This window comes from Coriobacteriia bacterium (genome assembly GCA_013334745.1).
Taxonomy (GTDB): Bacteria; Actinomycetota; Coriobacteriia; order Anaerosomatales; family JAAXUF01; genus JAAXWY01.
In genome coordinates this window covers 1-57,671 of record JAAXWY010000007.1, presented here as the reverse complement: position 1 = coordinate 57,671, position 57,671 = coordinate 1, and the positions used below count along the sequence as shown (strand labels likewise).

Genomic DNA, 57,671 nt, shown 5'->3' with positions numbered 1-57,671 from the left:
TACCACGCGCGTAACGTCGCCTCGCTTTCAGTGCTCATCGGTGAGGAGTTGGAGTTCGACTCACAGCGCCTTCGCATGCTCGAGATCGCGGCGGTGCTGCATGATGTGGGGCGTATCGCGATGCCCGATCCCGTCATGCCCGCCTTCAAGCGCGGACGACGCGATACCAGGCTGGACATCGAGCACTCGGAGCTGGGCGCACGGCTCGTCGGGTCGCTCGGCGTGGAGGGCCCCCCCGAGTGGGTGCGCGCCCATCACGAGAACTGGGACGGAACCGGATTCCCGGATGGCTTGGTCGGCGAGGAGATCCCTCTGGAGGCGCGAATCATCGCACTTGCGAACGCCTACGATGCGTTGGTCGCCGGCCACATCGGCAGGCCGCCGATGTCGAAGGGCGCCGCCTTGCAGGAGATCGATCACGGAATCGGCAGCAGGTTCGATCCGGTACTCGCCGAGAAGTTCATCGAAGTCGTGGGTGGCACGGCGTCGCTTGGCTGGTCCGATGAGTGGTCGGCGGTGTCGTGATGGTTGCGACTCCTCGGGGATCGAGAGTGCGTGTCGCCGGCTGGCTTGGCTTCATCGGGCTCGTTGCGGTGGGCGAACTGGTCATGCTCTCCTCGTTGCCAGGAGCCGAGCGCCAGCTGTTCATCGACCTGTCGACGTACATCGTGCCGATATTCTTGGCCTTGATCGGCTCGGTCATGCTCGCAATCAAGCTCCCGGATATGGGGCGCCGTTTGTGGGGGCTGCTTGCGCTCGCCACACTGCTCCTTCTCTTCAGCGAGAGCTACCTGACGTGGTACTTCTACGCCGTGGATTGGCGCGGTCCGCATCTGCCGGCGGCGTTTCAGATACTCCAGATGGGGGCGGCGGTCGTCTTCCTCGCGATCGTCGAGGTCATGACGATGCAGGGCAGGCCGCCGCTCGTCGCGCGGCTGCGAGTGCTCGTCGACGTGCTGTGCGTCTTCGTGATCGCCACCTCGGCATCCTACTGGTTCGTGCTGCTTCCGCTCTTCCGCGACATCCCCAGCGCAGGCTGGGAGGTGGCAGCGGTCATCTCGGTCTACCCGATCATCGGGTCGCTGCTCCTGGGCGGTGCGATCGCGATGGCGCTTGGTTGGCGTGTGTTCGGCTGGAGATCGTGGGAGCGCCTGTTTATCGGGGCATTCGCGCTGTACGGGATAGGACTGCTGTTCCAGCCGTTCTGGTTCGCCCACGCGCTTCAGTCGCCATTCCCTGCAGAGGGCGGCATCGTGAGCGCCCTGTTTGGTTTCGGCTTCTACCTGCTCTTCATGGCGACCGTGTACCGGCTGACGTCCGTGACTCCTGCATCCACGACCCTGGAGCTCTCGCCCCTCAACGAGCGGCTGCCTTGGCTGTCCGTGTTCTACCCGCTCGCGTTCGCGTTCGTGTTGCCGTTGATGGGCGTCGCCTGCCTGACGGTTGGCCGGCAACGGGGTGGCGGGTTCTTGGTCACGCTCACCGTCGTGCTCGCGGGACTGCTGATCATGCGCTCGTGGCTGGCGACGCTTGAGCGCTCGCACCTGCGCGGCCTGAGCATCACCGACCCGGTCTCCGGTGCGTTCAACCACCGCTATCTGCACGAGCGCCTCGCCGAGGAGTTCGCGCGCTACAGCTCCACGCGACCTGAGCCCGCGGTCATCGTCTTCGACATCGATGATTTCGCTTCGTTCAACCGCGAGCACGGCCACGACTCCGGAGACGCGCTGCTGCGAAAGATCGCCGAGACGCTCGCTGCAAGCGCCGGCGTGTCCAAGACGGTGTATCGCGCCGGCAGCGATGAGTTCGTGGTTCTGATGCTCGACGCAACCGAAAGCGAGGTCACTGCGTTCGCTTCGCAGGCACTTGGACGCATCGCGGGTGAGGGCGGCAAGGATGAGGGCGTGCGAGCGAGCGCCGGCATCGCGTTCTTCCCGCGGCACGGAGAGGACCCCGACCAGGTGCTCGCTCGTGCTGTCGCAGCACAGGCTGTCGCCCAGGCGGCTGTGAGTCCTATTCCGGTCGTGTACGGCGACTCCGTGGCCGAGACGATCGACCCCGCCGACCGCCAGGCAACCTCACGACGTACATCGCAGCGCGAGGTCGTGCTGGTACTGGCCGAGGCGGTGGATGCGCGCTACGAGGAGACGCGGGACCACTCGCGCAATGTGGCGGAGCTAGCGCGTTCGCTCGCTCAGGTCCTGGGCCTCTCGGAAGGTACCGTCGAGACCATTGGGCTGGCAGCGCGTGTGCACGACGTGGGAAAGATCGGCGTTCGCGACGAGGTTCTGCTCAAGGAGGGTCCGTTATCGCCGGACGAGCGAGCGCTCGTCCAGGAGCATTCCGTGCTCGGCGAGCGCATTCTTGCGCCGACCAGCCTCGAAGAAGTGCTGCCCATCGTGCGCCATCATCACGAACACTGGGATGGCACCGGCTACCCGGACGGCCTTCGCGGGCCGCAGATTCCGGTTGGTGCACGCGTGCTCAGCGTCTGCGACGCGTTCGAGAGCATGACCTCAGTCCGCTCATGGCGCGACGCGCTGCCCTTCGAGGTCGCCGTCGAGCAGATCTCGGCCAGCGCAGGCACGCAGTTCGACCCCGATGTCGCATCGACGTTCGTGCGCATGGTCACGCATCTGCGCATGCCGGCGGCAGACCAGATGACTCCCACGCCGGGGATTCTCGGCTAGCTCAACGGTCCAACTGGCGGACGATCAGCTCAGGGCGTCGACGAGCGCGCTCACATCGCGAGGAACACTCGCGCGCCGCCATCCGGGCGTCGATGCAGCGGTGATCCCGTCCTCGTAGGTGGGGACGCCCTCTTGGCGATAGATCACGCCGATGGGAATGCGGCACTCATCGGGCGTGCACGTCATCTCGCGAAACGCCGCCATCGACAGGTCGAATGCCGCCGAGCGGTTCGAGGCGTCCCAGTCGGTTTCCTCGAGCTTGTAGATGCGATCGCGGAACCACGCTGCGGTGTTGAGCTTGTTCCACGTCACGCACGGCTGGAGCACGTCGACGAGGGCCAGTCCCTTGTGCTCGAACGCCTGCTTGTACAGGCCTACGAGATGCTCGACGTCGCCTGCGAAGCCGCGCGCGACGAACGTGGCATTCTCGGCCAGCGCAAGGCCGATGGGGTTCGCTGGCTGCTCGAGCACGCCGCCGGGCGTCGAGACGGAGGGCATGAGATGCTCGGTGGTGGGTGAGGCCTGGCCGGTGGTGAGCCCATAGACTTGGTTGTCGTGCGCGATGATGGTCATGTTGGGATTGCGCCGCAGGGTGTGGATGAAATGCCCCATCCCGAGGCCGTAGCAGTCCCCGTCACCGACCTCTGCGATGACGTGCAGGTCGGGCCGGGTCATCGCGAGCGCCGTTGCGGGCGGAAGCGCCCGGCCGTGCAGCGCGTGCATGCCCTGCGTGAGCGTGAAGTCGGCTCCGTTGCCGTGGCAGCCGATGCCCCACACCATCGAGAACTCGTTGCTCGCCCATCCCATCTCGGAGATGGCCTGGCGTAGGGCTTTCCACATTGAGTGGTTGCCGCACCCCGGGCACCAGGTTGGCGGGTGGATCGTCTGGAGCTGTTCGGGAGTGGGCATCAGGCGTCGCCTCCGGTGGCTTCGGGTGAGACACGTTGCGGTACAGGTTGGCCGGCGATGGCGTGCGCGGTCTCGTAGATCTGCTCGGGGGAGAAGGGGCGGCCGTCGAAGCGGTTGATGCGGTGGCCCGGTTCGCGCATGCAGAACTCGCGGATGATTCCTTCAAGCTGCCCGGTCGCATTGCCCTCAACGACGACGGTTCGCTTCGAGCGCTCGATGAACTCGAAGACCTCCTGGGCCGGGAACGGCCACACCGTGGTGATCTGCAGCATGTTGGCGCTGATGCCGTCGGCCTCAAGCCACTTCATCGCCTCGCGCACCGGCATCTTCGTGCTGCCGAACACGATGAACGACAGCTCGGCCTCGCGTGGCCCGTACTCGCGCGGCGCCGGCACGAGCGAGGCGGCGAGCCGCATCTTCGTGAGTCGCTTGGCGTTTTGGTTGATGCGTGTCGCGGCGACCTCACCCGGGGAGCCGAAGCCGTGCTCGTCGTGCTCGTAGGAGTTCACGAGCTGCTCGGCGCCGATGACGCCGGGAATCGCGCGCAGCGAGACACCCGTGGGGGAGTGTGCGTAGCGTTGGTAGTCGGTGACGCTGCCTTCGGCTTGGAACGCGCCGCGATCGATCGTGACCGCTGCGCCATCGAACGGCTCGACGGTCTGCGTGTTCTCGCACAGGTAGGTGTCGCCGAGCAGGATGACCGGGGTCTGGAGCTGATCGGCGATGTTGAGCGCCTTCCACGCGAACTCGAACGCCTCGGCCTGGTCGCCGGGCGCGAGGATCACGCGCGGAAACTCGCCCTGTGCCGCGTGTATCGCGAAGCGCAGGTCGGACTGCTCGGTCCACGTGGGAAGTCCCGTCGCCGGTCCGGGCCGCGTGAACAGGCCCACCACGATCGCGGTCTCGCTCACGCCCGCGAACCCGAGCGCCTCGACCATGAGTGAGAAGCCGCCACCGCTCGTCGCGCACATCGAGCGCGTCCCGCCGAACGCCGCGCCGATACACATGTTGATCGCGGCGATCTCATCCTCAGTGTGTTTGACGACGACGCCTTCGCGCTCGGCGTGTGCTGCGAGGTAGTGCAGGACCGTTGAGGCCGGCGTCATGGGGTAGGCCGCGTAGAAGCCCAGCCCGCCCGCAAGTGCGCCGATGGCGGTCGCGGTGTTGCCGTCGGTGAGGATGCGCGTTGGCTCGCCGGTGCGCGGCGCGAGCTTGTAGGGGAATTCGCAGTGCGACTCGGCGGCGCTCTCGAAGCCGCGCGTGGCGGCAGCGACGTTCTGCTCGGCGACCGACGGGTCCTTGTGCGCGAACTGCCGCTGCAACGAGTCGACGAGGCCTTCGAGCGGGAAGCCCATGTGTCCGAGAACGGCACCGAGCGCGGTGATGTTGCGCATGATGCGCACACCGCCTACCTCGCGCACGATGTCGGTCAGCGGCACCGGGACGAGGCACACGCGACCGGCCAGGTCGCCGAGCTCGATGGCGTCGGCCGCGATATCGTGCGGGTCGAAGACGATCGCGCCGCCGTCGGTGAGCTCGTCGAGGTGCAGCGGGATTGTCGCGGCGTCGAGCGCGACGAGGATATCGGTAGGCGTGACGTGGCTGAAGATCTCATCCTCGCTCACGCGCAGGTGGATCGTGTTGTGCCCGCCCTTGATGAGCGACGGATACTCAGTGAGGTCGAACGTGCGGTAGCCCGCCCGAGCGAAGACTCTCGCGAGCGTGGCTCCCGCCGCCTTGATCCCAAACCCGGCTGGCCCGCCGATGCGGATGCGTACTTCGTTGCCGTACGGAGCGCGCTGCTCCATGTGCGTATCCCTTCGTCGCTACTCAGGCGTGTACCCGACGCGGCCTCCAGCGTACCGACTCGCGGACTCGTGCGATACTGGTCAGCATGGAATCGACCACGAACAAGCCCCTTGTCGTACTCGGCGTCACCGGCTGCATCGCCGCCTACAAGGCGTGCGAGCTGGCGCGCTGTCTCATGCGCGCGGGCTGTAGGGTCAAGGTCGTCATGACCGAGGCGGCCACCCACTTCGTGGGGCCGACCACGTTTCGCGCACTCACGGGAGAGCCCGTGGCGGTCGGCTTGTGGGACGAAGCCGACGCCCGGGTGCACCACATCTCGCTGGCCGAGGAGGCCGACGTCTTCGTCATCGCGCCAGCCACTGCCAACACGCTCGCGAAGATCGCCGAGGGGCGTGCCGATGACCTGCTGTCCACGAGTGTGCTCGCCACCGAGGCGCCGCTCTTGATCGCGCCGGCGATGAATGTGCACCTGTGGCGCGCGCAACCCACGCGTGAGGCGATGGCGCGGCTTGCAGCCCGAGGTGCCGTCATCGTCGAACCCGAGAGCGGCGAGCTGGCCTGCGGAGACGTGGGCGAAGGGCGTCTGGCGAACGTGGACGCGATCGCCGAGGCGGTACTCGGCGAGACGCGTCGAGCACGCGACCTCGTGGGGGTCTCGGTACTCGTGACGGCCGGCGGAACCCAGGAGCCCATCGATCCGGTTCGCTACATCGGCAACCGCAGCAGCGGCAAGACCGGCTACGCCATCGCCGAGGAGGCCGCGAGGCGTGGAGCCACGGTGACGCTCGTGAGCGGCCCGACCGCGCTGCCGGACCCGTTCGGCGTGACGACCGTTCGCGTGCAGACCGCCGCCGAGATGCTCGGCGCGGCGCTCGCCGCTTACGAGCACGCCGATGTCGTGGTCGCGACGGCTGCCGTGGCTGACTTCCGTCCGGTGGCGGCGTCGGATCACAAACAGAAGAAGGACAGTGCGACCCTCGAGTTGCGACTCGAGCGCACACCCGACATCCTTGCGCAGCTCGCATCGGAGAAGGCCGGTCGGCTGCTGGTCGGCTTCGCCGCCGAGACGCAGGATGTGCTCGCCGCCGCGCAGTCGAAGCTGGAGCGCAAGAACCTCGACCTCGTGGTCGCAAACGACGTCTCGAAGCTGGAGCTCGGCTTTGGTACCGACACCAACCGCGTGTGGTTCGTCTCTGCCGATGAGACCGTCGAGCTACCCGTTTTGCCCAAGACCGCCATCGCCCGAACGCTGTGGGACCGACTCGCGCCGGATGCGCGAACGGCCGCCGAGCAGCGCGGGCGCAACTGAGAGGAACCGCAATGGCACATCGACTCGAAGGACCTTGTAAGCGGCTGAGTGCGTACGTGGGCGAAGACGCCACCTACGACGACAAGCCGCTGTATCAGGCGCTCATCGACCAGGCCCGCACCCAGGGCTGTGCGGGCGCCACCGCGCTGCGCGGCATGGTCGGGTACGGCTCGTCGAGCCGCGACGTCGCCAAGCACGGCCTGCGCATGTCGACCGACTGTCCCGTCATGGTGACCGTCGTCGACGAACCGCAGCGAATCACCGCGCTTGCCGCCGTGTGGTCAGCGATGATCGACTCAGGTCTTGTGACCGTCGAAGATATCAAGGTCGTGCACTACGCCGGCGAGACCGACGGCGACGAGTAGGCCTGGCGTAGGCGCGTTCCCGGGTGCTAGCCGCCCGTGACGCCGGCGTTCGCTATGACCCGCTGCGTGAGCCACGACCCGAGCACCGCGCACCCGTCGATCGGTAGGTGGCGGATGGCGGTCTCGTCGAAGAGCAGTTCCGCGCGCGCCGGGAATTCGTCGTCGGCATGCCACCACACGAGCGCAATCGGCACACGCGGTAGCGCGCTGACCACCCACGCGAGATCTGCGTTCGTCGCGAGCTCGCCGGGCTCGCACGGGCGACCGGCGCAGGCCGCCACGGCATCGGGGAGCAGATCCGCGTGCTCGCCGATCAGCCGGACGAGCGCCCCGCCGGTGTAGCCGTTGAACGCCGCCGAGTAGACGCGGCCATCGGGCAGGTCAGCGAACGCGCGCCAGTCGCCCGTGGGTAGCGAGCCGTCGCTCACAGCGAGATGGTGGACGAGCAAGGCCCGGATGTGGGGCGGCAGGGGAGCGTCGGGGGCGTATTCGAGCGCTGGGTACGAGATCGAGACGGGCACTCCGAGGAGCGGGACGGCAAAGGTGCCGCCGTTCGCATCGCCGTCGAAACCGATGCCGCAGCGCATCGCAGCGGCGAGCGGGTCCATGCCGGCAGCGAGCTGGCGGGCCGCTTCGAGTGCTCCTTGCCCCATGGCACCTCGATCGTCTGTCAGTCCGGGCACGAAACTGCCCGATTCGGGTCTACACATGCGCGAGATGAATGGTACGATACCGACTCGCTGGCGTTGCGTCTGCACGCGACGCACTTGCTGGCGAGAATCATATGTCGGGCTGTGGCGCAGTTTGGTAGCGCACTTGACTGGGGGTCAAGGGGTCGCAGGTTCAAATCCTGTCAGCCCGACCACTTGAACGAACGCGGGGCTCCTACGGGAGCCCCGTTTCGTTTGCCTTCCGAGGTGGGCGCACTCGTTCAACAGCACGGCGGTGACGGGGGTTTCACGGAGTCCCGTCTCGGATATGATAGTGGTGTAGTCGCATTAGGGCGACTGCGGTGACGGCCGATTCATTGACCTCTCGCCAGATGCGGGGCTAATCAGGAGGAATTCACGATGATCATCACAACCACATCCGGCATCGAAGGACACAAGATCGTCGAATACAAGGGGATTGTCTCGTCCACGTCGATCCACGGCATCGCGGTCGGCAAGGACTTGAGGGCTGCGGGCCGCAATCTCGTGGGCGGACGTTCGAGCACCTACGAGGACGAAATCGGCGGCGCCCAAGGCGAAGCCCTGGAAGAGCTACAGGCCGCCGCCGAAGCGGTCGGCGCAAACGCAATCGTGGGGGTCACGATTGATCTGGAGGCTTTGGGCAACGGGAACATGCTCATGGTGAGCATGGCGGGTACAGCGGTGGTGCTCGACTAACACGCGACCTTTGGCCTGCGGGAAACGGAAATGGGGTTCACATGCGGCGCACTCCGCTGCTTCTGGCTCTCGGTTACATGCTAATCGTGGCTTTCGCCCTTCTTACGCTCCTTATGGGTGACGATGCGATGGTCGGCGTAACCCTCCTCATCCTCGGGTTCCCTTGGACTTGGCTGCTGGGAATGGTGATTGATACCCTGAATCCCGACGCGCTTGCGAGTGGAGTACTTGGCGTCGCAGTGGGAGTGGTCGGGGCAGCCGTCAACGCGCTGATCATCTATGTGGTGGCGAGGTCGATCGTGATGAGACGGACCGACAGGGCGGGGTGAGTCTGCCTGGCGCGAACATCGAGTGGCAGGACGAACTTTGGGAATGCACCCATCAGTACATTCCGCAGCATAAGGGAGGTTGCAGTGACAGTCGAAAGTGCACAAGTCGTGGGCCTGAAGGTCTTCAAAGCAATCGTCTGGGTGATCTACGCTATCGCTACATTCGCAGAAATCGTGATTGCGTTCACGTTCTTCCTGCTGCTCTTTGACGCGAGCCCGAAGGCTGGGTTCGTTGAGTTCGTATACCACTGGGGAGCGGTCTTCGCTCAGCCGTTCAAGGGAATGATCGACCCGACCAAGCTGAGCAACGGTGGCGTAATCTCGTGGTCCGCGCTTTTCGCCATGGCCGCCTACGCGGTGCTCGCGTGGCTCTTGGGCGCAGGTGTCAATGCTGTGTCGCGCAGCATCTATCGCAAGTCTCGGCTCAACCAGGCGGCGGTCGCACCTGCGGCGCAGCCGGAGCCGACCCCAGTGCCTACTGAGCCAGCTTCAGGCATCGATGCGCCGCAAGTCTGAATGGAAGAGCCTCGCCGCAAGTTGAGGCCGCGCAGCAGCCGAAGGGAGCCTCACCCATGAGCAGGGACGTTACTTCCACGCATATCGACCGGTCGGTCTTGCCGATTCCCCCCGAGCCCTTCAGGGGTACGATCGGGTTGCGGTCCAGCGAGTCCACGCCGTTCTTCCCCCAGGCGGTCACTGCGCCGGAAGGGGCACCGAATGTCGCGCTCGTCCTGCTCGACGACGTGGGTTTCGGTGCGGCGAGCACCTTCGGCGGGCCGATTGATACCCCCACGCTCGAGCGACTGTCGGATAGCGGGCTGCGCTACGACCGCTTTCACACCACTGCTGTGTGCAGCCCCACTCGTGCGGCGCTGCTCACCGGGCGCAACCACCACACCGCCCACACCGGTGCCGTCATGGAGATGGCGACCGGGTACCCTGGCTATGACTCGGTGCTCGGCCACGACATGGTCACAGTCGCCGAGATTCTGAAGCACAACGGCTACAACACCGCGTGGTTTGGCAAGGATCACAACGTGCCCGACTGGGAGTCCAGCCAAGCTGGACCCTTCGACCGCTGGCCCACCAGCCAGGGCTTCGAGAAGTTCTACGGCTTTCTGGGCGGATCCGCGAACAACTGGCGTCCGGCACTGTATGACGGCACCACGCCGACCGAGCCCTACCTGGGCAAGCCAGAGTACAACCTCGATTTTGACCTCGCCGATCAGGCCATCGGCTGGATGACGATGCAGAAGGCGATGGCGCCCGACAAGCCGTTCTTCGTCTACTACGCCACCGCTGCCGGCCATGCGCCGCAGCAAGCCACGCCCGAATGGATCGCCAAGTACAAGGGCAAGTTCGACCAAGGCTGGGACAAGGTGCGCGAGGAGACCCTCGCCCGCCAGAAGCAGATGGGAGTGATCCCGGCCGATGCGAAGCTGACACCCCGGCCGAAGGAGATTCCGGCCTGGGATTCGGCCGGCCCGCGTGAGCAGAAGGTGTACGCAGCCATGATGGAGCTCGCCGCCGCGCATGTCGCGCAGGCCGACTACAACCTCGGCCGCGTGCTGGACGCCATCGACGACCTGGGCCAGACCGACAACACGCTGGTGATCTATGTTGTGGGTGACAACGGCGCCGCCGGCGAGGGCTCACTCGTCGGCTCCTTCAACGATATGAACGTCGTGAGTCAAAGCCATGAGACGCTTGACTACGTCGAGAGCCGCCTGCCCGACTTCGGCACCTGGAAGTCGTCGAACCTGTACCCGGTGGGCTGGGCCTGGGCGATGAACACGCCGTTCCAGTGGTGCAAGCAGGTGGCCAGCCACTTTGGCGGCACACGTAACGCGATGGTGATGTCGTGGCCGAAGGGAATCCAGGCCCGCGGTGAGATTCGCTCGCAGTTCCACCACGTTATCGACATCGTGCCGACGATCCTCGAGGCGGCACGTCTTCCCCAGCCGGCCATGGTTAACGGCGTCGCCCAGCACCCCATCGAGGGCGTGAGCATGGCCTATACCTTCGACGACGCCGAGGCTGCCGGTCGCCGGCACACGCAGTACTTCGAGATCTTCGGCAACTCAGGGGTCTATCACGATGGCTGGTTCGCATCGACGACGCCGGTACGGCTGCCGTGGAGTGGGGTCGGCACCGACATGGACGTACTGACGACCAAGTGGGAGCTCTACAACATCGACGAGGATTTCACCCAGGCCGATGACCTGGCAGGAGAGATGCCCGAGAAGCTCCGCGAGATGCAGGTGCGCTTCTACGCGGAAGCAGCCAAGTTCAATGTGCTGCCGATCCAGACCTCTGCGGCCGAGCGCTTCGGCGAAGGGATTCGGCCCAACCCGACCGGGGACCGCATCTCGTTCACCTACACTGCCGGCTTGAAGAGGATTCCGGAGGGTTCCTCGCCAAACATCAAGAATCGGTCGTGGTCGCTTTCCGCTGATGTCGACCTCAAGGACCGCGAGTCTGGGGTCATCGCCACGCAGGGGGGCCTGTTCGGCGGGTGGGCCCTGTATTTCCAGGACGGCAGACCGGTCTTCAGCTACACCGTCGCTGACGGCTCGAACTACCGCACCGTCGCCGCCGATGCGGTGCCGCCGGGCAAGCACTCTGTGGTGATGGACTTCGTGTATGACGGTGGCGGCATGGCCAAGGGCGGCACCGCCGCCCTACTGGTGGATGACGCCAAGGTCGCTACAGTCCGTTTGGAGAAGACCGTCCCGTTCCGCTTCTCCACGGAAGAGACACTCGACTTCGGCGAGGACACAGGGACGCCGGTGGACATGTCTTACGACGTGCCATTCAAGTTCACGGGCGAACTCGGCAAGATAGTCATCGACCTGAAGTAGCCGTTTCGACAACACGCCGCCGGACGGGTGTGGCTCAGCTACGCGTCACCACTCCGCCCGCGGGTGCTTGAACCCCACCCTGCCACAAGCGCTACACCAATCGCCGCAACCAGAACGAAACCGAGCGCGGGCAGTTGGGGTGCAAGAACAGCGATCACCACTATCGCCAGCGCTACGATGACTTCGAGCCATCGAGTGTGTCGCAACCACTCCTCGCCGTTGCCATGGGAGAGGACAAACGACTCAAGTAGCGCGATTGAGCAGAGCGCTGTAGCTACACCCAGAGCAAACAGGTGCTGTGAACTCGCGTTGAACGGTTCCAGTGGGGCCTCGACCACTCCAACGACTATGGCGCTGATTGCAGCGATCGATGCCGTTAACGGCAGATGCAGGTACTGGCGTACGATTCTGCGGCGTGGTTCGAGGGGTGTCTCGCCGGTCATCACCTGGTCGAAGTACAGCCAGTAGAGTCCGGTGATCGTGAGCAGGATGCAGCCGCTGGCGACCCATGTGATGGGTGAGATGTGCGAGAGCTCGCTGAGGCCCGTCACGATTGCGAGCACGCATTCGCCCAGCACTACAATGGTGAACAGCGCAAAGCGCTCAGGAAGGTGTGTTCCCGAGAGGGACGGCAGTTCGTCTTGCTGCCGGGTCGTCAGCCATGGAGCCAAGAGGTCGACCAGAGTCCCTGCCGCCGCGAGAGCCCACCCGAAGGGTAGGCCCATCGCCACCGCCGAGGTCCACAGGACGATGCTCATGCCGTGTGAGATCGTAAGCCGCTTGCTCACCGGCCGGAACGTCGGATTATGTCGTGCGCCCCGCCGCCACAAGATCAGGATCAATACGTCTGCGACCACGTATGCAGCGCCGAACAGTCGAAACCCGGCCGAGAACCCCTGAGCAACGCCGACCGCCATCACCAAGACCGCCGCCATCAGACCTAGCAGGGAGAGACGGTAGCTGAGGTCGTCAGTTTCAAATCGGTCTGAGTAGATCGCACCGTAGCGCCAGACGGCCCACATCGACGCGAAGTACAGCGCCCACTGCAGTTCAGCGGTGCGGTCCACGTTCTGAGCTAGGCCCTCAGAGAGCCCTTTGACCACGGCGACAAAGGCCAGGTCGAAGAAAAGCTCAATCCACTGAACACGGCGCTCAACTTCTGCGTCATCGCGCAGGACGGGGTTTTGCCACAGACGCACGTGACCTGCCTTCTTCACGCGGATGGTTGCCGATCGGGGCAGAACTCGATGTCCCGTAAGTGTATCCCTAGCGGCCAGTCTCCGTTCACCCACGAGGTCGCTCTTGTGGCCACGTGTGGAAACACGGACAGTGAATCTCGATGTGGCAAGCGAGACACGCATTGCGGGAATGGGGGACGACAATGAGCGATACCTCGGATGGTCAGCCGGTACGGTCTTATCTCGATTGGGCCGAACGCGGGGCTCCTGGTTTCTGGCGCTATATGACCGGCCTCGTGATCATCTTTGTAGTCGCGATGCTGATCTCGCAGCTGGTCGGGCTGCTGTATGTCGTGCTGTTCCCAGCGTTCATGCAAACACCGGTGGGCAGCCTCCTGGTCATACCCTTCGGCACGTTGCTCACGTTCATCGCTGTGCCGCTCGTCGCCTGGCTGCTGAACAAACGTCCGTGGTGGAGCGTGGCAATGCCCACGCTCCGATTCGACGGGTTCGGCTTCTTCACCGGGCTTCTCGCCATGATGGCTGTCCTGGTCGGGGCCAACATCGTCACCGTGGTGACTGAGCCTGGGGCGATCACCTACGCAGGGTTCGATCCCCGCATTTTTGCAGCTTCGTTCGTCGTTGCCTTCCTCGGGCTGTTCGTGCAAACCGCATCTGAGGAGATGACCTACCGGGGATACCTAACTCAATTCGCGCGCCGGTTCTCGGCCAGTCCGATCCTCTTCCTTGGCATTCCTGCGCTCGTCTTCGCCCTGCCGCACTATGGAAACATCAGTGCGAATGGCTTCATTTCGATCGTTCCGTACCTGATCGATGGCCTGTTGTTCGGATGGCTAGCCTACAGATCGGGTAGCCTTTGGATGGCTGTCGGCGCGCATCTCGGTAACAACTTCTTCGTCACGATGATCGTGGGGAATCCAGGCGACGTCGTGCCGACGGGTGCGCCGTTCCTTCTGGCAGCGGGGGCAAGCTCGTCGGATCTCAACAATGTCGTCTCGTCGTTGGTTGTCGCTGGTGTTGTGGTGGCCTTGGCGGAGATTGCGATTCGGAAACGTGCGAGTGGTTCACAGATCAAGTCCGCTTCCGCGTGAGCCCCGAAGGCGCAGTGGCGGCCGCAAAGCCGCGCCGGAAGGGGCGGGGGTCATTTCGCCGATAGTGCCCGTCCTGCAGTTACAAACGCGTCCACTAAGCCCGACCAGAGCATTTCGAGGCACCCTTCGGGGTGCCTCGTTTCTCTTGGCCGGCCAGAGCGTGCCTAGGGGATGGTTTCAATCTCCTCTTGCGGGCGGTTAGGCGTGCCCACAGGGGTAGCTTGGGTTGACGCCGCGGACGCTGCTTGAGTGGCATCTACAGTGCCGGATTCGCTCTTGGTGGCAGGGGTCGACGCTGCCGGTGCGGGCTGCTGCTGTGGCTCGCTTAGTTCAGACGGCGGGGCGAGCGCGGCGGCAATCAGAATGGCGGCAACAGCAGTGGTCCAGACGATTCGTGCGGTTTGCGTGAGCCGCTTCTCCCGCCACATAGCGACGAGCGCCCAAGTCATCGCAATCGGCCACAGAAACACCCACATGAGCACCCAGCCCCATACCGGCAGGCCGCCGAGCCGCTGCTTGGGCGCCAACTGAGGAGAGCGAGAGGACGGGCCGACCGACGAAGAAGCGACACCACCTGCGGCCGCTCCTGGCGAGAATGACGTAGCGAACCAAGCCTGAACATACGGACTACTCCACCTGACCTGACCTGCTGCGTCGAGGCCGCGAATGTCATCGAGTGTCGCGGCGTTCCGGTCGAACGCGAACGTCCCGAATTCTGAGTCGAACATGATGGAACGACCGTCGACAAGCCAACCAACCGGCGAAACAGACACGCTAATCTCCCCTTGATCACCCATTCAGGATGGGATTCGGTATTCGGAGCGAATCAATTAGTCGTCGAGGCCCAGATCGCATCTAGGACGCTAGACTCCTCGAACGCCTCGGATGAAGACAGGGCCTGTGAAACGACAAGTCAGTCCTGCAGGGCGGCGAACCCCCGTCCACCCGCGCACCAATCTATATCAATCCGGGTCATGGGGGAACTCGCGCAGAGGCCTGGTTGATGTACCGTTCGGTCATCCTGCTCAGTGGGCGGGCATGGCAGGGCAGCAGTGTATTATGAGTCGGTCTTGGTGACGCGCTGGCAGGGGGGTTCCTGAGCGCGGCAGATATGGGGAGGCTAGGTGGCGGGATACGATCTTCAGCCCGGCGAGGCATTCGTACACAAGGCTGATCGCGTGCTCTACGGTGGCTTCTTGGCATCCTACGCGGACGAACTACTTCTCACGAGCCACAACTTGGTGCTCCTTCAAAAGGGCGCCCTTGGTCGCATGGCCCTGAAGGCCGCCAAACTCGATCAGGTCGTGAACCTGTCACCTCAGCAGGTCAAGGTCTTCCCACTCCATCAGATAAAGGTCTTTCAGGGCCATGCTCAGGCGCTGGTGGGAAAGCAGCAGAATGGCTCGCCTGCCCTAGACGTCTACTTCCACAGAGGCACCGAGCACTTCGGATTCGAGAGCCACAGAGAAGCCATCTTCTGGTCGCAGAAGATCGACGAGGTCATAACCGGCACTCCTGCGACGATGATTTCTCCCAACTCCTCGAGTGCGGCGCAGATTGCGGCGGCCGTGAAGGATACGGTGGACATCTTCAAACAGACTTTCGGCATAGAGTCCAAGTCCACTGTCGCTGCCGTGGTGGCTGTGGCAGCTGTGCCGGCTCAGGGCCGATGCCTCTGCTGTGGTGCGCCATGCTCCGGCAATCAGGGGCAAGCGGTTGTCTGCAGCTATTGCGGCACGGCGAACCAGCTCTGACCAGCCAGCGGCGGTCTAGTGGGTCCGAGTCCGCAGACTACCTCGAGTCTTGAGCTGGACGGTGTACATTGCTGGATAGGCTCATTCGGCCAGCTGTTTTGGCCACTACGCATCCTCGGAAACAGCACGGCAATCGTCGGGCGGATATACTCATGCGAGACACGTGCTCTTCGCTCGCTCGCAGACGTTTCCGATCGGACGCTGCCTTGGGGGTAGTCCGTAATGACGCCGAGTTCATCCACACGAGCGCTCGAGGCCATCGCTCGCATCCCCTCAGCCGAGCTGTCGAGGCTGCTTGAAGCGAGCGCGTCGCTCGCCTCGTCGCTCGATCTCGATGAGGTGCTCCAGACTGCGATCGAGTGCGCTGTGCGCGTTCTCGAACTCGATACCGGTGCAATCTACCTGCTCGATGACGCGGATCTGATTCTCGGCGCCACGACGCCGCCGTTGCCAGATGAGTTCCCGACGGAGTTTCGACGCGAGCCACTCGGCGAACATATGCACGTCCGTCGCTGCCTTGACGAGCGCGAGCCCGTCATGATTGCCGACTGGACCAAAGAACAGATGAGCGACGCCGAGCGCATTGTGTGTGAGGCGCGCGAGCTGCACTCCATCCTCTATGTGCCACTAGTCGTCGCGGAAGATGCGGTGGGCTGCTTCATCGTTGGTACGGTTCGGCGTGAGTGCGAGTTCAGGGAATCGGACGTCGATCTTTGCCGTGCTCTCTCCAACGAAATCGGGCTTGCACTTGCGAATGCGCGCCTCCATGAGTCCGTGAAGCAGTCGCATGATGAACTCGAGTGGGCCTACGACGCCACGCTTGAGGGCTGGTCTCTCGCGCTGGAGATGCGTGACGACGAGACGCGAGGACACGCTCACAGGGTTTCGACTCTCTCGGCGGAGCTCGCGCGGGCAGTGGGCATGCCCGAGGAGGATGTCATCCAGGTCAGGCGTGGCGCGCTGCTCCATGACATCGGCAAGATGGTCGTGCCGGATGCCATTCTTCACAAACATGGTCCGCTCAACGAGCACGAGTGGGCGATCATGCGCGAGCACCCAGAGAACGCTCGCGGCTTTCTGGCCAAGATCGACTACCTCGCACCGGCTCTGGACATCCCGTACTGCCATCACGAGCGCTGGGACGGTACCGGCTACCCGCAGGGTCTGGCCCGATATGACATCCCGTTGTCCGCGCGCGTGTTCGCTGTCATCGATTCGTACGATGCGCTCACATCTGATCGGCCGTACCGAGCGGCTTGGTCGGAGAAGGACGCCATCGACCACATCCGAGAGGGAGCGGGGTCGCATTTCGACCCGGACATCGTCACTCAGTTCCTGCAGATGATCGCCACCGGCAATCGTGAGGAGCGCCCCGATGCAGTTCCCAGCGCTGGAGGTTCGTGACCTCGAAGGCACCGTCCACGTGATTCCCGACGGCCTGCCCGGCGGCCCGCACGTGATCATCCTGGCGTTTCATCAGTGGCACCAGTCACTTGTCGGACAGTGGAAGTCGGACCTGGAGGCGTGGGCGCTTCGTCATCCCGGGACCGAGGTCTGGGAGGTGCCGAGCCTCTCATCCGGCTACCGACTCTTCCGCGGCAGTATCGATGGGGGCATGCGGGCAGGGATTCCCGATCCGGACACCCGTCGCCACACGCTCACGGCCTACACCGATCTGGGCGCCTTGGCCAAGGACCTCGCGATCGAGAACCTCGACACGATTCAACTGTTTCTGGTCGATTGCTCAGGCACCATTCTGTGGCGGGCGCAGGGCGAACCTTCAGCCGAGAGCCTCCGTTCGCTCGACTCGGCCACCGCGGCCTCTGCGGGGAGTGAGGCCGTGGCGAGTACGCGCGCAAAGGAGAAGGTCGCGGACTATCCGAGACCCCCGGCGATCGAACGCGTCGACCGTCGTCTCAGGGCGGCCGTGGCCGGCAACGTGATCGCCGAGACCGACTCGCCGATCAGGATCCTGGAGACCTTTCACCCGCCGGTGTACTACACCCGTCCCGAAGACGTGGATATGCAATTCCTCGTCCCGAGCCCGCACACGTCGTTTTGCGAGTTCAAGGGTGAAGCTCACTACTACTCGCTCGTGGTTGACGGAAAGAAGCAATCCAACGTCGGCTGGTACTACCCGCACCCGTCACCCGGCTACGAGGAGCTCGCGAATCACGTCGCCTTCTACGCGTGGGCGCTCGATGAAGCCACGATCGACGGCGAGCAGGTCGTCCCGCAGCCCGGGCACTTCTACGGCGGATGGGTGACGAGCGACCTCGAAGGGCCGTTCAAGGGCGAGCCCGGGACCATGGGCTGGTAGGGGCGACAACGCCCTACAGCCCCACAATCACATCCGCGACGAACTGCGCCGTCTGTGCGAGCAGCTCGTAATCGAGCACATCGGGCGCATCGGCCGGGGTATGGAACAGTTCGCGAGCGCCCCGTGCGAAGTCGTGGCTCGTCACGGCTATCGAGGGGACGCCACGCATCGCGAAGATCATGTGGTCGCTCGCCGGCCACTGCGGGCCCTCCGTGACGTGCGGGTTGTTCTCGGCGATTCGAGCCACCAAAGCGGCTGTCGCATCGTCGACTTCGTAGAGCGAGTAGGCGCTCGGCACTCCGAGTAGTCCGGCGGCATCGATGTTGATGAAGAGCCGGACGTCGGCGAGGTCCGGGTTGGCGTCGAGCCAGGTGAGTTCGCCTGGAGCGAGCACGTGGTCCTCGCCGTTGAAGGGCACGAACTCGAGGGTGTGCCCGATTTCCACCCCGCCGAGCAGATCGGCGACGGCCAACATGACGGCCACCCCGGCTGCGTTGTCGGCGGCACCGGGCGTGTCGGGCTTCGAGTCGAAGTGCGCGCTGACGATGATGCGACCGTCGCGTGCTCCGACCCTGCGCCCAATCGGCTGTACAGCCGTCGAGGGGCGGACCTCGGAGTCGATGGTGATCGCGATGCGCTGGCCCTTCAGTCTCGCGAGATCGACGCCCTGCTCATCGGTCATGTATGCGGTCGGAGCGGCGAATCCCACCTCTTCGATCAGCGGGAACGGCGACATCGCGCCGGTCATCGGGTCCTTGCCAGTCGCCGAGAGCACCGCAAGCGGCCGTGCGGCCTCCAAAGCGTCGACGATCTCCGTGTGCTCGGGGTTGGCGTAGAACGGGTAGCCGCGAGGCGTGAACTGCGTCGCAGCAATGTCTCCGCAGAGCAAGACGACCGCACCCGGCTCGCCGATGGCGCCGATCTCATCGGCGGTACGGACGACGACGAGCGTTCCCTCGCCGGTCAGGGTGGGGGAGAACGGCCCCGGGTGGATCTCGATGTCGATGCTGTCGCCGCGCACGCTCGCACGCCCGTAGCGCCACTCAGGAACCTCGAACTCGAGGGAATCGGTGGCCAGGCCGGCTCCGCTCAGACGTTGCAGTACGTACTCCGCAGCGTCTCGGTTGCGCTGGGTTCCCAGATCGCGCCCGGCAGGGTCGCACAGGCGCTCAACGTCGCTTCGAATCGCAGCTTCGGTTCTGTCCAGCATTCCCGGTCCTCTCGCTCACGGCCGCCACGAAGTAGGTACCCGTCAGCCTGACAGCTGGACGCCGGCTGCTGCGCTGTGCCCCCGTTCACCGAATGTACCTGAACGAGTCTTGCGAGGGGGCGGGTTCGACGGTAGGGTAGCCCGAGTTGCCCATGTTCGATGCCGGGGGTGAACTATGCCTGTCTTCTTCACGGAGGCGGCCGATTTCGGTCCCTTCGTGGACTCACTTGTGCGCGCCTCGCGCGTCGTGGGTCCGATTGCCAAGCGTCAGAAGTTCGTGTTTGGCGAGGTGCATTCCGCACAGGAGTTGCGGCTCGACTACGACGTCACGCTCTTGCCACCCAAGAAGGTGTTCTTCCCGCCCAAGCAGGCGATCGCTTCGTTTGACGCCGATCGCGTCGACGGCGAGATCGTGCCGATCGAGACGGTGTTGCTCGGCGTGCATCCCTACGATGTGCGCGGCATCGACATGACGGACTTCCTGTACCGCGAGGGCAATGCGGACTGGAACTACCTCGCTCAGCGCGAAGCCACCACTATCGTCGCGTCGTGCGTGCAGAACGTCGCGCCGCGTGCCTTCTGGGCCTCGATGGCAGACGGGAACCAACCGCAGGGCCACGACGCGTTCCTCACCCAGATCGAGGGTGGATACGTCTACGAGACCCGCACGCCCGCCGGGGAGGCGTTGCTTGCGCACGGCAACTTCCGTGAGGCGACCGCCGATCACATCGCTGCAGCCGGTCGCGCCAACGCCGACGCGCTCGCGCAGTGTCAGTCGCAGTTGCCCTACTCGAGCGCTCAGATCGCAGCGACGGTACGTGAATCGTTTGGCGACAACGCGATGTGGGACGTGCTCGCCAAGGACTGCTTCTCGTGCGGCTCATGCAACATCGTGTGCCCCACCTGCTACTGCTTCGACATGCGAGACACGTGGAATCTCGATCAGAAGTCGGGCAATCGCACCCGCTACTGGGATGCGTGTATGACGCGCGAGTTTGCCGCGATCTCCATGCCCGGCGGCGGTCACGAGAACTTCCGTGAGACGCATCAAGAGCGCTTTCGCCATCGGTTCATGCGCAAGGGCGCGTACCTCAACGAGAAGCTCGGTGGTCTGGCGTGCACCGGTTGTGGGCGCTGCTCGGCGGCGTGCACGGCCGACATCGCCGATCCGGTCAAGGTCATCAACGCAATCATGGAGTGGTCGTAATGGCAATCGATACCCACGAGTGCGAGTGCGAGAAGCGCGAGAGCCTGTTCGTTCCGCGTGAGGCACGCATCCTCCACACACATGCTCCCACCAGCACCGAGAAGCACTTCACGCTGCAGTTCGTCGACGGCAGCCCGCTGAAGTTCCAGCCCGGTCAGATCCTCGAGGTCGGCGTCATGGGCTACGGCGAGATTCCCATCGGTATCGCGAGTTCACCGACGCGCACGAACACCTTCGAGATCGTCGTGCGTACTGTTGGACGCGTGTCGACCGCGATCAACAGCAAGTCGATCGGAGACTCGCTGTGGGTTCGGGGGCCGCTGGGGCACGGGTTCGACGTCGAGGCGCTGCGGGGAAACGACGTGCTCATAGTCGCGGGCGGCATAGGTATTTGCCCCACGCGCAGCCTCATCCAGTACATCGCCGATCAGCGCGATGACTTCGGTCGCTTCGTGCTCTTCTACGGCGCACGCGATCCGCTGCAGTTGCTCTTTCCCGAGGATCGCGGCGTGTGGCGCGCGACCCACGGCATCGAGTACCACGAGACGGTTGACCGCGCCGATGTCTCATGGACCGGCAACGTAGGCGTCATCACGACGCTGTTCCGCAACACGCAGCTGTCCGCCGAGACGCGCGTCATCATCTGCGGACCGCCGGTCATGTTCGAGTTCGTCATCCGCGAGCTCGACCAGGCGGGCATCAAGCGCGAGAACATCTATGTGGACCTCGAGCGCCGCATGAAGTGCGGCGTGGGCAAGTGCGGCCACTGTCAGATCAACGACAAGTACTGCTGCATCGACGGCCCGGTGTTCACGTACGCCGAGATCCACGAGCTTGAGGAGGCGATCTAGCATGCCGGCCACCCGCAAACCCACGCTCGCCTTCTTCGACTTCGCATCATGTGAGGGCTGTCAGATCGAGTTCACGAACTTCGGCGATGCGGCAACGCTCGAGCTGCTGTCCCACGTCGATATCGTTGAGTTTCGTGAGGCGATGACGGAGACCACCGACCAACGCATCGACTTCGCGCTCATCGAGGGCAGCTACACCCGCGAGGAGGACCGCGCGCGCCTCGCCGAGATCCGCAAGCGTGCACGAGTGGTCATCGCGTACGGCGCGTGCGCCTCGACCGGCGGCATCAACGCACTCAAGAACCACCAGGACGACTTCGCGGATTACGTGTACGGCGACGACGCCACCATGTCCCACCTGCGAAGTGGCACGGCTCGGCCCATCTCGGCGGCGATCGAGGTCGACTATGAGGTGCTCGGCTGCCCCATGAGCAAGGAAGAGCTGCTCAACGTCATCTCGAACCTGCTGCACGGTACGCGTTACTTCGCACCGACGTACCCCGTGTGCGTGCAGTGCAAGCGTCGCGAAACGATCTGCCGATACGACGAGGGCGATCACTGCATGGGCCAGGTCGCGCGTGCCGGATGCGGCGCCCCGTGCCCTGCCGACGGTGTGCCCTGTGAGGCGTGCCGCGGCTTCGTCGAAGACGCAAACCTGCCTGCACTCGAGAAGGTGCTCGTCGAGCGCGCCGGCTTCAGCCAGAAGCGCGCTGTCGGCAAGTCCCGCATGTTCACCGCGAACCTGAGGAGTTAGCGGCCGATGTCACAGACGATCAACATCGACGTTCACCACCTGACCCGCGTCGAGGGTCACGGCAACATCCTGATCAACGTCGCCGATGGCGTCATCGAGCAGTGCGAGTGGCAGGTGCCTGAGGCGCCCCGCTTCTTCGAGGCGATGGTGCGCGGCCGCCACTACTCGGAGGTCGCCCGCATCACGAGCCGCATCTGCGGCATCTGCTCCATCGGGCATTCGCTCGCGTCCGTGAAGGCGACCGAAGTCGCCCTCGGCATCGAGGTCACGCCGCAGACGCGCAAGCTGCGCACGCTGCTCAAGCACGCCGAGAACTTCGACAGCCACGTCCTGCACGTCTACGTGCTGGTCGCACCCGACCTGCTCGGCGCGCAGTCCGCGTTCGCGCTGCTGCCCACCCACGCCGAGGTCGTCGCGCGCGCCCTGCGCCTCAAGCGCCTCGCGCACGAGTGGGGTTCGCTCATCGGCGGCCGCACCACGCATCCCACGACGGTGCTGCCGGGCGGTTTCTCGAAGGTCCCGACGGTCGCTGAGCTCACCGCGATGCGCGACAAGCTCGCAGCCGCGGTGCCCGACCTCGAGGCGACGCTCGAGACGATCGCCGCACTCGCTCCGGCGATTCCCGCGTTCGATCGTCCCACCGAGTACATGGCGGTCTCCTCGGATGAGGAGTACGGCCTCTACGACGGCCACATCCAGACGATCCTTCCCGACGGCGATCGTGCTCGCTACGAGGTCGCCGACTACCGTAGCTGCACCAACGAGTACGTCTCGGAGAAGTCGACGGCGAAGTACGCCAAGAACCGCCTCGATAGCTACGCGGCTGGGGCGCTGGCTCGCTTCAATGTGAACTACGATTCCCTGCACCCGGAGGCCAAGAAGGTTGCCGAGTCGCTGGGGATCCAGCCCATCTGCACCAATCCGTACTTCAACTCGGTTGCCCAGGTCGTTGAGATCGTGCACTCCGCGCACGAGGGACTGCGTCTGTTCGACGAGCTCATCGCCGAGGGCGTGACCGAGGAGCCGCTCGTGCAGCCGACCCGCTTCGCTTCGGGCGCCTCGGCGGTCGAAGTGCCGCGCGGCATTCTCTTCCATGAGTACAGCTACGACGAAGAGGGCCTGTGCACCGAGGCGAACTGCATCATCCCCACCGGCCAGAACCACGCCAACATCCAGGCAGACTTCGACGCGTTGCTGCCCGAGCTTCTCGCGGCCGGCAAGTCCGAGGATGAGATGCGACTCGCGTTCGAGATGCTCGTGCGCGCCTACGACCCGTGCATCTCATGCTCGACGCACTACCTGGACGTCGAGTTCGTGCGCTGAGTGCCGTGCGCTATCTGATCGGCATCGGGAACTACTACGGTCGCGACGACTCGATCGGGCTTCGCATCGCCGAGCACATCGGCGAGGCGGGGCTCGATCGTGGTTTTCGCGTCATCGACCTCGGTGGCAACCTGCTCGACCTCGTGCACTACCTCGACGCCGAGTCCGAGGCCGTCCTCATCGTCGACTCGGCGCGCATGGGTATCGAGCCCGGCGAGTATGCGTTCTTCACCCCGGATCAGGTCGCGAGCGTGAAGGGGAGTGCAGGCTTCTCCACCCACGAGGGCGACCTGCTCAAGGTGCTCGAGTTCGCGGCGGCCGCTGCCACCTCTCCGCTGCCTCCGGTCACCATAATGGGCATCGAGCCGGCGGAACTTGCCGACGAGCCGGGCATCTCGCGGACGCTCGAAACGCAACTCGACGAGTACGTGGCCGCGGCGGTGCGGTTCATCGCAGCCGACGACGCCGGCACCGAGTCGGCAGAGTAGACGGAGCCCCGTCGCGCTATCCTGATCCGGGCGCCCTCGAGCGGGGCGACGCGAATGAGGGGCGCGAACCACGCGATGCACAACGACTACGAGTTGCTGGACAGCGGCGACGGGCGAAAGCTCGAGCGCTTCGGCGATGTCGTGCTCGCGCGTCCATGTGGGCAGGCGGTCTGGAGTACGCAGCGTCCGGAGATCTGGGCGAGCGCCACGGCCCGCTTCGAGCGCGAGTCCGGGTGGCAGGTGCGAGCCGACGCCGAGCTGCCCGCACGCTGGACCGTCACCGTCAACGGCATCACCCTTGGGCTGAGCGCAACACCGGCCGGGCATCTCGGCGTGTTTCCCGAGACGCGAACGGTGTGGGACTGGCTCGGCGAGTCGTTTGCGATGGCTGATGGCGCGAAGCCGAGCGTGCTGAACCTCTTCGCGTATTCCGGCGGGGCGACGCTTGCCGCGGCGCGGGCTGGCTGCTCGGTGTGTCACGTCGACTCATCCAAGGCGATGGTCACCCGAGCTCGCGAGAATGCAGCGCTCAACGACCTCGAAGCCGCACCGATCCGTTGGATCGTGGACGACGTGGGCAAGTTCCTCGACCGCGAGATCCGCCGCGGTCGCACCTACGATGCGGTCATGCTCGACCCGCCCTCCTTCGGGCGCGGCACCAAGGGTGAGCAGTACCGATTCGACCGAGACCTCGCGTCTACGCTGGAGCGCTGCAAGGCGCTTCGAACCGACGGACCGGGATTCGTGCTCCTGACGTCGCACACGCAGGGCGTCACCGCCGAGCAGCTCGGCGCCGCGCTGGAAGACGTCTTGGGGTCCGGGGAGGTGGCCTCGGGTGACATGGAGCTGACCGGGGCTGTCGATGTACGGCCCGTCGCAGACGGTGTTTGGGTACGCTGGACGCGTACGCCCGTGACGGCCGGATGATGGAGCGGCACGAGATGCGCGAGCCGAGGGTCGTGATAGTCGGCGGTGGAGCCGCCGGGCTGGTGGCAGCCATCGCTTCCGCGCGCCTCGGCGCGACGGTGACGGTGCTCGAGCCCGGTGAGCGCGTCGGTCGCAAGATCCTCGCGAGCGGCAACGGCCGCTGCAACCTCACCAACCTCGCGATCGCGCCTGAAGCGTTCAACCAGCCTGAGTTCGTCGCGCCGGTCCTCTCGGCGTACCCGTACGAGCGTGTGCGCGACTTCTTCGCACAACTCGGGCTGCTCACGACGCCTGACGACGAGGGGCGCGTGTATCCCACGACCAACGCGGCTGCGTCCGTGCTCGACGTACTGCGGTTCGAGTGCGATCACCTGGGTGTGGAGGTGCGGACGGGCTTCGAGGTCGTCCGCATCGCGCCATCGCGCGACGACAGCGGGTTCGAGGCGTTCGCAGGCGACGGCTCTGTGGCGGCCGGCGACTCCTTGGTGGTCGCGACGGGCGGCGGCTCGCTGCTCGCCGAACTCGGGCACACCATCGTCGAAGGCGTCCCCGTGCTCGGGCCGATACGGACGGCCACCGAGCCGATCCGCGGCCTCTCGGGCGTTCGGGTGAAGTGCGCCGCGACGCTGCTCGCCGACGTCGCCGGTGACGGCTCCGGTGGTCGCGCGCTCGCAACCGAGCGCGGTGAGCTGCTGTTTCGCGACTACGGCGTGAGCGGCATCATGATCTTCGACCTATCCCGGCAGCTTGAGCCGGACTGTGTGCTCTCGATAGACCTGTTCCCCGATTTCTCGCAATCGCAGATTGCGGAGCTGATCGGCAAGCGATGTGAACACCTCGCGTGGCGCTCTGCCGAGACGTTCTTCGCCGGCATGCTGCACGACCGGGTCGCTCGCGCGGTTCTGCGGGCGGCGGAGGTTCCCGCCAGCACCCCGGTCGCACAGTTGCCGCAGGAGCGACTTGCAGCGCTGCTCAAGGACTTCCGTCTGCCGGTGGTCGGCAGGGGGGATGCGACACAGTCCCAGGTCACGCGCGGGGGAGCGTCGGTTGACGAGTTCGATGACGAGTCAATGGAGTCGCGCCTCGCGAGCGGGCTGTTCGCCGCCGGCGAGGTGCTCGACGTCGATGGGCGCTCCGGCGGCTTCAACCTGCACTGGGCATGGGCGTCGGGAGTCGTGGCGGGGGAGTACGCCGCTCGGCGCGCTGAGCAGCGCGTGGGGCCCGCGGAGGCTGCCGAGTGATCGAGATCCGCAACCTCGCGGTACCGCTGTCCGCAGGCAACCCGTCCGACGACCGCGAGCTGCGGCTGCTCGCCGCCAAGCGTATCGGCGTCGATGCGAGCGCCATCACGTCGGTCCGAATGCTGAAGCGCTCCGTCGATGCGCGGCGCAAGAGCGACGTCCACTTCGTTGTTGCGCTGAGGGTGCGATTCGACGAGGCGGCAGGGGAGGACCCGCATGCGATCGTGCAGCGACTTGCCGACGCCGACGTCTACGTCGCAGATGACACGCCGCCGCCCGCGACCCTGGAGCTGGCCTCTGCGCCGGCAACGCGACCCGTCGTGGTTGGAACCGGTCCGGCTGGGCTGTTCGCGGCGCTGACGCTCGCTCGTGCGGGCGCGCGCCCGATCGTGCTCGAGCGCGGTGCGGCCCTCGGGCCCCGCATCCGTGCCGTCGATGCGTTCACCCGAGACGGTGTCCTCGACCCGGATTCGAACATCCAGTTCGGGGAAGGCGGGGCCGGTACCTTCTCGGACGGGAAACTCACGACCAACACGCGCGACCCGCGGTGCCGCAGTGTGCTGGAGACGCTTGTGGGCGCTGGAGCGCCCGACGAGATCCTGTGGCAGGCCAAGCCGCACATCGGCACCGATCGGCTCACAGGTGCGGTCAAGCGCGTACGGGAGGAGATAGAGTCGCTCGGCGGCGAAGTCCGCTTCCTGACGCGGCTCGAGGACCTGATTCTCGACGCAGACGGTGCGCTCGCGGGCGTCATCGCGAATGGAGAGCGCGGGCGCGAGGAGTTCTCCGCCGCGGTTCTCGTTCTGGCCACCGGGCACAGTGCCCGCGACACCTTTGAGATGCTGCACGCAAACGGCGCGCACATCGTGCAGAAGCCGTTCTCAATCGGGCTTAGGGTCGAGCACGATCAGCACATGGTGGACCGGGCACAGTACGGCTCGGCGGCAGGTCATCCGGCCCTCGGTGCCGCTGAGTACAAGCTTTCGGTCCAGCTGCCATCCGGGCGGGGTGTGTACACCTTCTGCATGTGCCCCGGCGGTTGGGTGGTGGCTGCGGCGAGCGAGCCAGGCGGCGTCGTCACCAACGGCATGAGCCGATACGCGCGCGAGGGCGCCAACGCGAACGCAGCGTTCCTGGTCAGCGTGTTCCCGAGCGACTTCGACGACGAGCATCCGCTGGCGGGTGTCGCCTTCCAGCGGCGCTGGGAGGATGCTGCATTCAATCTCGGCGGTCGCTCGTTCCGCGCACCGGCGCAGCTCATGGGTGACTTCCTGCAAGGCGTCCCCTCGACGGCTGGCGGGGGAGTCGCGCCCACATACACGCTCGGCGTCGAGTTTGGAGACCTCGCCGGATGTCTTCCGCCGTTCGCGGTCGACGCGCTGCGACAGGCCGCACCGCGTTTCGATCGCCGGATGCGCGGGTTCGCCACGGCCGACGCGGTGCTGACCGGCGTCGAGACGCGCTCCTCGTCCCCGGTGCGCGTCGTGCGCGATGAATCGCTGCAGTCGAATCTGCGCGGCGTCTATCCCTGCGGCGAGGGTGCCGGGTACGCCGGCGGCATCATGTCGGCGGCGGTGGATGGGATACGCTGCGCCGAGGCCGTTCTCGCGCGTTATCGATGACTCCACGGAAAGTCGGATGACGGACTCCAACGCTCGCCCCGAAAGCGGCCAGACCGGCCGCACGCACACGCTGCCGATCCTCGTCGCTCTCGCGGTGATGGTCGTATGGGGCGGCACGCCTCTCTTCTCGAAGGTCGCAGCCGCCGAGATGGACCCGCTGCTCGTGGGCGTGCTGCGAACGGTCTTGGCGGCCTGTCTCGCGGTGCCGGTGGCGCTGTTCATGCGACTCGCGCTTCCCACCGATCGCCGAGGCAAGCAGCTCCTGCTGTTCTCCGGGGCGGCCGCGTTCATCGCGTTTCCGCTGCTGTTCACCATCGGCCAGCATCGCACCTCAGCGCTTCACGGGGCGCTCGTGCTCGCGACGCTCCCGGTGTTCACCAGTCTGTTCGGCACGATCGTCGAGCGTCGGCGGGTGTCGAAGACCTGGGCGCTCGGCTGTGCGATCGCTCTCGCGAGCGAGGCCGTCGTCATCGTGTGGCGGCAGCCGGGGGCGAGCGGCGGCGGCGACATGCGCGCTGATCTCATCGTGCTCGCCTCGTCGGTCATCTGCGCGCTCGGCTATGTCGCGGGTGCCCGGCTCTCCCAGCGCGGCTATCCTGCCCTGTCGACGACGCTGTGGGGCGTCTCACTCTCGGCTGTTCCATTGCTCCCGTTGCTTGCATGGCTGCTCATCCGAGGAGGGCTTCCGTCGGCCGGGGCAGCAGCTTGGTCGTCGGTGCTGGTGCTGGCGCTCCTCACGTCCGTGGTGGGGTACATCGCCTGGTACTGGGCGCTTGCGGCCGGCGGCATCGGGCGGATCGCATCGATCCAGTTCACGCAGCCTCTGTTCGGCGTGGCACTTGCGGCGCTCATACTCGGGGAGCGTCCGGCACCCGTTACGGCCGTCGCGGGTGCTGGCATCCTCATCGGGGCATGGCTCGTGCTGCGCGCCGGGTCGCGCCCGGCCCCTGTGCTACGCTGAGACTCCAACCACCCCGTACGTCTTCCTTGGAGCATCGTGCCCGCATTCATTGAAGCGTGGCGCTCGGGGGCGCTCACGAGCGACTCCGCACTGCGCAATATCGCTGCTGGCATCGTCGTCGGCGTCGTTGCGCTGCCGCTGGCCATGGCCTTTGCCATCGCGTCGGGCGCGGCGCCGGTGCAGGGGCTCTACACCGCCCTCGTCGCAGGACTCGTCGTCACGCTCATCGGCGGGAGTCGCGTGCAGATCGCAGGACCTACCGGCGCGTTCGCGGTGTTACTCTTCGGCGTCACCGCCAAGTACGGCATCGCCGGCCTCCAGATCGTCACGATCCTTGCTGGCGCACTCCTCGTGCTGCTCGGCATCTCCAAGCTCGGCGGGATGGTGCGCTACATCCCCGAATCAGTGGTGCTGGGATTCACTGCCGGCATAGCCGTGGTGATCTGGGTCGGCCAGTGGCCGGCGTTCCTCGGGCTGCCGGCGGTGGGTGGCGTAGCGCTGTACGAGAAGCTCCCCGCGTTGCTCGGCGTACTGCCACAGCTCGACCCGATGACCACGGCACTTGGTGTTGCGAGCCTGCTCATCGTTGTTCTCTGGCCGCGGATTCCCGTGCTCGGGCAAGTCCCCAGCCCGATGGTCGCACTCGTAGGAGCAACGCTGGTCGTCGCCTTCGTGCAGCCGGACGGCGTCGCGACGATCGGCTCGGCGTTCGGGGGCATCCCGAGAGGGCTGCCGCCGCTCACGCTCCCGCACCTCACGATGTCGACCGTGGTCGACTTGCTCCAGCCTGCGGTCGCCGTGGCAATCCTCGGCGCCATTGAGTCGCTGCTTTCCGCCACGGTCGCCGACGGCATGATCGGCACGAAGCACGACCCCAACCAGGAACTCATCGGCCAGGGTGTCGCGAACGTGGCCGCGGGGCTGCTCGGTGGCTTCGCCGCGACCGGCGCGGTTGCGCGGACGGCGACCAACGTTCGACACGGCGGCACCACCCCCGTGGCGGGCCTCGCTCACGCAGCGGTGGTGCTGCTGTTCCTCGTGGTGCTTGCGCCGCTGGCGGTCTACGTCCCGCTCACGGCGCTTTCGGCCGTGCTGTTCGTGGTGGCCTTCAACATGAGCCAGCTCGGTCGTGTGGCCCGTATGGTGCGCCGGGCGCCTCGGTCCGATGCCGCAATCATGCTCGTCACGATGCTGCTCGCCGTGTTCGCCGACGTCTCGGTCGCCGTTGAAGTCGGTGTGATGCTGGCGATGCTGAACTTCTTCCGCCGCATGACCGCCTCGGTCCAGGTGCGAGAGCTGAGCGAAAGCGACGTTTCCGCACGCGTTGCCGTGGGCGGCGACTCCGAGGCGGTGTTACCTCCGGGTGTGATCGTCTACGCGATCGACGGACCGTTCTTCTTCGGTGCCGTGGAGGCGTTCGAGAACGCGCTGGCGACGACCGGTTCGGACCCGCGCGCACTCATCCTCAAGTTCGTGGCCGTCCCGTTCGTGGACATGACCGGCCTGATCGCACTCAAAGACGCCGTGGACTCGCTTGAGAAGCGCGGCATCCACGTCGCGTTGTGTGGTGCGAATGAAGACGTTGCGTCGCGCTTAGCTCGCGCCGAGATCGCGGCCACGGTCGACGTGCCGGTCACGGCGACGTTGTCCGAGGCGGTTGCGGCCGTTCGTGCAGCGCTCGCGACCTGATTCGCCGCCCGCACCTCGTCCCCACACGCTAGACTGATTCGTGCGACGTTTCAGGGGAGGAGTGCCGCGTGACTATAGTGTCAACGCGTTGGGTCGATGAGACGGGGACCGTTCAATGCGAAGAGGGGACCGCGTTCGGTTCCAAAACGCCTGCGAACGGGTTCATCTGGGTCGACGTCGTCGCACCGGACGATGTGGTCCTCGGCGAGCTGGATGCGCGCTTCTCCCTCCATGCGCTCGCACTTGAGGACGTTCGTCACGCCCAATCACGGCCCAAGATAGACATCTACAAGGATTCGCTGTTCCTCGCGTGGCTTGCGCCTCGGCGCCTGACCGCTGACAGCGTGCAAACCGACGAGGTCGACGTCTTCATCGGGAGCGACTACCTGATCACACTTCACGACGAACCCAACGACACCATCGACGTGGTGTCTGCCGACCTGAATCGCGCCATGAGCAAGGGTCCCGACTGGCTGCTGCACGCGATCATCGACCGCCTCGTCGACGACACGCTTCCGCTGGTCGATCAGATCGGCGACAGCCTCGAGGCCATCGAAGACGACATGCTCGACGACAACCCGAGAACCGAGGAGTTGCGCAGCCTGCAGCTCGTCCGACGCCAGCTGCTGCGCTTGCACAGGATCGTGGCGCCTGAGCGCGATATCCTGCGCGGGTTGGCGCGCGAAAGCGACGTGATCAGCGAAGACGCCTACCGCTACTTCCTCGACGTGGGTGACCACGTGGCGCGTGGTCTTGATGCCATCGAAACGTATCAGGACGTCGCTGCGGGCGTGATGGATCTCTATCTCTCCGCACAGAACAACCGCATGAACGAGATCATGAAGCAGCTGACGGTTGTTGCGACGATCTTCATGCCGCTGACACTGATCTCGGGGATATACGGAATGAACATAGTGGTGGGCATGTGGCCCCCGCCTCTGGCCCTCTGGTCATTTCCCGCCGTGGTCGGGGCGATGGTCGTCATCGCAGTCGTGATGGCCGCGTATTTCAGGAAGAGGAATTGGTGGTAGACGAGACCCCGAAACACACTCAGGCGCCCGAGGACGCGCCGTTGCCGGCGAACGCCGAGGAGCACACCCACGACATCTATACCGTCGCGAACATCATCACGGTTCTGCGTCTCATCCTCGTACCGTTCGCATTCGCCGTGCTCATCAACGGCCGCAACAATGGCCTGGCCTTCGCGCTCTTCGCTGTCGCGGCCTCGACCGACTGGCTCGACGGGCAGATCGCCCGAAGAACAGGCACGGTCACGGCGATCGGCAAGGCGATCGACCCGCTGGTGGATCGGTTGCTTCTTGCGGCCGGTGTGCTCGGGCTGTACATGGTAGGACGCCTGCCGGCATGGATGGTTGTGGTGCTTTTCGCGCGTGACGCCTACCTCATGTACGGTGCGTGGCGCCTTGAGCAGTTCCACACACGGCGCATGCCGGTGACGTTCATCGGCAAACTCACGACTGCGGTGCTACTTGTCGGGTTCGCGGATCTCATCCTCGGCTGGCCCATGGTGCCGGGGCTGGGATTCATCGACAGTCCGCACTTGCCCGGGCTGGGCAGTGAGCCGGTTGCCGTGGGCATATACCTTGTCTACGCAGGCATTGCACTCTCACTCACCGCAGCGGTTCAGTACACATTCCTGTTCAGGAGCATGGTCGCAAAGGAGGCGAGCTCATGAAGGCAGTCATCATGGCCGGCGGGGAGGGCACGCGACTTCGCCCTCTGACGTCGCTTCGCCCCAAGCCGATGGTGCCGATAGTCAATCAGCCGGTGATGGAGCACATCCTCGGCCTGGTCAAGCATCACGGCATCACCGATGTCGTCGCCACGCTCGCATTCATGCCGAGGGTCATCCAGGACTACTTCGGGCAGGGCGAGGAGTGGGGCGTCGACATCTCGTACGCTGTCGAGGAGTCGCCGCTTGGCACTGCAGGGTCGGTGAAGAACGCGCACGCCCTGCTTGAGGGCGAGGAGCCGTTCCTCGTCATATCGGGCGACGCGATGACCGATATCGACCTGACGGAGGTCATCGCGTTCCATAAGGCTAAGGGAGCTGCCGTCACCATCGCGCTCAAGCGCGTGGACGACCCGCTCGACTTCGGCGTCGTGGTCACCGACGGCGACGGCCTCATCGAGCGCTTTCTGGAGAAGCCGACGTGGGGCCAGGTCTTCTCGGACACGATCAACACCGGCATCTACGTCGTCGAGTCGTGGGTGCTCGACTACATCCCCGAAGGCGAGCCCTACGACTTCTCCTCCGAGCTGTTCCCCAAGCTCATGGCCGAGGGTCACAAGCTCTACGGCATCGCCGTGGACGGCTACTGGTGCGACGTGGGCAGCCGCGAGAGCTACGTCGAGGTCCATCGCGACATCCTCGCCGGCAAGGCGCACATCCACGTCCCCGGGGTGCACGCGAGCGAGGGGCTGTGGGTCGCGGAATCGGCGAAGATCGAGGAGAACGTAACGCTGGGCGAAGGTGTGGTCATCGGCGAGAACGTGCGCGTGCGCGCCGGTGCTCGTATCGGCGACTTCACGGTCATCGGCGACAACTGCGTCATCGGCACCGACTGCCGGGTCACGCACTCGGTTCTGTGGAGCGACACCTTCGTCGGGCGCGGCGCGACCATCGAGGGCGCGGTGTTGTGCCGTCACGTCGACGTGCGGGCGCGGGCGTCGATCGACATGGGTGCCGTCGTCGGAGACGAGTCGGTCATCGGGCGGGACTCGAGGGTCGGCACCGGCGTCCAGATCTTCCCGTACAAGCGCATCGAGCCCTACGCGACCGTCAACTCCTCGCTCATCTGGGAGTCCACCGGCGTGCGCTCGCTCTTCGGCGATGCCGGCATCCAGGGACTCGTGGGCGTCGACATCACTCCCGAACTCGGCATCAAGGCCGCCGAGGCGTTCGGGTCGCTTCTCCCGGTGGGCGGACACGTCGTGGTCACGCGCGATACCACGCGAGCGGCCCGCATGATCAAGCGGGCGATGGTTGCGGGTCTCAACGCCGCCGGCATCAACGTTCGCGACCTGCGCGTCGCTTCACCGGCAGTCAGCCGATTCACGACTCAGAAGACGCGCTGCGTCGGCGGTATTCACGTGTCGGGTTCGATGCGTGAGCCGCAGTCGCTCGAGATCCGGTTCTTCGACAGTAACGGGCTCGACATCGCGCCCTGGGAGCAGAAGAAGATCGAGCGGCTGTACTTCCGTGAGGAGTTCCGCCGCGCGTTCTTCGACGAGGTCGGCGAGATTCTCTATCCGCCGCGGCCGCTGGAGTACTACTCTGCGGCGCTGAAGGAGGCCATCGCGGACTTCGACCTTGGCACGGAGTGGCGCAAGGTCGTCGCCGACATGGCCGGCGGCACCGCTTCCTTCATCCTGCCGCAGGTCGCTCACGGCTGGCACATGAATCTGATCGCGGTCAACGGCGTCGTCGATTCCGAGGCGACCTCAGCACCATCCGAGAAGCCCACCGAGGAGGGCCTCGTCGAGCTCGCTCGCGCCGTCGAGCTGTTCGGCGCCGACATGGGCGTCGTGTTCGATTGGGGCGCGGAGCGGATCCGATTGCTCACCCACGAAGGGCGGCTTCTCGACGGCGATACGGCGCTCCACGCCGTCATCGACCTCTGGTGCCGTACGCGCGATGGCGAGCCCGGTCACATCGCGGTGCCGCTCGCGGCCTCGCAGGTCGTCGACGCGATTGCAGCGCGCTATGGCCGCGAGGTAATCCGGCCGGGACGCTCGCGCAGGCCGTTGGCCGCCGCCGTGCTCGAGGGCGACGCCGCGTTCGCAGGGTCGATGAGTGGCGGCTTCATCTTCGGTGACTTCTTCCCGGCCTACGACGGAGTGCTGGCGACCGGCATGGTCTCGCGGATGCTTGCCAAGACGGGCATGAGTCTGGCGGACGTCGTCGCATCGCTCCCCGAGTTCCACAAGGCCGAGCAGACCGTGTTGTGCCCGGTCGACCGCAAGGGCACGGTCATGCGCATCGTCACCGAGCGGGCGTCGGGCATGGACGCCGATCTCTCCGAAGGCGTTCGGGTTCACTACTCGGATGGATGGGCGCTCGTGCTGCCCGACCAGAGCGAGCCGAGTGTCACGGTATGGGCCGAAGGTGCTTCCGATGACGTCGCCGTTGCGCGCGTCCAACAGTGGACTCGTCTGGTCGAGGACGCCATCTCGGCGCCGTGAGACATCGTGAGGCTGGCTTTTGAGGCCTTGACCTGCTAGAATACCCTTCACCGCCGCGCGTCCGATGCCTGGGTGACGTGACGGTATGTTCGTTGCTACCCGCAAAACGTACTTCCCCGCGCACCTTCGAGAGAGCGCTATACACAGTTGGACGATTTCAACCCCGAGACATACGAGCCCCGGCCGCCTCGTGCGCACCGCAATCGCCCCAGCAAGAGCAACCCTCAGTCGACGACGTGGGTTGTTTTCGCGCTGGTGGGGGTCATCGCCGTGGTGCCGGCGCTCATCGGCGTGGACGCTGCGTTCAGCGTCGGCCGCATCCATCCCGGCGTAACCGTCGGCGGGATCGACGTAGGCGGCATGACCGCCGAGAAGGCCGTCGCCACGCTCTCAGCCGAGATCCCCAAGAAGACCTCGGCCCCGGTCAACATCCGCTACAACGGCAAGGAGTGGGAGGTCGCGTCTAAGGATCTCGCGCTGACCTACGACTACAACGCCCTCGCGGCGTCGGCAGCAGCGGTCGGTCGTGACCAAGGCTTCTTCGCCAACCTCAAGACAAACTTCTCCGCGTGGTTTGGCGCTTCGAAGCTGCCTGCGACCGGCATCGCCGACGACGCCAAGCTCAACGAGCTCATCGGCACGATTGCCGCCGACACCGACGTTGTACCTGTGGATGCAGCCGTCTCCGTCAAGGGCACCACGTTTGAGACCTCACCCGCTGAATCCGGCGTGCTTCTCGACCGAGCGGCGCTTTCGGCCACGTTGCTGGCGACCTTCACTGCTGACGAGCACAACATCGATGCGCCCGTACACAAGGCAGAGGCGGACGTGAGCGATCCGGCCGCGGCTGCCGCGAAGTCGACCGCAGAGACGATGGTCTCGGCACCCGCCACGATCACGTTCGACAAGAAGTCGTGGGAGCTGTCGGAGAAGAAGCTCGCGAAGCTCATCGAGTTCGAGAAGTCGCAGCCCGCTTCGGACGCGCCGTGGGTGCTTGAGCCCGTCATCTCCTCGGAACTTGCTTCGGAGAGTCTGCAGCCGGTCTTAGGCAAGGCGGTCGGCAATCCTGCGCGGGACGCCAAGTTCAGCACGCGCGCCGGCAAGGTCACGATCGTGCCGTCCAAGGTGGGTATCGGCCCGGACTTCGAGGCGTTGGGAGCCGCGCTGACAGCCGCGACGCGACTGCCCACCGAGCAGCCGCGTGTCGTACAGCTGCACACGCACAAGACGGTTCCGGCTCTCACCACCGAGATGGCGCGCGCGATGAATATCAAGAAGCGCATCTCGACGTATACCACCTACTACACGGCGGGCAACCGGCCGCGTGTGAACAACATCCACCTCCTCGGTGACTCGCTCGACGGCAAGCTCGTCAAGCCCGGCGGTACCTTCTCGTTCAACAAGGCGATCGGCCAGCGAACCGCTGCGAAGGGCTACCAGGAGGCCAACGCGATCGTCGATGGCAAGTTGGTCCCGCAGCTCGGTGGAGGCATCTGCCAGGTCGGCACCACGCTGTTCAACACCGTGTTCCTCTCGGGAATCCCCGTGCTCGAACGCCACAACCACTCGTTCTACATCTCGCACTACCCCAAAGGTCGAGACGCTACCGTTTCGTGGGGCGGCCCTGACCTGAAGTTCAAGAACGATACCGACGACTGGATGCTGATCTCGGTTTCGTACAGCGCCGGGTCGATCACCATCTCGCTGTACGGAACCGATCCCGGCTACAAGGTCACCTCGAAGACAAGCGCGTTCTCGAATGAGAAGCCGTTCCCCACCGAGAAGACCAAGGATCCCAAGCTCACTGAGGGCAAGACGGTCGTGGAGGATCCGGGCGTGACCGGCCGTACGTGCACCGTTACCCGAACGGTCAAGAAGGATGGCAAGGTCATCCGCGTCGACACCTTCAAGTCGGTCTATCGCCCGAAGGTCGAAATCGTCAGAGTAGGCACGAAACCGAAAGCATCGAAGCCCGCGACGGATACCGCGGGGCCGAACTAGCGGAAGTTTCTCGCGGCGTGCGGGAAGCGGGGAGGGGGAAGCGTGTTCCAACCGGATCTCGAATCGATGCCGCGTACGCAGCTCGAGGAGTTGCAGCTTAAGCGGCTGCAGGACCGACTTCGTGCGGTCTATGAGAACGTCCCGCTCTACCGAGAGAAGTTCGACGCAGCCGGGTTCGATCCCGACAGCCTCGTGACGCTTGAGGATCTCGCTCGCGTGCCGTTCACCGTCAAGGACGACATGCGCTCCGCCTACCCGTACGGCATGTTCGCAGCACCGTTGCGCGACATCGTTCGCGTGCACTCGTCGTCGGGTACCACCGGCCAGATCACCGTCGTCGGCTACACGGCGGGCGATATCGATCGCTGGGCGGATCTCATGGCACGCACGTTCGCGTCGGCGGGTGCAAGTGCTGACGATGTCATGCAGGTCACATACGGCTACGGGCTGTTCACGGGAGGTCTGGGCGCGCACTACGGCTCCGAGCGCCTCGGCGCTCTCACGATTCCGGTCTCCGGGGGCAACACCAAGCGCCAGGTCCAGATCCTCAAGGATTTCGGCGTCACGGTTCTCGCATGCACGCCGAGCTATGCCGTTCTTATCGGCGAGACCGCCAAGGAGATGGGGATCGACCCGCGCGACCTACCGCTGCGAATCGGCGTCTTCGGTGCGGAGCCGTGGAGCGAGAACATGCGCCGCCAGATCGAGGATCTTCTCGGGATCACGGCTATCGACATCTACGGGCTCTCCGAGATCATGGGGCCCGGCGTCGCATCCGAGTGCGTTCACCAGAACGGGCTGCACGTGTTCGAGGACCACTTCCTCATCGAGATCCTCGACCCTGAGACGCTTGAGGCGGTGCCGGACGGGGAGTACGGCGAGGTCGTCTTCACCACGCTCACCAAAGAAGGCATACCGGTCATCCGCTACCGCACTCGCGACATTTCGCGAATCATCCCGGGATCGTGTGCGTGTGGCCGGACGTTTCGGCGCATGGAGCGCATCACCGGGCGCACCGACGATATGCTCATCATCCGCGGCGTGAACGTGTTCCCCAGCCAGATCGAGCAGGTGCTCGCCGGGGTCCCGGGAGTGGCGCGGCACTACCAGCTCGTACTCACCAAGAAGGGTGCGCTGGACCACGTTGAGGTTCAGGTCGAAGTCGCGCCGGACTTCCAATTCGACGAGGTACGCGAACTCGAGCGATTGCAGCGCAAGGTGAAGGGCGACATCGAATCGGCGCTGGCCGTGTCCATCAACGTCAAACTCGTTGAACCGAAGTCGATTGCACGCAGCGAAGGAAAAGCCAAGCGTGTGCTCGACCTTCGCAACGAGCAGGGGGGTGCGTAAGGCCATGATCCAGCAGCTTTCGGTCTTTCTCGAGAACAGCGCCGGACGGCTCAGCGAGCTCACTCGGGCCCTGGGCGACGCCGGCATCAACATGCATGCCCTCATGGTCGCCGACACCGAGCAGTTCGGGGTCGTGCGCATCATCACCGACTCGCCTCACAAGGCCAAGGAGATTCTCGACGCGCTCGCGTTCAGCGCGAAGCTGACGCCGGTGGTCGCTGTCGAGGTGCCTCAGCGCCCCGGTGGACTTGCCGACGTCCTCGAGGCACTCGGCAGATCCGGCATCAACATCGAGTACGCCTACTGCTTCGTCGAGCCCACGGGCGATGCGGCGGTCGACGTCTTCAAAATCGACGCACCCAACGCCGAGGACGTGTTGCGTGCTGCGGGCTTCCGAGTACTCGAGGAGTCCGACCTTTACGCTCCAGACACCGCCTGAGCATCGGCGTCCGTATCGGCAGCCTGCTCGGGTGCGATCTCGACCAGAAGGTGACGCAAGACATCGATGTCGGTGTCTGCGCCGAGTGTCTGCGTCGTGACCTGCTCGGCTGTTGCGCCAACGGTGTGGCGGACGCTTGCGGCGACCCGGTCGGCGACGATCGGTGCAGCAGCCCCGGGCGTGTGAGGGAGCAACACAAAGAATCGCCCATCGTCGAGACGAGCGACGTCATCGACCATCCGCACGTCGTCGCGAAGAATGGCCGCCACGGCGCGGACTAGACTCCGTAGTTGCTCGGGTCGCTGGCTCGCTGTCAGCGAGGTCTCGAGTCTCAGCAGCACCACAGCGAACCCTTCGCCGTATCTCTCGGAGCGTTCAATCGCCTGCATGAGCGAGATGGCGGCATGTCGCTGGCTATAGACGCGGCTCCACTCATCGAGCGCGCCTTCGTTTCCCTCAGCCGCGAAGAGGTACTTCACCCGCCCGAAGATCTCGCCACCGACGATGCCTACCAGGCAGTATCCCGCGAACCGGGACGCGACGAGTAGGAGGGCCTGCGGCGTCGCGCCCGCGGCAATGACCGGCATTCGCAGCGCAAGGTAGAGGAGGCACGCGATCAGCGCGGCCACGGTTCCCCGCCTTCGCCCCCAATGGACGGCCACCGCCATGACGCCGACGATTGCGAGCTGTCCCACGATCTCAGCGACATCCGCACTACCGGCGGCGAACGATGCTGCGAGCGTGAAGACCACGAGTAGCGCGGTGGCACCGATGATGAGGCGTTCGAATTGCGAGTACTGCACGATGTGCTCCCGTCCCCATACGGGCTTACCTGGCATACCTTCGTAGTACACTCGGAATCGGTCTTCGCCGTGCTCAGACGGCGGTCGACCAGAATCAGTTTGCTCCTACGTCAGCCGGATGGCTATGCGCATTTTCACGAAACCATGCACCCCCACGCGCCCGTCAGGGTTCCTATGGACGGCGCTCATCGTTCTTGTGCTTCTGTCGCCTGTAGTATCGGCCGTCGCGAAGCCACGCTCGAGTGACCTCGTCGACGGCAGGACCGCTGCTGCCCGAGGCCTTGCGATCGGCGCCTTGCCGGACGTCTCGATGGAGGCCGGTCTGCTCTCCGACGCCGATGGGCGCGTACTCTGGAGCCGAAGAGCAGGCGAGCGCCGCTCGATGGCGAGCATCACCAAGATCATGACGGCCATCGTCGTGCTCGAGAAAGCCAAGCTCGATGAGGTCGTCACGGTGCCACGGGAGGCCGCATCGGTCGGCCAGTCCACGGCGTATCTGGTGCCCGGCGAGAAGCTCACCGTCAGCGAACTGCTGCAGGCGATGCTCGTGAAGTCGGGTAACGATGCTGCTACCGCGCTCGCGTTGCACGTGGGCGGTTCGGAAGATGAGTTCGTGGTGCTCATGAATCGCAAGGCCCGCGAACTCGGCATGAAGAGCACGCATTTCGAGAATCCACACGGACTCGATGCCTCGGGCCACTACTCGACAGCGGCCGATCTCGCACTCATGGCTCGCTACGCCATGGACAAGCCGGAGTTCCGGCGCATCGTGCGTCAGAAGAAGGCCGTCATCGGCCGCCGGGGGTACAAGCACAGGCTCGAGAGCACGGACCTGCTGCTCGGGAACTACCGAGGCGCCATCGGCATCAAGACCGGCAACACCGACTCGGCTGGCTACTCGGTCGTCTCGGCTGCCGTGCGAAACGGGGTCCTTCTCTATGGTGTGGTGCTTGGAACCGACTCCGATCAGATGCGCTTTCAGGACGCGCGCAATCTGTTGGACTGGGGATTTGCCCATTACCGACCACAAGAGCTCGCTACGGCCGGAACGGTGGTCGGGGAGGCTCCCGTGAGCAACTACCTCGACGTTGCCGTCGCCGCGGCGATCTCCGAGGATTCATCGGCCACGGTGCTTGATCTGAACGGACCGATTCTTCGTACCGTGACCATCGCATCGGTGCGAGCTCCGGTGCACGTGGGCGACAGGGTTGGGGCCGTGACGTTCACACAAGATGGGCGTCAGATCGCCGGTCTGCCACTCGTCGCGACCCAGGACGTCGGGCGTCCTAATCCGTTCCAGTGGGCGTGGACGGGCATAGTCCGTGGTTGGCGTGCGGTGTTCGGCTGATCTGATGGTTGCGTGGCCCGCTTGCTGCGCTATCGTTCTCGACGGGTCACTGACGGGCCCATGGATTCACGTGGAAGGTGAACTCAATGTCTGACGCGCTCAAGCGCACGCCCCTGTACGAAGAGCACCTCGCACTCGGTGCACGCATGGTTCCGTTCGCGGGATGGGAGATGCCCGTCCAGTACCACGGCATCATCGAAGAGCACCGCAGCGTGCGCTCATCGGCGGGCGTGTTCGACGTCTGTCACATGGCCGAGTTTCGCGTCTTCGGCATCGGTGCAACCGAGTTCTTGCAGGGCCTGTTCACCAACGACATCACGCGCATCTCGCCGATCGGGCAGGCGCAGTACACGCTCATGCTCGACGAGGACGGCCACATCATCGACGACCTCATCGTCTACCACACCGGCGACATTGAGTACCTGATCATCGCGAATGCATCGAACGCCGAGACGGACTTCGCGTGGATCTCGGCGCACGCACCCGAGGGCCTCGAGGTCGTTGACGAGTCGGATAGGACCGCGCTCATCGCGCTCCAGGGACCGAAGGCGCTTGCCATCATCTCGGAGCTCGCGGGCGAAGGCTGGGCCCCGCCCGATCGTTTCGAGGTCGGAGGGGGCTCGCTGGACGGCATCACGACGCTCATCGCGCGTACCGGGTACACGGGCGAGGATGGCGTCGAGATCGTGTGCCGCGCTTCGGACGCCGCAGCGGTCTGGCGCGTGCTGCTCTCGTTCCCCGAGGTCAGCCCAGCAGGACTCGGTGCGCGGGACACCCTGCGACTCGAGATGGGCTATCCGCTTTACGGCAATGACATGGACCGCACCATCGACCCCGTTTCGGCGGGTCTCGGATGGGTGGTCCCGAAGGCAAAGGACGGCTACATCGGCGCTGAAGCGGTCGCGTCGGTGCGCGCGGCCGGGCCCGCGACCAAGCTCGTCGGGATGACCGTCGAGGGCGCCATCCCGCGTCCCGGAATGAGCGTGTTGCACGCAGGCGAGGTGGTGGGTAAGGTAGCGAGCGGCAGCTTCTCGCCCACGCTTGAGACGGGAATCGCCACCGCATACGTACCTGCGGCGCTTGCCGCCGCGGGCACCGCATTTGAGATTGAGATTCGCAGGAAGACCGTACCGGCCACAGTCGTGAAGCCACCGTTCGTCTCCACGACGTCACTGTCCGCCTGAGCCTCAGGCGTCCGGCTTTCGAAAGGAGCGCAATTCACCATGGCACACCCCAGCGATCGCGTTTACTCCAAGGAGCACGAGTGGGTCCTCGTCAGCGGCGACGTCGCCACCGTGGGCATCTCCCACTTCGCGCAGGATCAGCTTGGTGAGGTCGTCTATGTCGACCTGCCCGCTGAGGGCGACACCCTCTCCGCTGGCGATTCGTTCGGTGAGATCGAGTCGGTCAAGTCGGTCTCCGAGCTCTTCGCCCCTATCTCCGGCGAGATCGTCGAGGTCAACTCCGCGCTTTCCGATACGCCCGAGACGGTGAACTCGGATCCGCACGGTGCCGGCTGGATGATCAAGGTGCGCGTTGCCGACGCTGCCGAGGTCGACGCGCTGCTCTCCGCCGAGGACTACGACGCCTTCATCACCGAAGGCTAGGCTGCATGCGCTACATCCCTGTTACGTGCGAACAGCGCGAAGCGATGCTTCGCGCTGTCGGCGTTACTGCCGTCGACGACCTGTTCGCGGTGATTCCCGAGGCAGTGCGCTTCGAAGGCGATCTTGCGTTGGCCGATGGCCTCACGGAGATCGAACTCGACTCGCACCTGCGCAGGCTCGCTGAAGCCAATCTGGGCTCCGGCGACCTGGTGAGCTTCCTCGGCGCAGGCTGTTACGACCACTACATCCCGAGCATCGTCGACAGCGTCGTCTCCAAACCGGAGTTCTTCACGGCCTACACGCCATATCAGCCCGAAGTCTCACAGGGCACGCTTCAAGCCATCTACGAGTACCAGACCATGATCTGCGAGCTCACGGGCATGGACGTCTCGAACGCGTCGATGTACGACGGTGCCACGGCGTTCGTCGAGGCGGCGCTCATGGCGTGTCGGGTCACCCGGCGACATAAGGTCATCTGCGCCGCTTCGGTACACCCGGAGTGGCAGAACACGCTCGTCACCTACGCCGAAGCGGGCGTGATGGAGGTCGGGATGTTCGCCCCGGTCGCCGAGGATGGCACCACGCTCGTTGCGGGTGAGGGTGAGCTCGTCGGGCACGGCCTCGCTGAACTGCTTTCGGCAGGTGACGTGGGTGCGGTGCTCGTGCAGTCACCCAACTTCTTCGGCAACTTCGAGGACCTCGCCGCCATCGGGCGCCTCGCCCACGAGGCGGGCGCGTTGTTCGTGGTCGCCGCCAATCCCATCCTGCTCGGCATAGTCGAGCCGCCCAGCGCCTACGGGGCTGATATCGTCGTAGGCGAGGGCCAGCCACTCGGCAATGCGGTCAGCTACGGCGGGCCCGGTCTCGGCTTCTTCGCGTGTGCTGAGAAGTACGTACGGCAGATGCCCGGTCGCGTCGTTGGTCGCACGGTGGACGTCGATGGCGCTCGAGCCTTCGTGCTCACGCTTTCCACCCGCGAGCAGCACATCCGCCGAGAGAAGGCGACCAGCAACATCTGCAGCAACCATGCGCTCAACGCGCTGACCGCGTGCGTGTACCTCGCCGCTGTCGGACAGCAGGGTCTCGCCGGTATCGCACGCTCGTGTGTGGCGAAGGCCCACTACCTGCGCGACGCATTGCTGGCGACGGGCAAGTTCACGGCACCGTGGGACACCCACTTCGGCTACGAATTCACGCTGGCCTACGATGGCGACGTGGCGCAGATGCACGAGGCGCTGCTTGATGCGGGCTTCCTGGCCGGAGTGAGCGTCGCCGATGTCGAGGGCGAGTGGCCTACCGGCGTCGAGAATGCGGATCGTCTCGTGGTCTTCGCCGTCACAGAGAAGCGCACCCGAGAGGAAATGGACGCCTTCGTGGAGGAGGTGGCCGCCCTGTGACCGAGCACCTTGCAAACACACCCGACGCGGCCCCCGTCCGCGGACCGCGCACGCTCATCTTCGAGGTCGGAGCGCCCGAGTCGCGCTGCGTCGAAGCGCCACCCCTCGACGTGCCCCTGGTTCCCGTAGACGAGTTGCTCGGCGGCCGTGTTCGCACAGAGCCGCCGGCGCTCCCCAACGTCACCGAGCTCGAGATCATGCGTCACTACGCGCACCTTGCATCGATGAACTTCGGCGTCGATTCGGGAATGTATCCGCTTGGCAGTTGCACCATGAAGTACAACCCGCGCATCAACGAGCTTGCGTGCCGCCTGCCGGGATTCGCGGGAGTGCACCCGTACCAGCCCGAGTCGACCGTGCAAGGCGCGCTCGAGCTGATGGTGGGGCTGGCCGATGCGCTGGCCGAGATCAGCGGCCTGCCAGCCGTCACCCTGCAACCGGCAGCGGGAGCGCATGGCGAGTTGGCCGCGCTCATGGTCATCCGTGCAGCTCACACGGCCCGCGGCAACGCCCGCAAGAAGGTCATCATCCCGGACACCGCGCATGGCACCAATCCTGCGTCGGTGACGATGTGCGGATATGAGACGGTCACGATCCTCTCCGACGAGAAGGGTCAGGTCGACGTCGAGGCATTGAAGGCGGCTCTCGATGAGGACGTCGCGGCGTTCATGCTTACGAATCCCAACACCGTGGGCCTGTTCGACGAGAACATCGCCGAGATCACAGCCGCCGTTCACGCGGTTGGGGCGTATGCCTACTGCGATGGAGCCAACCTCAACGCGATTCTCGGCAAGGCCCGCCCGGGCGACATGGGCTTCGACGCGATGCACATCAACTTGCACAAGACCTTCTCCACGCCGCACGGCGGGGGCGGACCCGGTGCCGGTCCTGTGTGTGTCGCCGAGGAGCTTGCTGCGTTCCTGCCTGGCCCGCTGCCGGTCGAGTTCGAGGACGGGACGTTTGGGCTTGGCTGGTCGGAGCACACCATCGGGCGCGTAAGGAGCTTCTACGGGAACTTCGGCGTGCTCGTTCGGGCCTACGCCTACATCCGGGCGTTGGGAGGCCTCGGGCTGACCGAGGTCGCCGAGCAGGCGGTCCTCTCGGCCAACTACCTCAAGGTCAAGCTCGAGGGTGCGTTCGACGTGCCGTACGGCCGCACCTGCATGCACGAGTTCGTGATGAGCGGTGCGCGCCAGAAGCGCGAGAGCGGCGTGCGCACGCTCGACATGGCCAAGCGCCTGCTTGATTACGGTTTCCATCCGCCCACGGTTTACTTCCCGCTGCTGGTGGAGGAGGCCATGATGATCGAGCCGACCGAGACCGAGCCGCTTGCCGCGCTCGATGCGTTCGCCGAGGTCATGCTGACCATCGCTGATGAGGCGGCACGCGATCCTGAGCTCGTGAAGGGTGCGCCCTACACGACGCCCGTCCGGCGCCTGGATGAAGCGGGCGCGGCACGCAACCCCGACCTGCGCTATCGGTCGGCAGGGGAGTGACCCTCGGGCCGTGAACGCCTCGTGGCGACTTCTGATCGATGACGGTCCGGCCGATGGCGCCTGGAACATGGCACTCGACCGGGCCGTTCAGGTATGCCGAGAAAAGGGTGGTTCACCGCCGACGCTTCGGCTTTATCGCTGGATCAGGCCGACGGTCACGCTGGGCAGGTTTCAGTCTGCGGATGGCGTCGACATGGAGGTGTGCGCAACCTCCGGGATTGACGTCGTACGTCGCTTCACAGGCGGGCGGGGGGTTCTGCACGACGATGAGCTGACGTACTCGATCGTCGCCGGTACGGCCGATGGTGTGCCTCGCGGCACGGCGGCCTCCTACCGGATGCTCTGTGAGGGTCTGGTCGAGGCATACCGTGCGCTCGGCGTCGAAGCCTCGCTGACTGCTCGACCCCGGGGCGATGGCTCGTCGGCAGCGTGCTATCTGCATGCGACGGCAGCGGATCTGTCACTTGGAGCACTCAAGCTTTCCGGTTCCGCCCAGGTATGGCACGGGTCAACCGTGCTGCAGCACGGCTCGTTCACGTTGTCCCGCGATGTCGCGCGTGAGGCCCAGGTCTTTCGCCTCGCAGGCGAGGAGTCCAAGCGACTCATGGCTGAGACCGCGACGATCGAGCAGTCGCTTCAGCGCCGACCGACGGATGCGGAGTTGTGTGAGGCGGTTGTGGCCGGTGTTTCGCGTGGACTGTCACTCGACCTTGAGCCTGGCGTGATCTCCGAAAGTGAGCGGGCTTTGGCGAGTGAACTGCTACCCGAGACGGACGCGCGCACGCTTCCGCGCAGGTCGAATGTCAGAACCTCAACGTAGGGTTTACGTCGAGCCGGTGTCTCCGGTCGAGCCAACCGCGTGAACCTGTCCGGCTTAGCCGCGCAACGTCGCAGGTATGCGCTACAATCAACCGACATCGGCAGTTGCGCACAGGAGGACGGCGATGAGCGTGCACGACGATACGAGCGATGCGCTTCTCGACCTTGAACATCGGTCGAACGAGGAACTGCGCGAGCTGCTCGACAACCTGTACGCGGAGGAGCAGCGGGTTTCTTACCGCCGCCGCGTGCTTCACGGCAAGATCGACATCCTTCGCTCCGAGCTCGTCCGCAGGCTCAAGGCCGGCCGAGAAGCGGGCGAAGACATCATCAGCGGGCGGGACGTCGATAGACTCATCGATATTCTGACCAACGACCTTCGGGGCGTTTCGAGGTTCGATGTGGCGTCTGATGACGTGTCCGATCCCGACGAAGACGCATCCCAGGACTAGTTCCGCCAGAATCCCCTCGGACCGGAGAAGCCGGTTCGTGGTCTACGAAGGAGGACGCGTGGCCAGCAGCATCACCGAGCGCATGAAGCAGTTCTTCGGGGACCTCACCACCGACCCCGTCGAGGAGCGCGTGATCGAGTACGTGATCCGTGAGGTCCACAATGGGCGCCGACTCATGGAGGTCATGGACGACCCCTACGTCCGCAACCGCCTTTCCGATGCCAAGCGTGACGAAGTTCTCGAGAATACCGAGGTTATCGACGCGCTCGAGGAAGAGATTCACTCCGCGTTCCAGTCTCCTGACATCGGATTCTCGCACTAGCGCCAACCACGAGGAGGGCGGCTCCATGTCTGAATGTCCCGCCTGCGGAATCGATATAGACCCTTCGGCCACCGAGTGCTCGTCGTGCGGTGCGGTGGTTTCGGGTACCACTGCGTCGTTCGCACCCGTCGGCTCTCCTGACCAGGCCCCGGTCGCTGGTGAGGCCGCGGCGGAGGGACCGGTGCTCGTCGTTCGCAAGGGGCCTCAGCCCGGCGAACGCTTCTTCATCGATCGTCCGCGTCTCAGTATCGGTCGTGACCCCGAGAGCGACGTCTTCCTCAACGATATGACCGTCTCTCGGCTGCACGCGGTCGTTGAGATGATCGGTACCGATGTGCGGGTGACCGACTCGGGTTCGCTCAATGGCACCTACGTCAATGGCGTCCTCGTGGATACGGCGGAGCTCGACAACGGCGATGCGCTCCAGATCGGCACGTTTCAGATGGTGTTCTTCTCGGCAGTTGAAGGCGGGAGCTGATGACAGGCCGCGATTACCTGACCATCGGCGAGGTCGTCCAGCGCTTGCAGGGAGGCTATCCCGACCTTTCTATCTCGAAGGTCCGCTTCCTCGAGGAGGAAGGGCTGGTCGCACCGGAACGCACGCAGGGCGGCTACCGGAAGTTCTCACAGACCGATGTCGCACGCGTCGAGATGATCCTGCGACTCCAGAAGGAGCACTTCCTGCCGCTGGCCGTCATTCGTGAGAAGCTCGCGGACTTCGACCGTGGCCGCATTCCGGCGGAACTGCAGCGTGCCTCGGTCGGAATGACCGCTCCGCTGCCGCTCATCGCCGATGAGGACGGTCCGCTTGTGCTCGAGGACGCGCCAAACGCCCTCGGTATCCCGGTGTCCTTCATCCGCGAGCTCAGTGACTTCGGGCTGGTCGCCATTGCGAAGGGCGATTCGGGCGACGAGATCGCTCGCGCCGATGTGCAGATCGTTCATGCGGCGTGGGAGTTGCGTCGCTTTGGCGTGGAGCCGCGCCACCTCAAGATGTACGAGAACTTCTCGGATCGAGAGGCCGCGCTGTTCTCCCAGATCCTCATGCCCGCTTTCCGGCACCGTTCCGCGGACACGAAGCAGAAGCTCTCCGAGACGCTCGTCGAACTCGGAGCGCTCACCGACGAGCTCAAGAGCCGCCTGCTACGGCGGGGGCTGGCGCGTGTCTTCGAGGACATCGGATAGGGATGGCGGCTGCAGGGGACATCCCCGAGCACGCTGTGCACGCCGGTACCATCACGCACCCTCCGCTCGACGAGATCGGCTTCGCGCACGCCAGTGAGCGCGTCGCGGCCGAGATCCTCGACTTCTACCGTATCCGGTGGGAGTACGAGCCCACGACCTTTCCCATCGAATGGGATGGTAAGGGCAACGTCATCTCAGCGTTCTCTCCTGACTTCTACCTGATCGATTTCGACCTCTACATCGAACTCACGACCATGTCTCAGAAGCTCGTAACCAAGAAGAACCGGAAGGTCAGACGGTTGAAAGAGCTCTACCCGGACATCAACATCAAGGTGTTCTACCAGAAGGATTTCCGTCGGCTTCTCGCACGTTTTGGAGTCGCATCGGAGTCGATCGCTCATGCTGATGGTGGTGGCGTACTGCCGACCGTCTCAGAGGACGAGGAGCCGGGTCAGTGAGGCAGGGTCTGCCGGCAGCGCTCAGCCACGTCGTCCTCGATCAGGCCGCGATCGCACAGCGGGTGGTCGAACTCGGTGAGCAGATCACCAGCGACTTCGCCGGACAAGACGTCCGCCTCGTCACCGTCCTGCGCGGCGGGCTCTTCTTCCTCGCCGATCTCTGTAGGGCCGTCGATCTGCCGGTGACCCTCGACTTCATGGCGGTCTCTCCCTACACGCCCGGCGTGGGTGGAGCGGTTCGCGTGACCAAGGACCTCTCGGATACCGTCGACGGCGCCAGCGTGCTTCTGGTCGAGGATGTCGTGGACACCGGTCTGACCGTGAACTACGTCTACTCCCTGCTCAAGGCCCGTGGAGCCAGGTCGGTTGATGTCTGCACACTGCTGGACAAGCCCGCTCGGCGAATCGCCCCCGTGCCGATCGCATACTGCGGATTCGTGATGCCCGATAGGTTCCTCGTCGGGTACGGGCTTGATCTGGATGGTCGTTACCGCAATCTCACAGGAATCGTGGCCCTGCACGAGGAGGGTATCGCCTCATGAGGCGCCGCGTCGTCTTTGCGCTCATCGCGCTCGTCAGCGTTCTCGTCATAGGCGTCGCGGGCTACATGCTCGTCGAGGGATGGGGGTTCCTCGACGCGCTCTACATGACAGTGATCACTGTCGGGACGGTCGGCTTCCGCGAGATACAGCCGCTGTCGCGGGCGGGCGAGGCCTTCACGATGTTCATGATTCTCATCGGCGTTGCGTCACTGGGTTTCGCCCTCGCGCAACTCGTCGAGTTCTTGCTCGAGGGACACATCTTGGGTTTTCTGGAAGGACGACGTATGGAGAAGCGAATCGCATCGATGCAGGGGCACACGATCATCGCAGGTGCGGGTCGCGTGGGTGCGGTGGTTGTGCGCAACCTGGCGGACGAGCGCGCCGAATTCGTAGTGGTCGACGTGACCCCGGAAGCGCAGGAGACCGCCAAGGAGCAAGGATGGGCCTTCGTGCTTGGCGACGCGACCGAGGAAGACGTCCTGATTGAGGCGGGTATCGCGCATGCAGGAGCGATCGTCACGGCTCTCTCGGGTGACGCCGAGAACCTGTTCGTGACCGTCACCGCTCGCGCCCTGAACGCCGACATCTTCATCGTCGCCCGGTCCTCGCATGAGAGCACCGAGGCCAAGCTCCTGAAGGCGGGTGCGAACCGGACGATCACCCCCAACGTCATCGGGGGACGACGTATGGCATCCATGGTCCTTCACCCCACCGTCTCGGACTATCTCGACATCGTTTCGGGCAGCGAGGGTGTGGAGTTTCGGCTGCAAGAGGTGCAGTTGGAACGGGCGTCCGCGCTCGTGGGGAGTTCGCTGGCTGACTCGCGAATACGCGAGCGCACCGGCGCCCAGGTGGTAGCCGTCTTGCACGTCGACGGTCGCGTGGACGCTAACCCATCGGCCTCGACGGTGCTCGCGGCAAACGAGCGCCTCGTGGTGCTCGGTACGCCCGAGCAGGTTGAGGCGCTTGCCGAGGTAGCCTGCAGTAGATAGTCCCTGCACCCGGTTTCGGGTACCCTGACACCGTCCGTTCACCACCCCGAGGAGGAATCGTGGACCTGTCCACCTACATTCGTGACGTGCCCGACTGGCCCAAAGAGGGCATCATCTTCAAGGACATCACGCCGCTCCTTTCCAGCCCCGAGGGTTTCAAGGCCGCTATCGATCAGCTCGCCGAGCAGTTCGCCGGTGCCGGCGTCACCAAGGTGATGGGCGCCGAGGCCCGCGGCTTCATCTTCGGCGGTGCGCTTGCGTATCAGCTCGGTGCCGGGTTCGTACCTGCCCGCAAGCCGGGCAAGTTGCCGTGGAACACCACCTCGGTCACGTACGATCTTGAGTACGGTACCGACTCACTCGAGATCCACGCTGATGCCATCTCGGCCGATGACATCGTGCTCATCGTCGACGACGTGCTTGCGACCGGTGGAACGGCTGCTGCAAAGGCGCAGCTCGTCAACGAGGTCGGAGCAACGGTCGCGGGCTTCGTGTTCCTCATCGAGCTCGACTTCCTCCATGGAAGCGACAAGCTTCCCGCCGGTGCCAAGGTGGTCTCGCTGATCCACGTCGACTAGACGCAGGACTACGTTCACTCATGCGCCCCTCGCTCAGGTCGAAGTTCGGCCGAGGCGAGGGGCGTTTTGTTGCCGTCGCGTGGAGTCCACCGGGACCGGGCGGTGGTATCATCGGATTGTCCGGCCGCCCCATGTGGGCGGAACCTCACATCGTAGCCGCAAGAGCAGCAGCAGGAGGTCCATTCGCGTGCGGACCCGCCGATCCCATCACATCCTTCGCGCAAGCGCATGTGTTCTCGCGCTGGTGCTCGTCCTCGGCGCGGCGGTCTCTGCCGGCGCGGCGCCTTCGAATGCCGCGATACGCAAGAAGCGCGCGCAGGCCGAAGCCGCCGACAAGAAGCTGCAAGACCTCGGCGAGCAGCTTGAGATGCGCGGCGAGGAGCTTGCCGAGATCGAAGAGGCGCTGCTGGGCACCCGCAAGCGGATCGCATCGACCGAGGTCGAGCTGGAGCGGGCGAGCGCCGACCTCGACCACTCGCAGTCGCTTCTCGATCACCGAGCTTCGAGCATCTACCGCAACGGCGGCCTGAGCATGGTCTCTGTGCTCGTGGGCGCGAGCGATTTCTCGGACCTCGTCAGCCGGCTCGACCTTATGCGCCGCATCGGTGACAGCGATGCGGCGATGGTCTCAGCGGTCAAGGTCGCCAAGTCACGCGTTGAGGCGACCAAACGCTCGCTTGAGACCCGCCAAGCCGAGCAGGTCGCGCTCCGTGCGGAGGCCCGAGACAAGGCCGAGGAGGTCGACGCTGCTCGCGGGCGGCAGGCGGCATACGTGGCGGGCCTCAAGAAGGACTTGAAGCAACTCATCGTGAAAGAGCGGCGACGCCTCGAGGCGATTGCCGCTAAGCGCCGGGCTGAGGCCGAGGCGCGAGCCAAGGCCATCGCGGCCCGTAACAACAAACGCCCGTTCACCGGCAAGCTCGGGGCCCCGCACCCGGAGGTCGTCGACATCGTGAAGCGATACCTTGGCGTGCCCTACGTCTGGGGCGGCACCTCACCGTCGGGTTTCGACTGCTCCGGCCTCATGCAGTACAGCTACCGCAAGATCGGGATCTATCTGCCGCGCACCAGCCGCGTGCAGTTCCATGCGGGGGATTACATCCCCCCGGACAGGCTCGATCTGCTGCGTGCCGGCGATCTCGTGTTCTTCGGCTACAACGGCAGTGCTGACAAGATCCATCACGTCGGGATGTACATCGGGGGCGGCATGATGATCCACGCCCCGTACACCGGCGCGCGCGTGTCGCGCGCCTCGCTCTACGCTCGGATCAACTCGCGCGGGGACTACGTCGGAGGGTGTCGCCCGTAGGGGCCTGACGTCGCCGCGAACGGCCTGTTCAGAGGGGGTCAGCGGTGCCATCGCCGCCGCTCACGTGTGGTATCATGCGCCTACCTTGTTGGATGGAAGCAGGGGAGATATGCACGCGTGAGTCGCATTCTGCTGTCGGGTAACGAGGCTGTAGCGCACGGTGCCTGGCAAGCAGGTGCCGCCGTCGGCGTGGGATACCCCGGCACCCCTTCCACCGAGACCCTCAAGCACTTCGCCGCTCTCGACGGCGTGTACGCAGAGTGGGCTCCCAACGAGAAGGTCGCACTCGAGGTCGCAGCCGGCGTCTCGTTCGCAGGCGCACGATCACTCGTCACCATGAAACACGTTGGGCTCAACGTCGCCTCAGATCCGCTGTTCACGCTCGCCTATACGGGCGTGCGGGGCGGGCTGGTCATTCTGGTTGCCGATGACCCCGGTATGCACTCGTCGCAAAACGAGCAGGACTCTCGCAACTACGCAGCCTTCGCCCGCGTGCCGGTGCTTGAGCCATCCGACTCGAGCGAGGCTCTTGCCTTTACTACGGAGGCGTTCGAGCTCTCCGAGCGGTTCGACATCCCGGTGATCGTTCGCTCGACGGTGCGGGTCAGCCATGCGAAGTCGCTCGTGGAACCGGGCGAACGCGTCACTGCGCCGGCTACGGGCGAGTACGCGACCGATCCCGCGAAGTGGGTCATGATGCCGGGGATGGCCAAGCGGCGCCGGATCGACTTGGATCGGCGCATCGCTGAACTCACCGAATTCGCCGAGACCTCGCCGCTTAACGTGGTCGAGTATCGCGATACCTCCATTGGCATCGTCTGTTCGGGAGTGTGCTACCAGCACGTCCGAGAGGCGATGCCTGAGGCGTCCGTTCTCAAGCTGGGTATCGGCTTTCCCATGGCGCCGAGCCTTCTCTCCGAGTTCGCCTCGCGGGTGGACGTGCTGCATGTGGTGGAGGAGGCCGACGCGTACCTCGCTCGTTCGCTGCGCCAGCTCGGCCTCGTTGTGACGGATCTGCCACTCTTGCCGGCGGGCGAGCTGAGCCCCGGCGCGATTCGGACCGCGTTTGGTCTGCCCGAGCCGACGCTGCGTGAAGCCGAGGAGGCGATGCCGCCCCGGCCACCGCTCATGTGCCCGGGCTGTCCCCATCGCCCTGTCTTCGACACACTGCGACGTAAGAGAGCCGTGGTGACCGGGGATATCGGCTGTTACACGCTCGGAGCGCTCAAGCCGCTGGCGGCCATGGATTCGTGCGTCGACATGGGCGCCTCCATCGGAATGGCACATGGCGCCGAACTCATCGGCGGCTTTGGCAAGCGACCGGTCGTGGCGGTTATCGGCGATTCGACGTTCGCGCATTCCGGCGTGACCGGACTGATGAACACCGTGTACAACGGTGGCGCGGGGACCGTTCTGATCCTCGACAACCGGATCACGGCCATGACGGGGCACCAGGGCAACCCGATCAACGGAATCACCTTGCAGAAGCGCGATAGCCACGAGGTCGACCTTGAGGGGCTGGTCCGTGCTCTCGGCGTGCCACGGGTGCGCGTTGTCGATCCGCAGGACTTCGAGGCCACACGCTCAGCGCTTGAAGAGGAGATCGACGCCGAGGAACTCTCCGTGGTCATCTACAAGGCGCCGTGCGCCCTCCTCATCAAGGAGAAGCAGGATCCGTACGCGGTCATCGAGGAGGCATGCACGAAGTGCGGGGTGTGCATCAAACTCGGTTGCCCCGCCATCGGCAAGGATGAGATGACCTCTCGGGCCTACGTGGACACCTCGGTCTGTGTCGGGTGCGGTCAGTGCGTGCAGGTGTGCAAGTACGACGCGTTTGAGCGCACCGGTCCCTCGTGCGACTTCAAGGGGGCCGATCGGCGATGAGTGCGCGCAACGTCACGACGGTCATGCTCTGCGGCGTCGGCGGCCAAGGGACGATTCTCGCTGCCGACCTGCTTGCCAAGGTCGCGGCCGGTTCGGGGCTGGACGTGAAGCTGTCCGAGGTCCATGGCATGTCCCAGCGCGGGGGTAGCGTCGACACCATCGTGCGATTCGGCGATCGCGTCTTCTCGCCGGTGACCGATCCGGGCATGGTCGACCATCTTGTCGCGTTCGAGATCATCGAGGCCATGCGCAACGTGCACTATGTCAGGCCGGGCGGTCGGCTGATGGTCAATCCTTCGTCGATACGGCCTTTGCCGGTGCTTACCGGAGAGTTGCCGCCGCCGCATGGCCTGCAGGCCATCCTCGCCGAGGAGAACGCGGTTTTCATCGACGCAGATGAACTGGCATGTGAAGCGGGTAGCCCCAAGTCCGCGAACGTGGTTCTGATGGGGGCCCTTTCGATAGGGCTCGACTTCGAAGAGGCCGTCTGGCACGACGTCATCTCGCGCCGAGTGCCGCCCAAGACGGTAGAGGCCAACCTCCGGGCGTTCGCGCTCGGTAGGGAGGCGTGTCAACGAGGGGAGTGCGCACTGTGAACGTTCAACAGCTCAGCGTGTTCATCGAGAACAAAGCCGGCCGCGTAAGCGAAGTCACCGACGTGCTCGGCGACGCAGGCGTCAACATCAGGGGCTTCTCGGTGTCCGACACTGCGGACTACGGCATCGTGCGGCTGATAGTCGATGATCCCGACCACGGTAAAGAGGTGCTCTCGAACGCCGGATTCACGGTCAAGGAGAATCCGGTCCTCTGCCTCGACCTGCCGGATCACCCCGGCGGGCTCGCAGGCGTCCTCAAGGAGGTCTCCTCGGCCGGTGTGAACATCGAGTACGTCTACTCACTTATCGCGACCTACGTGGTCATCAATGTTGCTGATATCGAGCGTGCGGTGGCTCTGCTCTCGGGCAAGCCCGTTCGACTCGTTGATCAGGAAGAGATTGCGCGCATCTGAATAGGCAGAGCGTGCGGGGAAAACAGGAGGTAAGGACATGCGTGGTCGTACGTTGAAGATGTGTTTGGCGGTGTTGGAGGCGGCGCTTGCGACCGCACTCGCAGTGACCCTGATCGGGTGTTCGGGTTCTGGTACGGCCCCCTCGGGTTCGGGGGGAAGTGGTGGTGAAGACACCATCAAGATCGGCGCGATCGTGTCCCTCACGGGGACCTACGCAGGGCTCGGCGCTCCCGAGCAGAAGACCCTCGACCTCGAGGTCAAGCGTATCAACGCCGCTGGCGGCATCAACGGCAAGCAGGTCGAGGTCATCATCGAGGACGACGCGACAGACGAGGCGAAAGCCGTCGCAGCGGCGTCCAAACTCATTGAGCAGGACGGCGTAATCGCCATCATCGGCGCGACCGGTACGGGCCAGACGATGGCTGTTCGTGGCGACGTCAACCGGGCGGGTATCCCGCAGGTCTCCATGGCCGGCGGCAGTGCGATCACCGCGAACTTCGACCCGCTCGTCTTCCAGACGCCGTGGTCGAACAAGCTGGTCATCCCGTTCGAGCTCGCGTACATGAAGAGCAAGGACATCACCAAGATTGCGGTCATCAGTGACACCGGTGGGTTCGGTAAGGACGGCCTAGCCGTACTTCTTGCCGAGGCGCCGAAGTCCGGCGTCGAAGTCGTCGAGAACCAGACGTTCAACGCCGGCGACACCGATTTCTCGGCACAGCTGACGAAGATCAAGGGGTCCGACGCCCAGGCGATGCTGGTCATCACCTCGGGCAAGGAAGCCGCTGCGGTGGTGCAGCAGGCCAAGCAGCTAGGCGTGAAGGTGCCGTTCTTCGGTACGCACGGCAACGCGCGCATGGAGTTCATCCAGGGTGCGGGCGACGCTGCCGAGGGCTTCATCTTCCCTGCAGGCAAGATCCTTCTGCCCGAAAGCTGGGGCGTGGGTACCGAGCCGTACAAGGTCGCTACCGCGTTCGTAGACGCGTACTCCGCTGCGAACAACGGCGAGAAGCCGAGCACGTTCGCTGGCCACGCGTATGACGCGCTCAATCTCATCGTCGAGGCCGCGAAGCGTGTCGAGGGCGATCTGACACCGGCTGCGCTGCGTGACGAGATCGAGAAGACCAACGGTTGGGTTGGTATCGGCGGCGTCTTCACCTTCTCGCCGACCGACCACAACGGACTGAGTGAAGACGACCTGAACATGTACGAGGTCAAGGACGGCGCCTGGACTATCGCCGAGTAGACGCAATCAACCGGCCGGAGGCGGAGGGCGATCGTGCCCTTCGCCTCCGACTGCCGATGAAGGGAGAGCTAACGATGAGGGCACGTAGTCTGTTGCCGCGCTGGGTGGTTGTCGCTTTCGCTGCGGCGCTCGTGGTATCGCTCGCCGGGTGCGGCGGAGCGAAGTCGACAACCGGCGGCAGCGCTGACGCTGCCGACACCTACAAGGTCGGAGCGATCCTGTCGCTGACCGGTACCTATGCTGCGCTTGGCGAGTCCGAGAAGAACGCACTGAATCTCGAGGTCAAGCGCATCAACGATGCGGGTGGCATCAACGGCAAGAAGCTCGACGTCATCATCGAGGACGATGGGACCGACGAGGCGAAGGCCGTGGCGGCCGCATCCAAGCTCGTCGGCCAAGAGAACGTGATCGCGATCCTGGGTGCGACGGGCACCGGGCAGTCGATGGCGATTCGTTCCGAGATCGACCGGGCAGGCATTCCGCAGGTTTCGATGGCGGGCGGAACTGCCATAACGGCGAACTTCAGTCCGCTCGTGTTCCAGACTCCGTGGTCGAACACGATCGTAGTTCCCTTCGTGCTGGGTAAGGTTGCCTCGGATGGCAACAAGAAGATCGCGGTGCTCAGCGACAGTGGTGGCTATGGCAAGGACGGACTTGCTGTCATCAAGGCCGAGGCGGGCAAAGCCGGTCTCGAGATCGTGAGTGACCAGACGTTTAACGCGGGCGACACCGACTTCTCGGCGCAGCTCACCAAGGTCAAGTCATCGGGCGCAGATGCGCTCGTCTTGTGGACTGCGGGTAAGGAAGGCGCGAGTGTCGTCAAGGGTGCCCGCGACCTCGGGGTCACGCAGCCAATGTACGGCGGCTCCGGTCAGGCGAAGATCGAGTTCGCGCAGGGCGCCGGCGAAGCGGCCGAAGGCTTCATCTTCGGCACCGGAAAGAGCCTCACGCCGGCGAACTGGGGCGAGGGAACTCCCGAGTTCGATGTGGTGAACGGGTTCGCTGAGCGCTACAAGGCCGCGTACGGACAGTCGCCGGACATCTTTGCCGGACACGCCTTCGACGCACTCGCTATCCTTGAGGACGCTCTGAAGCGCTCTAACGGCGATACAAGCCCGGCTGCGCTCACGGCATCGGTCGAGGGTACGAAGGATCTGATCGGGTTCGGTGGAGCGTTCACCTTCACCCCGACGGACCACAACGGCCTGACCGCCGACGATCTCGCGCTCTACGAGGTCAGTGGCGGCGCGTGGAACACCCTCAAGTGATGACACTCTCCCGAGAAGGGCGCTGAGAGTTGGCGCTGTCAGATCTGCTGCAGTTCACCATCGCCGGACTCAAGAGCGGCGCCATCTACGCACTCATCGCGTTGGGGTTCACCATCGTGTTCGCGGCGACGGGCGCCATCAACTTCGCTCAGGGTGAGTTCTTCATGTTGGGAGGGATGATCGGGGTGTGGCTGACACACCTCGGTCTCCCGCTGCCGGCAGCCGTCGTGGGCTCCGTCTGCCTCACCGCGATGATCGGTGCGCTGTTTGAGGTGCTCGCCATCCGGCCGATCGCCGACGGTGATCCACTGCGTATCATCATGGTCACCATCGGTGGCTCGGTCGTCTTGCGTCAGGCTGCGTTGCACATCTTCGGCCCGGATGAGATGCCGCTCCCGGCGTTCTCCGCGGGTGATTCGATCATGATCGGTGGGGCGGCGATCGAGCGCCAGACGCTGTGGATATGGCTCATCACCGCGCTCGCTGTGGCCGCACTGTTCTTCCTGTATCGAAGGACCATGCTTGGGCGCGTGATGCGCGCGACGTCGCTGCAGCGCGAGGCCGCGCGCCTGGTGGGCGTCGACACCGGGTTCATGGTGACAGTGTCGTTCGCGCTGGCTGCGGCGTTGGGTGCCGTGGCCGGTCTCGCGGTCGCGCCCCTTA

55 protein-coding genes, 1 tRNA gene and 1 pseudogene (1 of these 57 running past the window's edge) are annotated in these 57,671 nt (G+C 64.9%); 50 read left to right on the top strand and 7 right to left on the bottom strand.

Annotation, left to right across the window (positions count from 1 at the left end; all coding sequences use genetic code 11):
• Both HGB10_03565 and HGB10_03560 read left to right on the top strand, forming a co-directional pair.
• Nucleotides 1-525, top strand: the end of a protein-coding gene (locus HGB10_03565; protein NTU70883.1) for a diguanylate cyclase. Its footprint begins 1,638 nt before the window's first position; 525 of the gene's 2,163 nt are visible here — the last part of the coding sequence; the start codon falls outside the window, past its left edge; it ends in the stop codon at nucleotides 523-525.
• Nucleotides 526-551: 26 nt separating this feature from the next.
• A complete protein-coding gene (locus HGB10_03560) occupies nucleotides 552-2,690 on the top strand; it encodes a diguanylate cyclase (protein NTU70882.1) in 2,139 nt (712 codons plus the stop codon).
• A 24-nt stretch (nucleotides 2,691-2,714) separates the two neighbouring features.
• Here the strand turns inward: HGB10_03560 and HGB10_03555 are convergent, their stop codons facing one another.
• Complete coding sequence (locus tag HGB10_03555) at nucleotides 2,715-3,599, bottom strand: 2-oxoacid ferredoxin oxidoreductase (protein ID NTU70881.1); 885 nt, start codon at nucleotides 3,597-3,599, stop codon at nucleotides 2,715-2,717.
• The gene (locus HGB10_03550) at nucleotides 3,599-5,407 is read right to left on the bottom strand and encodes a 2-oxoacid:acceptor oxidoreductase subunit alpha (protein NTU70880.1); all 1,809 of its coding nucleotides are present in this window, start codon (nucleotides 5,405-5,407) and stop codon (nucleotides 3,599-3,601) included. The genes HGB10_03555 and HGB10_03550 overlap by 1 nt, the downstream gene beginning before the upstream one ends.
• An 86-nt stretch (nucleotides 5,408-5,493) precedes the next feature.
• Between HGB10_03550 and coaBC the strand changes: the two genes are divergently transcribed.
• Both coaBC and HGB10_03540 read left to right on the top strand, forming a co-directional pair.
• Nucleotides 5,494-6,717 carry a bifunctional phosphopantothenoylcysteine decarboxylase/phosphopantothenate--cysteine ligase CoaBC gene (gene coaBC, locus HGB10_03545; protein ID NTU70879.1) on the top strand — a complete coding sequence of 408 codons (1,224 nt, stop codon included), beginning with the start codon at nucleotides 5,494-5,496 and terminating at the stop codon, nucleotides 6,715-6,717.
• Between the two features lie 11 nt (nucleotides 6,718-6,728).
• The gene (locus HGB10_03540; protein ID NTU70878.1) at nucleotides 6,729-7,082 is read left to right on the top strand and encodes a DUF190 domain-containing protein; all 354 of its coding nucleotides are present in this window, start codon (nucleotides 6,729-6,731) and stop codon (nucleotides 7,080-7,082) included.
• Nucleotides 7,083-7,108: 26 nt separating this feature from the next.
• Here HGB10_03540 and HGB10_03535 read toward each other — a convergent pair whose 3' ends face one another.
• Nucleotides 7,109-7,735 carry a DUF3786 domain-containing protein gene (locus tag HGB10_03535; protein ID NTU70877.1) on the bottom strand — a complete coding sequence of 209 codons (627 nt, stop codon included), beginning with the start codon at nucleotides 7,733-7,735 and terminating at the stop codon, nucleotides 7,109-7,111.
• 135 nt (nucleotides 7,736-7,870) lie between these two features.
• On the opposite strand from HGB10_03535, the gene HGB10_03530 reads away from it, so the two are divergent.
• From HGB10_03530 to HGB10_03510, 5 genes are all read left to right on the top strand, one after another.
• Nucleotides 7,871-7,947 (top strand) — tRNA-Pro (locus HGB10_03530).
• A 205-nt stretch (nucleotides 7,948-8,152) separates the two neighbouring features.
• Nucleotides 8,153-8,470, top strand: coding sequence for a heavy metal-binding domain-containing protein (locus HGB10_03525; GenBank protein ID NTU70876.1), 318 nt, complete (start codon nucleotides 8,153-8,155; stop codon nucleotides 8,468-8,470).
• A 41-nt stretch (nucleotides 8,471-8,511) separates the two neighbouring features.
• Nucleotides 8,512-8,799, top strand: a complete 288-nt coding sequence (locus HGB10_03520; GenBank protein NTU70875.1) for a hypothetical protein — start codon at nucleotides 8,512-8,514, stop codon at nucleotides 8,797-8,799.
• Between the two features lie 84 nt (nucleotides 8,800-8,883).
• Nucleotides 8,884-9,315: a hypothetical protein gene (locus HGB10_03515; GenBank protein NTU70874.1), complete on the top strand. Its 432-nt coding sequence runs from the start codon at nucleotides 8,884-8,886 to the stop codon at nucleotides 9,313-9,315.
• Nucleotides 9,316-9,371: 56 nt separating this feature from the next.
• Nucleotides 9,372-11,660, top strand: a complete 2,289-nt coding sequence (locus HGB10_03510; GenBank protein ID NTU70873.1) for an arylsulfatase — start codon at nucleotides 9,372-9,374, stop codon at nucleotides 11,658-11,660.
• Nucleotides 11,661-11,698: 38 nt separating this feature from the next.
• Here the strand turns inward: HGB10_03510 and HGB10_03505 are convergent, their stop codons facing one another.
• On the bottom strand, nucleotides 11,699-12,859 hold the full coding sequence (locus HGB10_03505; GenBank protein ID NTU70872.1) for a low temperature requirement protein A: 1,161 nt from the start codon (nucleotides 12,857-12,859) through the stop codon (nucleotides 11,699-11,701).
• 182 nt (nucleotides 12,860-13,041) lie between these two features.
• On the opposite strand from HGB10_03505, the gene HGB10_03500 reads away from it, so the two are divergent.
• Complete coding sequence (locus HGB10_03500; protein NTU70871.1) at nucleotides 13,042-13,950, top strand: CPBP family intramembrane metalloprotease; 909 nt, start codon at nucleotides 13,042-13,044, stop codon at nucleotides 13,948-13,950.
• A gap of 164 nt (nucleotides 13,951-14,114) precedes the next feature.
• Here HGB10_03500 and HGB10_03495 read toward each other — a convergent pair whose 3' ends face one another.
• Entirely contained in the window at nucleotides 14,115-14,723 is a 609-nt protein-coding gene (locus HGB10_03495; protein ID NTU70870.1) for a hypothetical protein, read from the bottom strand.
• A 351-nt stretch (nucleotides 14,724-15,074) separates the two neighbouring features.
• On the opposite strand from HGB10_03495, the gene HGB10_03490 reads away from it, so the two are divergent.
• From HGB10_03490 to HGB10_03480, 3 genes are all read left to right on the top strand, one after another.
• The gene (locus tag HGB10_03490; GenBank protein NTU70869.1) at nucleotides 15,075-15,704 is read left to right on the top strand and encodes a hypothetical protein; all 630 of its coding nucleotides are present in this window, start codon (nucleotides 15,075-15,077) and stop codon (nucleotides 15,702-15,704) included.
• A gap of 222 nt (nucleotides 15,705-15,926) precedes the next feature.
• The gene (locus HGB10_03485; protein ID NTU70868.1) at nucleotides 15,927-17,108 is read left to right on the top strand and encodes an HD domain-containing protein; all 1,182 of its coding nucleotides are present in this window, start codon (nucleotides 15,927-15,929) and stop codon (nucleotides 17,106-17,108) included.
• A 211-nt stretch (nucleotides 17,109-17,319) separates the two neighbouring features.
• The gene (locus HGB10_03480) at nucleotides 17,320-18,024 is read left to right on the top strand and encodes a DUF427 domain-containing protein (GenBank protein ID NTU70867.1); all 705 of its coding nucleotides are present in this window, start codon (nucleotides 17,320-17,322) and stop codon (nucleotides 18,022-18,024) included.
• A 13-nt stretch (nucleotides 18,025-18,037) separates the two neighbouring features.
• On the opposite strand, the gene HGB10_03475 is transcribed toward HGB10_03480, so the two are convergent.
• A complete protein-coding gene (locus HGB10_03475) occupies nucleotides 18,038-19,234 on the bottom strand; it encodes a M28 family peptidase (GenBank protein ID NTU70866.1) in 1,197 nt (398 codons plus the stop codon).
• Nucleotides 19,235-19,409: 175 nt separating this feature from the next.
• Here HGB10_03475 and HGB10_03470 point away from each other — a divergent pair, with 175 nt between their 5' ends.
• The 16 genes from HGB10_03470 to HGB10_03395 all read left to right on the top strand — a co-directional run bounded on the left by HGB10_03470 (nucleotide 19,410) and on the right by HGB10_03395 (nucleotide 38,293).
• Nucleotides 19,410-20,441, top strand: coding sequence for a hypothetical protein (locus HGB10_03470; GenBank protein NTU70865.1), 1,032 nt, complete (start codon nucleotides 19,410-19,412; stop codon nucleotides 20,439-20,441).
• Nucleotides 20,441-21,292: an oxidoreductase gene (locus tag HGB10_03465; protein NTU70864.1), complete on the top strand. Its 852-nt coding sequence runs from the start codon at nucleotides 20,441-20,443 to the stop codon at nucleotides 21,290-21,292. The genes HGB10_03470 and HGB10_03465 overlap by 1 nt, the downstream gene beginning before the upstream one ends.
• Before the next feature lies 1 nt (nucleotide 21,293).
• Entirely contained in the window at nucleotides 21,294-22,046 is a 753-nt protein-coding gene (locus HGB10_03460) for an NADH:ubiquinone oxidoreductase (GenBank protein ID NTU70863.1), read from the top strand.
• A 6-nt stretch (nucleotides 22,047-22,052) separates the two neighbouring features.
• On the top strand, nucleotides 22,053-23,369 hold the full coding sequence (locus tag HGB10_03455; GenBank protein NTU70862.1) for a Ni/Fe hydrogenase subunit alpha: 1,317 nt from the start codon (nucleotides 22,053-22,055) through the stop codon (nucleotides 23,367-23,369).
• A 5-nt stretch (nucleotides 23,370-23,374) separates the two neighbouring features.
• Nucleotides 23,375-23,857, top strand: a complete 483-nt coding sequence (locus HGB10_03450) for a hydrogenase maturation protease (protein ID NTU70861.1) — start codon at nucleotides 23,375-23,377, stop codon at nucleotides 23,855-23,857.
• A gap of 54 nt (nucleotides 23,858-23,911) precedes the next feature.
• Entirely contained in the window at nucleotides 23,912-24,784 is an 873-nt protein-coding gene (locus HGB10_03445; GenBank protein NTU70860.1) for a hypothetical protein, read from the top strand.
• Between the two features lie 14 nt (nucleotides 24,785-24,798).
• Complete coding sequence (locus tag HGB10_03440; protein NTU70859.1) at nucleotides 24,799-26,025, top strand: aminoacetone oxidase family FAD-binding enzyme; 1,227 nt, start codon at nucleotides 24,799-24,801, stop codon at nucleotides 26,023-26,025.
• Nucleotides 26,022-27,647 (top strand): FAD-dependent oxidoreductase, encoded by a 1,626-nt coding sequence (locus HGB10_03435; protein NTU70858.1) that lies wholly within the window; start codon nucleotides 26,022-26,024, stop codon nucleotides 27,645-27,647. Before HGB10_03440 ends, HGB10_03435 begins: the two co-directional genes overlap by 4 nt.
• A gap of 16 nt (nucleotides 27,648-27,663) precedes the next feature.
• A complete protein-coding gene (locus HGB10_03430) occupies nucleotides 27,664-28,608 on the top strand; it encodes a DMT family transporter (protein ID NTU70857.1) in 945 nt (314 codons plus the stop codon).
• Nucleotides 28,609-28,644: 36 nt separating this feature from the next.
• A complete protein-coding gene (locus HGB10_03425) occupies nucleotides 28,645-30,297 on the top strand; it encodes an STAS domain-containing protein (protein ID NTU70856.1) in 1,653 nt (550 codons plus the stop codon).
• A gap of 68 nt (nucleotides 30,298-30,365) precedes the next feature.
• A complete protein-coding gene (gene corA / locus HGB10_03420) occupies nucleotides 30,366-31,328 on the top strand; it encodes a magnesium/cobalt transporter CorA (GenBank protein ID NTU70855.1) in 963 nt (320 codons plus the stop codon).
• Nucleotides 31,322-31,993 (top strand): CDP-alcohol phosphatidyltransferase family protein, encoded by a 672-nt coding sequence (locus HGB10_03415; GenBank protein ID NTU70854.1) that lies wholly within the window; start codon nucleotides 31,322-31,324, stop codon nucleotides 31,991-31,993. Before corA ends, HGB10_03415 begins: the two co-directional genes overlap by 7 nt.
• Nucleotides 31,990-34,503 carry an NTP transferase domain-containing protein gene (locus HGB10_03410; GenBank protein NTU70853.1) on the top strand — a complete coding sequence of 838 codons (2,514 nt, stop codon included), beginning with the start codon at nucleotides 31,990-31,992 and terminating at the stop codon, nucleotides 34,501-34,503. Before HGB10_03415 ends, HGB10_03410 begins: the two co-directional genes overlap by 4 nt.
• Before the next feature lie 255 nt (nucleotides 34,504-34,758).
• Nucleotides 34,759-36,504, top strand: coding sequence for a hypothetical protein (locus HGB10_03405; protein NTU70852.1), 1,746 nt, complete (start codon nucleotides 34,759-34,761; stop codon nucleotides 36,502-36,504).
• 66 nt (nucleotides 36,505-36,570) lie between these two features.
• Nucleotides 36,571-37,854 carry a phenylacetate--CoA ligase gene (locus HGB10_03400; GenBank protein NTU70851.1) on the top strand — a complete coding sequence of 428 codons (1,284 nt, stop codon included), beginning with the start codon at nucleotides 36,571-36,573 and terminating at the stop codon, nucleotides 37,852-37,854.
• A 4-nt stretch (nucleotides 37,855-37,858) separates the two neighbouring features.
• Nucleotides 37,859-38,293, top strand: a complete 435-nt coding sequence (locus HGB10_03395) for an ACT domain-containing protein (protein NTU70850.1) — start codon at nucleotides 37,859-37,861, stop codon at nucleotides 38,291-38,293.
• Here the strand turns inward: HGB10_03395 and HGB10_03390 are convergent.
• Nucleotides 38,272-39,096: a hypothetical protein gene (locus tag HGB10_03390; GenBank protein ID NTU70849.1), complete on the bottom strand. Its 825-nt coding sequence runs from the start codon at nucleotides 39,094-39,096 to the stop codon at nucleotides 38,272-38,274. The genes HGB10_03395 and HGB10_03390 overlap by 22 nt on opposite strands.
• Before the next feature lie 124 nt (nucleotides 39,097-39,220).
• On the opposite strand from HGB10_03390, the gene HGB10_03385 reads away from it, so the two are divergent.
• The 21 genes and pseudogenes from HGB10_03385 to HGB10_03285 all read left to right on the top strand — a co-directional run.
• The gene (locus tag HGB10_03385) at nucleotides 39,221-40,444 is read left to right on the top strand and encodes a D-alanyl-D-alanine carboxypeptidase (protein ID NTU70848.1); all 1,224 of its coding nucleotides are present in this window, start codon (nucleotides 39,221-39,223) and stop codon (nucleotides 40,442-40,444) included.
• 86 nt (nucleotides 40,445-40,530) lie between these two features.
• Nucleotides 40,531-41,628 (top strand): glycine cleavage system aminomethyltransferase GcvT, encoded by a 1,098-nt coding sequence (gcvT, locus tag HGB10_03380; GenBank protein NTU70847.1) that lies wholly within the window; start codon nucleotides 40,531-40,533, stop codon nucleotides 41,626-41,628.
• 39 nt (nucleotides 41,629-41,667) lie between these two features.
• Nucleotides 41,668-42,051, top strand: a complete 384-nt coding sequence (gene gcvH, locus HGB10_03375) for a glycine cleavage system protein GcvH (protein ID NTU70846.1) — start codon at nucleotides 41,668-41,670, stop codon at nucleotides 42,049-42,051.
• Between the two features lie 5 nt (nucleotides 42,052-42,056).
• Nucleotides 42,057-43,448, top strand: coding sequence for an aminomethyl-transferring glycine dehydrogenase subunit GcvPA (locus tag HGB10_03370; GenBank protein ID NTU70845.1), 1,392 nt, complete (start codon nucleotides 42,057-42,059; stop codon nucleotides 43,446-43,448).
• A gap of 56 nt (nucleotides 43,449-43,504) precedes the next feature.
• On the top strand, nucleotides 43,505-44,944 hold the full coding sequence (locus HGB10_03365) for an aminomethyl-transferring glycine dehydrogenase subunit GcvPB (protein NTU70844.1): 1,440 nt from the start codon (nucleotides 43,505-43,507) through the stop codon (nucleotides 44,942-44,944).
• A gap of 10 nt (nucleotides 44,945-44,954) precedes the next feature.
• Nucleotides 44,955-45,764: a lipoate--protein ligase family protein gene (locus HGB10_03360; protein NTU70843.1), complete on the top strand. Its 810-nt coding sequence runs from the start codon at nucleotides 44,955-44,957 to the stop codon at nucleotides 45,762-45,764.
• Between the two features lie 124 nt (nucleotides 45,765-45,888).
• A pseudogene (locus tag HGB10_03355) lies at nucleotides 45,889-46,134 on the top strand (hypothetical protein).
• A 139-nt stretch (nucleotides 46,135-46,273) separates the two neighbouring features.
• Nucleotides 46,274-46,537 carry a hypothetical protein gene (locus HGB10_03350; protein ID NTU70842.1) on the top strand — a complete coding sequence of 88 codons (264 nt, stop codon included), beginning with the start codon at nucleotides 46,274-46,276 and terminating at the stop codon, nucleotides 46,535-46,537.
• Between the two features lie 25 nt (nucleotides 46,538-46,562).
• On the top strand, nucleotides 46,563-47,015 hold the full coding sequence (locus tag HGB10_03345; protein NTU70841.1) for an FHA domain-containing protein: 453 nt from the start codon (nucleotides 46,563-46,565) through the stop codon (nucleotides 47,013-47,015).
• Complete coding sequence (locus tag HGB10_03340) at nucleotides 47,015-47,722, top strand: MerR family transcriptional regulator (GenBank protein ID NTU70840.1); 708 nt, start codon at nucleotides 47,015-47,017, stop codon at nucleotides 47,720-47,722. Before HGB10_03345 ends, HGB10_03340 begins: the two co-directional genes overlap by 1 nt.
• A gap of 2 nt (nucleotides 47,723-47,724) precedes the next feature.
• On the top strand, nucleotides 47,725-48,180 hold the full coding sequence (locus HGB10_03335) for a hypothetical protein (protein NTU70839.1): 456 nt from the start codon (nucleotides 47,725-47,727) through the stop codon (nucleotides 48,178-48,180).
• Between the two features lie 8 nt (nucleotides 48,181-48,188).
• Nucleotides 48,189-48,722, top strand: a complete 534-nt coding sequence (gene hpt, locus HGB10_03330; GenBank protein NTU70838.1) for a hypoxanthine phosphoribosyltransferase — start codon at nucleotides 48,189-48,191, stop codon at nucleotides 48,720-48,722.
• Nucleotides 48,719-49,714: a potassium channel protein gene (locus tag HGB10_03325; protein ID NTU70837.1), complete on the top strand. Its 996-nt coding sequence runs from the start codon at nucleotides 48,719-48,721 to the stop codon at nucleotides 49,712-49,714. Before hpt ends, HGB10_03325 begins: the two co-directional genes overlap by 4 nt.
• A gap of 59 nt (nucleotides 49,715-49,773) precedes the next feature.
• Entirely contained in the window at nucleotides 49,774-50,292 is a 519-nt protein-coding gene (locus HGB10_03320; protein NTU70836.1) for an adenine phosphoribosyltransferase, read from the top strand.
• A 187-nt stretch (nucleotides 50,293-50,479) separates the two neighbouring features.
• Nucleotides 50,480-51,601, top strand: a complete 1,122-nt coding sequence (locus HGB10_03315; protein NTU70835.1) for a hypothetical protein — start codon at nucleotides 50,480-50,482, stop codon at nucleotides 51,599-51,601.
• A gap of 117 nt (nucleotides 51,602-51,718) precedes the next feature.
• Entirely contained in the window at nucleotides 51,719-53,485 is a 1,767-nt protein-coding gene (locus HGB10_03310; protein NTU70834.1) for a 4Fe-4S binding protein, read from the top strand.
• Complete coding sequence (locus HGB10_03305) at nucleotides 53,482-54,081, top strand: indolepyruvate oxidoreductase subunit beta (GenBank protein NTU70833.1); 600 nt, start codon at nucleotides 53,482-53,484, stop codon at nucleotides 54,079-54,081. The genes HGB10_03310 and HGB10_03305 overlap by 4 nt, the downstream gene beginning before the upstream one ends.
• The gene (locus tag HGB10_03300; GenBank protein NTU70832.1) at nucleotides 54,078-54,494 is read left to right on the top strand and encodes an ACT domain-containing protein; all 417 of its coding nucleotides are present in this window, start codon (nucleotides 54,078-54,080) and stop codon (nucleotides 54,492-54,494) included. Before HGB10_03305 ends, HGB10_03300 begins: the two co-directional genes overlap by 4 nt.
• A gap of 37 nt (nucleotides 54,495-54,531) precedes the next feature.
• Nucleotides 54,532-55,740 carry an ABC transporter substrate-binding protein gene (locus tag HGB10_03295; GenBank protein NTU70831.1) on the top strand — a complete coding sequence of 403 codons (1,209 nt, stop codon included), beginning with the start codon at nucleotides 54,532-54,534 and terminating at the stop codon, nucleotides 55,738-55,740.
• 74 nt (nucleotides 55,741-55,814) lie between these two features.
• A complete protein-coding gene (locus tag HGB10_03290) occupies nucleotides 55,815-57,008 on the top strand; it encodes an ABC transporter substrate-binding protein (GenBank protein ID NTU70830.1) in 1,194 nt (397 codons plus the stop codon).
• 29 nt (nucleotides 57,009-57,037) lie between these two features.
• On the top strand, nucleotides 57,038-57,671 hold a 634-nt coding region (locus HGB10_03285), incomplete at its 3' end, for a branched-chain amino acid ABC transporter permease (protein ID NTU70829.1).

Excerpts from the sequence above, each read along its gene's own strand:
- HGB10_03555 (NTU70881.1), bottom strand. The coding sequence starts at position 3,599 with ATGCCCACTCCCGAACAGCTCCAGACGATCCACCCGCCAACCTGGTGC.
- HGB10_03550 (NTU70880.1), bottom strand. The coding sequence starts at position 5,407 with ATGGAGCAGCGCGCTCCGTACGGCAACGAAGTACGCATCCGCATCGGC.
- coaBC (NTU70879.1), top strand. The coding sequence starts at position 5,494 with ATGGAATCGACCACGAACAAGCCCCTTGTCGTACTCGGCGTCACCGGC.
- HGB10_03540 (NTU70878.1), top strand. The coding sequence starts at position 6,729 with ATGGCACATCGACTCGAAGGACCTTGTAAGCGGCTGAGTGCGTACGTG.
- HGB10_03535 (NTU70877.1), bottom strand. The coding sequence starts at position 7,735 with ATGGGGCAAGGAGCACTCGAAGCGGCCCGCCAGCTCGCTGCCGGCATG.
- HGB10_03525 (NTU70876.1), top strand. The coding sequence starts at position 8,153 with ATGATCATCACAACCACATCCGGCATCGAAGGACACAAGATCGTCGAA.
- HGB10_03520 (NTU70875.1), top strand. The coding sequence starts at position 8,512 with ATGCGGCGCACTCCGCTGCTTCTGGCTCTCGGTTACATGCTAATCGTG.
- HGB10_03510 (NTU70873.1), top strand. The coding sequence starts at position 9,372 with ATGAGCAGGGACGTTACTTCCACGCATATCGACCGGTCGGTCTTGCCG.
- HGB10_03500 (NTU70871.1), top strand. The coding sequence starts at position 13,042 with ATGAGCGATACCTCGGATGGTCAGCCGGTACGGTCTTATCTCGATTGG.
- HGB10_03485 (NTU70868.1), top strand. The coding sequence starts at position 15,927 with ATGACGCCGAGTTCATCCACACGAGCGCTCGAGGCCATCGCTCGCATC.
- HGB10_03480 (NTU70867.1), top strand. The coding sequence starts at position 17,320 with ATGCGGGCAGGGATTCCCGATCCGGACACCCGTCGCCACACGCTCACG.
- HGB10_03475 (NTU70866.1), bottom strand. The coding sequence starts at position 19,234 with ATGCTGGACAGAACCGAAGCTGCGATTCGAAGCGACGTTGAGCGCCTG.
- HGB10_03470 (NTU70865.1), top strand. The coding sequence starts at position 19,410 with ATGCCTGTCTTCTTCACGGAGGCGGCCGATTTCGGTCCCTTCGTGGAC.
- HGB10_03465 (NTU70864.1), top strand. The coding sequence starts at position 20,441 with ATGGCAATCGATACCCACGAGTGCGAGTGCGAGAAGCGCGAGAGCCTG.
- HGB10_03460 (NTU70863.1), top strand. The coding sequence starts at position 21,294 with ATGCCGGCCACCCGCAAACCCACGCTCGCCTTCTTCGACTTCGCATCA.
- HGB10_03455 (NTU70862.1), top strand. The coding sequence starts at position 22,053 with ATGTCACAGACGATCAACATCGACGTTCACCACCTGACCCGCGTCGAG.
- HGB10_03445 (NTU70860.1), top strand. The coding sequence starts at position 23,912 with ATGAGGGGCGCGAACCACGCGATGCACAACGACTACGAGTTGCTGGAC.
- HGB10_03440 (NTU70859.1), top strand. The coding sequence starts at position 24,799 with ATGCGCGAGCCGAGGGTCGTGATAGTCGGCGGTGGAGCCGCCGGGCTG.
- HGB10_03430 (NTU70857.1), top strand. The coding sequence starts at position 27,664 with ATGACGGACTCCAACGCTCGCCCCGAAAGCGGCCAGACCGGCCGCACG.
- HGB10_03410 (NTU70853.1), top strand. The coding sequence starts at position 31,990 with ATGAAGGCAGTCATCATGGCCGGCGGGGAGGGCACGCGACTTCGCCCT.
- HGB10_03400 (NTU70851.1), top strand. The coding sequence starts at position 36,571 with ATGCCGCGTACGCAGCTCGAGGAGTTGCAGCTTAAGCGGCTGCAGGAC.
- HGB10_03395 (NTU70850.1), top strand. The coding sequence starts at position 37,859 with ATGATCCAGCAGCTTTCGGTCTTTCTCGAGAACAGCGCCGGACGGCTC.
- HGB10_03385 (NTU70848.1), top strand. The coding sequence starts at position 39,221 with ATGCGCATTTTCACGAAACCATGCACCCCCACGCGCCCGTCAGGGTTC.
- gcvT (NTU70847.1), top strand. The coding sequence starts at position 40,531 with ATGTCTGACGCGCTCAAGCGCACGCCCCTGTACGAAGAGCACCTCGCA.
- gcvH (NTU70846.1), top strand. The coding sequence starts at position 41,668 with ATGGCACACCCCAGCGATCGCGTTTACTCCAAGGAGCACGAGTGGGTC.
- HGB10_03370 (NTU70845.1), top strand. The coding sequence starts at position 42,057 with ATGCGCTACATCCCTGTTACGTGCGAACAGCGCGAAGCGATGCTTCGC.
- HGB10_03345 (NTU70841.1), top strand. The coding sequence starts at position 46,563 with ATGTCTGAATGTCCCGCCTGCGGAATCGATATAGACCCTTCGGCCACC.
- HGB10_03340 (NTU70840.1), top strand. The coding sequence starts at position 47,015 with ATGACAGGCCGCGATTACCTGACCATCGGCGAGGTCGTCCAGCGCTTG.
- HGB10_03335 (NTU70839.1), top strand. The coding sequence starts at position 47,725 with ATGGCGGCTGCAGGGGACATCCCCGAGCACGCTGTGCACGCCGGTACC.
- HGB10_03325 (NTU70837.1), top strand. The coding sequence starts at position 48,719 with ATGAGGCGCCGCGTCGTCTTTGCGCTCATCGCGCTCGTCAGCGTTCTC.
- HGB10_03305 (NTU70833.1), top strand. The coding sequence starts at position 53,482 with ATGAGTGCGCGCAACGTCACGACGGTCATGCTCTGCGGCGTCGGCGGC.
- HGB10_03295 (NTU70831.1), top strand. The coding sequence starts at position 54,532 with ATGCGTGGTCGTACGTTGAAGATGTGTTTGGCGGTGTTGGAGGCGGCG.
- HGB10_03290 (NTU70830.1), top strand. The coding sequence starts at position 55,815 with ATGAGGGCACGTAGTCTGTTGCCGCGCTGGGTGGTTGTCGCTTTCGCT.